Here is a 57671-nt window from a genome sequence, read left to right as displayed (position 1 = left end):
ATATATTCATCTGTATACTGATTTAAGTCACTTCCCTTTCTAATGTATTGTCTGACTAAGCCGTTGGTATTTTCATTCGTACCTCGTTGCCAAGCGCTATAAGGATCTGCGAAATACCAGTCTATTTCTAATTCTTGAGCAACACATTCATGCAGACTAAACTCCTTACCATTATCTGCGGTAATCGTCTTGAGCTGATCTTTGATTGGCTCAAGTAAACTGATCGTTGTTTGGCAAACTTCCTCTGCTTTACGTGAGCTACACTTCTTTAGCCACAAATAACCTGTCTTACGATCTACAATCGAGACCAATGATTGCTGATGATTCTTACCCACAATCGTATCTATCTCTAGATCACCGAAACGATGACGCTGTTCAATCTCAATCGGTCTATCATGAATGCTTTTACGATTAGCCAGCTGACCACGAGTTTCAGGAGAGCCGTATTTCCTCTTTCTTTGATTTCTGAAACGTAGATGATGAAAGAGAGTACCGCCCTTATTTTTATCCTGTCGTATTAAGCGATAAATTGAATGCAGACTGACTGAAACACGGGAAGCAATCTGTTCAGGACTCCATTGAAGTTCAAGATAAAAGATGACATTTGCCCATATTTCATCAGGGATTCTTTTAGGATTAGAGCAATGGCGTCTTCGAGCGAGTTTACTAGCATGCTTAGCGAAATAACCATTTCTAGCTCGATTACGATTGATTTCTCTAGAAATAGTGGAAGGTGAACGATTCAGTCTCCAAGCAATATAACGTTGAGAAAATCCTTCACGTAACAATGTAAAAATCTGATATCTTTCTTCTTGGGTAAGATGAGTATAGTTCATGATGCAACTTTGACTTTGGTCGGTCGGAAGCAAAATGCTAGCTCATCTTGCTTCTTTCCAAAATTTAATCTCTGTTGCACTTCATTTGAGAATCTAAGGCTTGTATAAATGATGGTTGAGGGGACAGTGAATTTTTTAGAATATGCCCTGTATTGCTTGGCTGTCGTGGTCATGATTGCCACGCCAGGTCCAGTCATGTTGCTTATTGCAAGTGCAGGATTAAAAGGCGGCTATCAAGCGGCATTAAGAACAATTTTCGGTACGAACTTCGCGTCTTTGATTCTAATTGCCTGTTCAATCTTAAGCCTAAAAGGTGTGATGAGTATCAATCAGGACTGGCTGAATATGATTCAGGTCTTGGGTTGTGTATACATTGCTTATTTGGCTGTTGATATTTTACGTGAGGTTTTTTCTAAAGCAGCTCAAGCTCCGACCTTGATTCAACCGATGTCAGCAGGCTTTCAAAAAGGCTTTTTGGTCGGTATTTCAAACCCCAAAGATATTATTTTCTTTGCGTCATTTTTTCCGCAATTTGTGGGTGTATCGTCCAATATAGATACAAGCCTGATGATTTTGACTGTGACGTGGATTGTTTTGGATTTCCTGACACTGTCTTTGGTTTATTTGGGCTTTAAACGTTTATCTACCTCAAAAATTTATCCACATTTACTCGGCTTATGTGGCGTCATTTTGTTGAGCGTTGCGCTTTATGGCATTTATAGTGTTTGGTTTTGAAGTAATGCGATGAGTTGAAAGATCAGTTTTTTTTGTTGATTGACTTGCTCCAAATGAAACCCTTCCACCAAACAACGACTGATTAAACCCTCCAGTTGTGTGTAAAACAATAAGGTCACCTGTTCAGCGTTCTTTAAACGTTGACTATGCTGTTGAACAACTTGATAGAGCCAAGATTTATGCTGCTTAGCGATGTGCTGAATGGCATTATCTTGTTGATCTGCCTCAGCTGTCGCACGGACAAAGAGACAACCTTTAAAATGGTCTGCTTGAAACCAGGCGATATGCCAATCAAATATTTTTTCTAGCGCATCAAGTCCTGTTGTATCGCCAATTGTTTCAATTAAATTCGCCCGAAAACGTTGATCTCGACGCGCTAATACGGCTTCGACTAAGTGCTGCTTGTTTGTAAAATGCGTATATAGGGTGGTCTTGGAGCAACCCGACTCATCTCGAATCAGATCAACCCCGACACTGCTAAAACTGTGCTGATTAAAAAGCGCTTCTGCTGTATTTAAAATTTTTATCGCTGATTTAGACATGATTATTCTCAACAGATATATTTACAATAGTACAGATCTGTACTATTTTGAGTTTAAACGATGAAAAAAATCTAATCAAGGTGAAACCAATGATGTTTTTATTTGAAGGTCGTGAAAAATTAGCCAAACGACCTTCATGGCTCGATTTGCTCAGAAGCTTAATTGGGGCAAGTTTAAGTATTGCGTTGCTCATGATGCTCAGTCATTGGTCAGAACATCTGTGGATTATGGCGCCGTTTGGTGCGAGTTGTGTGTTGTTGTATGCGGCTGCTCAATCGCCATTGGCACAACCGCGTAATGTGATTTTTGGGCATTTAATCGCAGCGACTGTGGGTTTGGTGATGTTGAAGCTATTTGGCTCAAATACTTTCAGTATTGCATTCGCTGTGGGAATTTCGATTTGCGCAATGCAATATTTTCGTTGTGTACATCCGCCAGCAGGGGCAAATCCTTTGGTTATTTTATTAACTGCGAATACAGTGCATTATGATTGGAGTTTTTTAATTTTCCCCGTATTGTCGGGCGCGATCTGCTTGGTGTTGATTGCGTATTGGGTGAATAATTTTAAAAATAGCAATGCTTGGCCACATTATGCCTTGGCATTAAAAGAGTCAAAAATAAAAGATTAAGCTTTTGAGTATAAAAAACCCATGAGTAGATCATGGGTTTTTTTAATATCGAAAATTTTAAAGCTGATGTTTTAAACGATATTGCACAATTTCTTCAATGGTAATGACCGTTAAATCATGAGTTTGAGCATACGCCAAAACTTGAATGCCTGATGCCATCGTGCCATCAGGGTTGGTGAGTTCACACAATACACCTGATGGTTTTAAGCCCGCTAAACGTGCTAAATCGATTGTGCCTTCAGTATGTCCACGACGCGTCAACACACCACCTTCACGCGCACGAAGCGGGAAGACATGCCCCGGACGGTTTAGATCGCTCGCGACTGCACCATCTTTAATGGCAGCATGAATAGTTGTGGTACGGTCTTTAGCAGATACGCCAGTTGTTACACCCACAGCAGCTTCAATGGTCACTGTAAATGCCGTTTTAAATTGGCTTGAGTTATCGCTGACCATCGGTGGCAGTTCGAGATGGTTGGCAAGTTCATCTGTTAAGCATAAGCACACAATACCTGAACCATCACGAATCATACGTGCCATCGTTTCGACAGTTAAGGTTTCTGCAGCCACAATTAAGTCAGCTTCATTTTCACGGTCGAAATCATCCATGACCAATACAGGTTTGCCTTGGCGGATATCTTCTAAAGCTTTTTGAATACGTTGTTCAGCGGGAGGAAGTGCTGAAAAGAAAATTTCGGGTTGAATCAAACTAGACATTGAAACGCTCGCGTAAGGTTTAAGTACGATTGAACATTTCAGGACATAGAGAAAAGCAGGAGTATGGTCACAAGTTATCATTGAGATGCAATGATCTAAAACAATAACGTGTGTTGACCTCGTCTTCTTTCATCCGGACTATACCGTCGGCTTTGGCTTTTCACCAAATCTGCGAATTATGTTGTGTAAGGAACATAATAGGCTCGTGGGCTGATTCAATCGAATAAATATACCCGTTGAATTTACCACCGGTGGGGAATTACACCCCGCCCTGAAGCGATGTAAGTCTATTATATTCCTGTTTTAAACGACGGGGAGGGCTTTCTTTATCTGAATGCATCATATGTATAGCAATTGTGTGAATAATCACAAAATAAACAGGCATAAAAAAGCCCGCCATGTGCGAGCTTTTTAGAATCTGTTTTTAGTCAAAGCTGAATGCGATAAGCATTCAAACGCTTATGCCACTTGTACAGGAATACAGTTTGCAGTGTGGTTAACCGTGTTATTTGGATTTGCATAAACCAAACGTGGTTTATGTGCATCTGCTTCAGCTTCAGTAAAATCACCAAATGTTGCAATAATCATTAAATCGCCAACATCCGCTTGAAGTGCAGCACCGCCATTTACAGAGATAATGCCTGAACCTTCTTCACCACGAATCGCATACGTCGTAAAGCGTTTACCATTGGTCACATTCCACATATGAATTTCTTCATATTCACGGATGCCGGCTAAATCCAAAAGAATACCGTCAATCGCACAAGAACCTTCATAATGTAATTCTGCTTGTGTTACAACACAACGGTGGATTTTCGCTTTTAATAAACGAGATAGCATGGCTAGCGTCTCCTGAGTAGACCTAAGATATTGATCTTATTGTTGAATCAATGACTACGACACTCAATCAGTGGGTAGGCTTGCGCATTTTGCGCTTAAACCATCTGCATGGCAAGTGTCATTGTCCAACGATTTTTGAATGATCAGTTTGGTTTATAAGCGTTGATTTGATTCATGGCTTGTTGTATTTCACCATTGACCAGCATTTTTGTACGTGCAAGGGCATGATGAATCGCATCGTCCATTAAGTTCTGTTCGCTGCTTGGTGCTTTACCGAGCACATGACCAGAAACACGATCTTTCGAGCCGGGATGACCAATACCAATCCGTAAACGATGGAAATTAGAGCCAATATGCGGAACGATGTCACGTAAGCCATTATGTCCACCATGACCACCGCCTGTTTTTAGGCGAATGACACCCGGATTCATATCCAGTTCATCGTGAGCAATTAAAATAGCTTCAGGCGCAATGTTATAAAACTTAGCGAAAGGAACAACGCTTTTGCCAGAAAGATTCATAAAGGTCGTTGGAAGAAGTAGACGAACGTCTTGACCTTCAATTTTACCTCGACCGCTGATTCCGAAGAATTTTGGGTCATTTTTGAGTGAGATGCCATATTGCTCTGCAAGGCGTTCTACGAACCAGAAGCCTGCATTATGGCGGGTTTGGGCATACTCAGAACCTGGGTTACCCAAACCAACAATCAGTGAAAGATTTGACACTAATTACACCATTAACACTTATGCGCGTTTGAAGTCAGCGTGCATTGGTGTGTTTTTAGCTGGGTGACGTTGTAAAGCTTGGATTTTAACAGTTTCAACTTTACCGTCGATGTTGATTTCAATTACTTCTTCGAAGAAAGCATTGTTTTCTAAAGCTTTAACAAGCTGACGAAGTTCAAGAGTTACTGTAACAGGAGCAGCTTCGCCACCGTAGATGATAGCTGGAACTTTGTTAAGAAGACGAAGGCGGCGGCTCGCACCTTTCCCTTGTACTGCTTCTTCACGTGCTGCTGCGTTTAATACGAAGTTTGCCATGATAGACATCCTATTTAAGTTAATTAACTAGATCTGCGACCAATCTAGTGAGTAAAAGCCCCGTCAAATGACAGGGCTTTGGAATTTCAGCGCTCTATTATAGATAAGAATCGAACATTGCGCTAATAGATTCTTCGTTGTTAATACGACGAATTGTTTCAGCAACCATACTCGCAACTGAAACTTGGCGAATCTTACCAAGAGCTAAAGCTTCTTCAGAAAGAGGAATGGTATCGGTTACAACCAATTCATCAATCACAGAATTTTTTAAGTTTTCGATGGCTTTGCCAGATAAAACTGGGTGAGTTGCATAAGCAATCACTTTACGCGCACCGAAAGTTTTCAATGCGTCGGCAGCTTTACATAACGTACCTGCTGTATCCACCATGTCATCAACAATGACACAATCACGATCTTTCACATCACCAATCAAATGCATCACTTGTGATTCATTTGCTTTTTGACGACGTTTATCAATGATTGCTAGATCGATATCACCCATTTGTTTCGCAACAGCGCGTGCACGTACCACACCGCCAACGTCAGGCGATACAACCATAAGGTTGTGATGCGACTGTTGACGTAGGTCAGCAAGAAGGGCAGGTGTACCGTAGATGTTGTCTACAGGAATATCGAAGAAGCCTTGGATTTGGTCAGCGTGAAGGTCAATCATCACAACGCGGTCAATACCCACAGTTGTTAGCATATCTGCAACAACTTTAGCAGTAATTGGCACACGACTTGAACGTGGACGACGGTCTTGACGAGCGTAACCAAAATAAGGAATCACGGCAGTAATACGACCAGCACTTGCACGACGCAATGCGTCAGCCATCACTAAGATTTCCATCAGGTTATCGTTAGTTGGGGCACAAGTAGGCTGTACGATAAATACGTCTTTACCACGCACGTTTTCAGTGATCTCGACAGCAATTTCGCCATCAGAGAACTGACCTACAGAGGCAGCGCCTAGAGGAATATGTAAGTGGCTTACGACTTTTTGAGCGAATTGTGGATGCGCAGATCCACTAAAAACGACAAGATTGGGCATGAAGCACCCTTGGCGGTTGGAATGTGTAGGAATAAGATGGCAGGGGTAGCTGGATTCGAACCAACGGATGCCGAGATCAAAACCCGGTGCCTTACCACTTGGCGATACCCCTAATGCGGCAGAACTTTAATATTTTTACGGCTTGATGTCAAGGTTAATTAACATATGAGTCGTAAAGTGATGCTCTGTCTTTTTTGAGAAAATGGCAGGGGTAGCTGGATTCGAACCAACGGATGCCGAGATCAAAACCCGGTGCCTTACCACTTGGCGATACCCCTAATTTGATAAACTGTAAGATGGCAGGGGTAGCTGGATTCGAACCAACGGATGCCGAGATCAAAACCCGGTGCCTTACCACTTGGCGATACCCCTAATACAGTACATCTACAGGTGAAAAATGGCAGGGGTAGCTGGATTCGAACCAACGGATGCCGAGATCAAAACCCGGTGCCTTACCACTTGGCGATACCCCTAACGAACCTCAAACTGAACCAAAGGTGATTCTTTCAAACTGTTGACCAAGTAACTGGTACAAGGCGAATTTGTCAGAATATCTTTAATATTCATATTTGCTGTTACTTCAATAAACACACAAGCACCTGTACCTGTAAGTTTTGCAACACCGAACTGATCTAAATATTGCATCGCTTCATCAACTTCAGGATATAAGCTTCGTGCCAATGGCTCAAAGTTATTTCTAAAATCAGATGGCGTTTCCTGATAGGCGCAAAATTTAGTAGGCTTCGTGTCTCTTGTCAACGTTTTTTGTGAAAAAAGCAATTGAGTGCTGATAAAACAGTCAGGTTTAAGCACAATGAATTGTTTTTGATCTAAGTCTATGAATGTTAAGTGTTCACCAATACCTTCTGCCCATGCATTTTTACCATGCACAAAAATCGGTACATCTGCGCCCAACTGCACGGCTAAATCTGCTAGTTGCGCAGTATTTAATCCACATTGCCACAATTGATTCACCACAATCAGGGTTGTTGCCGCATTGGATGAACCACCGCCCAATCCTGCACCCATCGGAATATTCTTTTCAAGGCGAATATTTAAACCTGATTGAGCTTGCGCATAAGGTTTTAAGATTTGAGTCGCGCGATAAATCAGATTGTTTTCTAAATTCACCGATTCAAGACCTTCGATCTGAATGTCTAATCGTTCTGTTTGCTCAAACTCAAGCCAATCACATAAATCAATCAGCTGAAAAATACTTTGCAATTCATGATAGCCATTGTCACGACGACCAGTGATATGTAAAAACAAGTTGAGTTTTGAAGGTGAGGGCGCACGAATCATAGGAGACTTAAATCAAATCAGTTAACGGTCTTGAATGACCATTGTAATACGGTTTTCACCGCCATTGTCTAAGCGCTGTTTTAAAATCAAACGATTCGGTAGCTGTGCTTGTGCGTTATAGCTTAAGTCTACTGTCCAACCATCTTCAATCATTTGGCTGATACGATTGTTGGCATCCTTTTGTACCTGTGCGCTATTGGTCGCGGGACGTGCCTGAACCCAATCAACAAGGTGTGTGATTGGCGCTTGCCAACCAGTCGCACGTTGCAGTAATTCTTCAGGTGTGGATGCTTCAATTAAGCCAGTTTTAGCGCTATTTAGTGTGACATTACCAGGTTGTCCGGAAATTTGCGTTTTACCAATGCCTAAAATTCCGGTGAGCTCGATATCAAACTGGTCTTGGTCTTGTAGCCAAGTAAAAAAGGCACTGCCGCTTTGTTGAGCTGTTTTTACCCCAATTTTACCTTGTAGCTGAAATTGACGATCAGCTTGCGTATGTTGATCAGGCGCTTCAAGTGTCGGTGTGGTGACATTTGATTCAGGTTTGATGACCTGCTGACAGCCTGTCAAACTTAAAATACTCGATGCCAATAGAACGCATGTCATAGAATTGAGTTTTAACATCATAAAATTAGCTCGTTTGGAAAGGTGGCACTAACAATAACGAATAAAGCTGATTTAATTCAGGATCATTTTCATGATTTTGTTGTAATTGTTTTAACACCGTATTAAAGCGCTGCAAATCGCCATTCATATACAAAGAACGTGCATAGCGCACCCCAATTTTAACATTGGGGCTGAGTGTATAGGCTTTTTCTAAGACGCTCGCAGAGGTTGCGTAGTCATTTTGCAAATAACAAATATAACCCAAAGTATCTAAAATAGAGGCTTGCTCTGGTGCAAGTTCTAAAGCCATTTCCACATAACCGCGTGCTTCATCTAAGCGACGATTTTGCATCGCTAATGTATAGGCATAAGCATTGAGGTAGGTTGGGCTATTCGGTTCAATGCGTAATAAAGACTTTAGGCGCTGATCCAGCAGGTCACGATCTTCATAAGGGTCAAGCAATAAGACTTGTGCGTAGATCAGTTCGGGATCATCAGGCACATTTTGAATGGCTTCATCGAGTAAACGTAGCGCTGCTTTTTTATTGTTCATGCGTTTTAGAATATCGGACTGTGCCTGATATAAGAAACTGGCATGCTGTGGATAATTGACGCGTTCTTGAGTCAAAAAACGTAAGGCATCATTGAGTTTGTCTTGTTCGCTAAAAATCGAAATCATATTGCGACGTGAAACGGTATAAAGACTGCCATCGACCAAGCGATAGTAAGCTTTAGCTGTTTCAAAATGCTGTTTGCGTTCGGCATTCACGGCTAAATAGTAATAGGCTTCATTTTGATATTGCATGGAATAGCGTAGTTCCACTAAGTATTTTTCAGCCTTTTCATATTCTTCTAAGTCAATACTGGTCAAACCAGCAATAAATAAGGCTTCTTCATTGGTTGGCCATTTTTTAATAATATCTTCAAGCTTTTGCAACGCACGTGTGGATTGGTTCAGTTTGATTAAGTATTTGGCTTCTGCTAAACGGATATCCAAATTATTGCGGTTTTTACGACTGGCTTTGTCATACCACGCCAATGTTGCGTTTTCATCGCCTAGACCACTGAGTAAATTGGCTTTCATCAGGATATAGCCGGTCGTTTTTGGACGTTTTTTTAAAGCACGATTAATGGTTTCAAGAGCTTGTTCAAGCTGTGCGTTCTGCGCTTCAAGCCCTGCAATTAAAACCAAAATAGACGGATTATCTTTGGTTTTACTGGTGCTGAGTGCCTGAATGAGATATTCACGATCTTCTGTATTATCAGGCGAGATCCCGACCAAAATTTCTTCTAAATTGGCACTGTCATCTATTTTTAAAATTTTATCTAAAGTTTCAGCAGCCAATTCATATTCATGTGCTTTTAGGGCAATATGCGCCAAATAAAAGAGCGCAGGAACATCTTCGGGCTCTTGTACGACCCAATGGGTAGAAATATCTAATGCGGCTCGTAGTTCCTCGTGTTCAAGCGCTACATTTAAGGCACGTTGCTTGACGGCAGTAGAATTACTCTTGATGGCGAGCACGGTATAATTATGTAAAGCGGTTGGAATATCATGAGCAGAAAGGGCAAACTCAGCAATCATGCTTTGTTTAATCGCTTCATAATTTTGATTTGCGTGGTAAACTGCTTCCGCTGCCTGAATTTGGGCAGTCGAAGCCATGCTACCGACAAGTAAGATTGTGGTAGAATATTGCTTAATTGTAGTGCTGTTCATACAGCTTGTTATTTGACGCAATTTTTTCTTGATCCAACTAATGCTTTTTTATGACACCAATGTTGCACAATAGCACAAATTTAGCGAATTGATGACCTGATATGTCTTTCTTTGCATTGGGTGTCAACCATCAAACCGCCTCTGTAGAGCTGCGCGAACAAGTGGCGTTTAACCCTGAAAAGTTAAGTGCTTTATTGCTTGAGCAAAGCCAACACCCCGAGCTGAACGATCTCGTGGTGGTGTCTACATGTAATCGGACCGAAGTTTACGCGATGTCGAACAATATCGACATGGTGCTAGATTGGCTCGCCAAAAAAAACGGCATTGATGTCAAACAATTACAAAATCATGTCTATCGTTATGAAAATGCAGAAGCGGTCACACACTTAATGCGTGTTGCAAGTGGTCTTGATTCTTTAATGCTCGGTGAACCGCAGATTTTAGGTCAAGTTAAAACTGCGTTATCACTTGCAAAAGACGCGCAAACCGTTTCACAAAATCTCAATCGTATCTTTGAATATGCCTTTTACGCGGCAAAACGCGTTCGTTCGGAAACCGCAGTAGGCAGTCATGCCGTGTCGATGGGCTACGCTGTGGCACAGCTCGCGATTCAAGTTTTTAGTCATCCTGCCAAGTTGACCATTATGGTGGTCGCAGCAGGGGAAATGAACAGTCTTGTGGCAAAACACTTGGCGGAAATGGGCGTCGGTAAAATCATTATTTGTAACCGTACCCGTAGCCGTGCTGAAAAGTTAGCCCAAGAAATTGCCCATCGGGTTGATGTAGAGATTATCGAATTTTCTGAACTTGCAGCAAATTTACATCGTGCCGATGTGATTTCAAGTTGTACGGGGAGTTTGCATCAAGTCATCGCTTTTGCGGATGTTAAAGCGGCACTGAAAAAACGTCGTTATAAACAAATTTTGCTCGTAGATTTGGCGGTTCCGCGTGATATTGACGCTAAAGTAGAAAGCTTAGATGGCGTGTATTTGTATGGGGTTGATGACCTGCAGAGTGTGATTGATGAAAATCTTGCGCAGCGTCGTCAAGCAGCCGTTGAAGCCGAAGTGATGGTAAGTCAGCTGGTCAATGAACTGATGACTCAGCAAAAAGTGAATCAAGCGGGTGCAACGATTCATGCTTATCGTGATCATGGTGAGCAGTTGCGTCAAGAAGAATTGGCACATGCTTTAGCGCGTATTCAGCAGGGTGAAAACGCTGAACAGGTGATGACTGAATTTTCGCATCGTTTGACGCAAAAATTATTGCATCCAACTTCTATTTTATTACGTGAAGCCGCGAAGCAAGAAGATCCAAGCCTGTTTGATATGCTGCAAGACAACTTAAAAGATGTGGTACAAAAACGTCGTAAACCTAAGCATTAATTTTGTATTCAATCTTTTAAAATCAAAATATTTATTTGTAGATAGACATCTACCGATCAAAGCAAATTTTATTCTTCAATTAGCGTCATAGAACGCTTCTTATCAATTTCATAAATTTGTAATTTGAGATTTTTCATCTCTGCAATGCTTTTGAATTGTTTTGATTTAATTTTATGTTTTAAAGATTGCAGCTGTAACTTGGTTGATAAATCGGCGGCAAGTTTGTCTGCTTGCTCGGGTGATGAGGTATAATCACTGACATTGGCATGCAATAAAATGTTATGCAATTCATGATGATAATTCGCACATGCGCCTAATACATAATAAATAGAAAGCTCAGGATCATCGGGTAAATCTTCAAAGATCACATTCAAAATATTTAAAATTTTAAACAGCAATTGATCTTCTGCAATCAGCGCACGGAGCGGCTCAAAGTGAATATATAAATACGGATGATTGAGTAAAATCGCGATCACATATTCTTCAGCATCAATTTTGGTGCTAAAGCTTAAGGATGCATCATTGTTAACTTGCGGTTGCCATTTGCGATTAAAGCCAAGCTTTTCACGGAAAAATTGCTGCAACAAATAACGGAACGAACCGTGTTTGGGCAATAATTCAGTTAGGTTTTTGAGTTCGCCCATCACCTGACTTTTACCTTCAGGAGTGGAGACATCCTGATTGCGGGTCAAATAAGCGAAAATAAAATCTGACATGAGCGGTGCTTGCTCAAGCAAACGTCTAAAGTTTTCAATCCCTTCACGACGAATGAGGGAATCCGGATCGTGATCATTCGGTAAAACAAAAAATTTCAGCTCACGACCATCATTGAGCAGCGGTAACGCAATTTCTAGCGTGCGCCGTGCCGCTTTTTGACCCGCTGCATCGCCATCAAAGGCAATGGTAATCCGGTTATTTTGTTTGAATAAGATACTGATATGGTCAGTGTTGCTGGCTGTACCCAAGGTTGCCACAGCACCATGAAGGCCATATTGCTGTAACGCAATGACATCCATATAACCTTCAACCATCAGCCAATCTTGGGCTTTTTCTTTGCGTCCTTCATATAAACCATAGAGTAATTGGTTTTTATGGAACACTTCAGAGTCAGGCGAATTGATGTATTTCGGTTTGATTTCGTCATTCAGCGCACGACCACCAAAGCCGACCACGCGACCTTTGCTATCACGAATGGGGAAAATCACCCGATCCCGCAATAAATCAAATTCGCGCCCATTGTCACTGGTACGAATGAGTCCTAGCAGTTTTAAGCCTTCAATATCTTGCGGGAAGGCTTTTTCTAAATGTTGCCAATCTTCAGGGGCAAAGCCCAAACGCCAATAGGCAATGGTTTCCGCAGTGAGACCACGTTGTTTAAAATACTGCTGCGCACTTTGACTTTTAGGCAGTTGGCGCTCATAGAACTGTGCGATATTTTCAAGCAGATCGTATAAGTTACCGTCTTGTTGCACATCGGACATAGGCATCTGTTCAAATGATGCAAACGGATCATTTGAGAAATCTTGTTCGCTCGCTTGAAACTCAGCAAAAGGATCGAAATGTTCAACTTGAGCTGTATCATTTGGGATGTGTTCAAGATTCTTGACGTTATTGGGTGCCGTTTGATTATTTTGTGGTTTTGGCGCGGCAACAACTTTAGGTTTGGCTGTTTCACGTTTGTATTTGAGTTTATTCGAGTCTGTATTGTCTTTTGGGAGTTCAACGCCCGTCTGGCTCGATAAATCTTTCATCACTTCGACGAAATTACGACTGCCAATATCCATTAAAAAACGAATGGCATTCCCATTGGCTTGACAACCAAAACAGTGAAAATATTGTTTATCACGATAAACGTGAAAAGAAGGCGATTTTTCTTGATGAAAAGGGCAGCAGCCCGAATAAGTGCGACCGGTCTTTTTTAATTTCACGAATTGACCAATCACATCGACAATATCGGTGCGATCGAGAATTTGATCAATCGTATGTTGAGGAATGGCCATAATCTATTGAGCTTCTCGTGCTACATCTTTAAGTTTAAACGATTGAATCATTTGGAATACGACTGACGAAGTCGATTCTCTTGCATTCCTTTGTATACCTTTTGCACAAATTGTTCAAGCGAAGCTTAGACAAAACAAAAGGGCAAGTATGATACCTTGCCCTTTATAAAAATGCACCCGAAACAGTTGTCTTATTGGACACTTGTGCCGAGCTTATTCAGCCGATTTTGGTCGATCGAGTAAACCAAAAGTCACACGATTGGTGAAGCTACGCTTCTCGGTTTCAGGATTTGTCGAGGTTGAATCATCTTCAGCGACAGTTTTTGCACCTGAACCCAAAATACCCAGCGTTGCACGGTTAAAGAAGCTGCCTTCACTACGCGCTGCACGGAAATTCACTGTGCCATCTGCTTTCACAAGATTTGGATAGTTCAGCTTTAAAATATCCACATATTGTTGCGCAGTGGTTTTATCACCAAGCTTGTCATAACCATAAGCAATGGTTGCTAAAGCTTCTGGTGTTTGTGGCGCTTGAGGATAATGTTCAATGACCCACTGCGAGCGTTCAACCGCAGCCAAATATGCTTTACGTTTAATATTAAAACGTGCCGCATTCATTTCATGCTCAGCCAACTCTTGACCGATGAACTTCATACGCTGTGCAGCATCTACCGCATATTCGCTTGATGGGAAGCGGCGAATGAAATCGACAAAGTTTTGATACGCCAATTTAATATAGCTTACATCGCGATGAGACTGTTTAAGCGAGGTATAACGCAGTAAACCATTATAGTTCTGCTCCATATTCGCGACCCCACGCACGTAATAGGCATAATCTACATGTGGATGTTGTGGGTTTAGACGAATAAAACGATCTGCAAGGGCAATTGCACCTTCAAAATCTTTTTGTTGGTATTTCACATAAAGCAATTCAAGCTGCGCTTGTTGCGCATATTGACTGGTTGGGAAATAAGTTTCTAATGCTTGTAATTGTTGCGCAGCATCTGAATACTGGTTTCGTTCTAGCGCTTTTTGTGCTTTTTGGATATAAACTTGTTCGCTAGATTGCGGACCTTTATCTACAACTTCTTTTTTTGGATTACTGCTACAGCCTACCATTGCCGATGCTACGCCAAGGGTCAGCGCAAGCATTGTCATCTTATAATGTGGTAGCGACATAAAAATTCCTCTGTTAATACGGGCAATGAGCTACAATTGCACTATTAAACCACTTTTTCCTGAATGAGCAAATGAGTCAATCACAATCTTCCAATTCTAATATCCCTGAAACTGATTTCAATTTACTTGAAGATTCTGAGGATGCAGATAACCATACTTCAGGCACAACTGCAACCCGTTTATCGTTGCAATTTCAAGTGGATGAAAGTTATCTCGGGCAGCGTATCGACCAAGTTGCAGCCATCGTATGGAATGATTTTTCACGCGAAAAGCTAAAACAATGGATCAAAGAAGGCAATTTATTGGTTGATGGTCAACCGGTAAAACCAAAATATAAATGTGAAGGTTTAGAAATATTAACCCTAAATGTTGAGCTTGAAGCACAAACACGTAGTCTTCCTGAAGACATTCCGTTAAATATTGTGTATGAAGATGACGATATTATTGTCGTGAATAAACCTGTTGGTATGGTTGTCCATCCGGGTGCAGGTAATAGTTCAGGGACATTGGTGAATGCGTTATTGCATCATTATCCAAAGTCAGTTGAGCTTGCGCGTGCAGGTTTGGTGCATCGTATTGATAAAGACACCTCGGGCTTATTAGTGGTTGCCAAAAATCTTGAATCGCAATTTTCTTTAAGCCGTCAGCTTGAGAAAAAATCGGTATATCGTCTGTATGACTTGGTTGTTTACGGCAATATCATTGCGGGTGGTACGATTGATGAACCGATCAAACGTCATCCGGTCGATCGCGTAAAAATGACGGTGCTTCCAGGCGGTAAAGATGCGATTACGCATTACAACGTCAAGGAGCGTTTCCAACATTTCACCCGTATTCAAGCGCGCCTTGAAACTGGTCGTACCCATCAAATTCGTGTGCATTTTAGCTATTTAGGTTACGGCTTAATTGGTGACCCTGTGTATATGCCACGTGTACGTATGCCTGCTGGCGCATCACAATTGCTCGATGACACCTTGCGTAACTTTAAGCGTCAAGCATTGCATGCAACGACTTTGGGTTTGAAACACCCACGAACCAAAGAAGAAATGACCTTCCACGCGCCATGGCCAGAAGACTTTGCTAATTTGGTTGAAGTGCTGCGTACTGAAAACAAAGCGTACTAAGCTTACAATCGACAACATAGGGAATAAAGGAATAGACATGCAATTTGTAGAGGGTTTTCCGCAAGGTGTTTATGTGGGGCAAACCCGGGTTCATCATGAACAGATACAACCATCGAAGCAGCCTGAACTGAGTGGCTTTAATTTGGCATTGCATGTCAATGATGATGCCGAACGTGTGCAACAGCACCGTATGGCATTACTCAACGACTTTAAACCTTATGGTGTTGATAAAATCACGTGGATGACCCAAACCCACAGCACCATTTGCCATACCATTAATGAGCAAATGACCTTTGCTGCATTGATCGGTGATGGTTTGGTCACGCAGCGCCAAAAGCATGCCTTAATGATGATGACCGCAGATTGTTTACCTGTGGTTTTGGTCAATGTGGACGGCAGTGAAGTCGCAAATTTGCACGCAGGTTGGCGAGGACTTGCCAACGGGATCATTGAAAACACTATTGCCGAAATGCAAACACAGCCTGTATTTGCATGGCTTGGTGCTGCTATTAGTCAAGATTGTTTTGAGATTGGAGAGGAAGTCAAAGCGGCTTTCTGCTCGAAGTATCCTGAACTTGATTGTGCTTTTAAAGCAGGCGAGAAGCAGGGCAAGCATTATGCTGACCTGTATGCGATTGCGCGTTATATCTTGAAGCAGCATGGCGTAACCACTGTATTCGGTGGAGATCAGTGTTCATTTACCCAACAAGATGAATATTTTTCTTACCGTCGTGAAGCCAAAACAGGGCGGATGGCAACATTCGTGTTTATGGCTTGAAAATGTTACACTTTTACCAAATGATTGGCTGTTAATTGTTATGTCTTTATCTTCCAAAACCATCGTGATTGTTTATCACAGCCCCTATGGTCATACCGCTAAAGTGGCAGGATATATTGCCAATGGTGCGAAGCAATCGATTGCCAATGTTCAGGTGATGGATGTTGAGTATGTGGATTGGGATGCTTTAGATCAAGCGGATGCAATTGTCTTGGGGTGTCCGACTTATATGGGCAGCATGAGTGCAGCTATGAAATTGTTTATGGAACAGTCCTCTAAACGTTGGTTGGCGCGTACTTGGCAAGGCAAACTTGCTGCAGCCTTTACCAATGGTGGCGGCTTAAGTGGTGATAAACTGGCCGTTCTTCAGCAAATTAATTTATTTGCGATGCAGCATGGCATGCTGTGGACGGGTTTGCCTTTAATGCCAACAGGGCGTAGCAATGCAGACTTAAACCGTATGTCGAGCTTTTTAGGGCTTATGACGCAATCTGATAATGCACCTGTAGATGTCACACCACCCGAAGGGGATTTGGAAACTGCATTTAAATTTGGTGAGCATATTGCACAAACGGTATTACGTTTAAATTAATTTCATTAGCCATAAAAAAACCTCCACGATTGGAGGTTTTTTATTAACGCAGTATTTTATTTATGGAAAATACGCGCTTTATCACGTTGCCAATCGCGATCTTTTTCAGTCGCACGTTTGTCGTGTAATTGCTTACCTTTTACTAATGCAATTTCAAGCTTCACTCGCGGACCTTTGAAATAACATGCTAATGGCACACACGAATAACCTTTTTGGTTAATTGCGCCTTGCAATTTTTCAATCTCGCGACGATTTAAGAGTAGCTTACGGGTACGGGTCGCTTCGGGTACAACGTGAGAAGATGCACTCAGCAAAGGCTGAACTTGCGCACCGAACAGGAATGCTTCACCATTTTTAAAGGTAATATAGCTTTCCACAATGGTCATACGACCCGCACGCATGGATTTGACTTCCCAACCCTGCAGCGACAGCCCCGCCTCAAATTTTTCTTCAATAAAATAATCGTGGCGCGCACGCTTATTGAGTGCAATTGTTCCGCCGTTATTTTTTTTAACTACAATACTTGCTTTCGCCATAATCTGATACTTCCAAACTTAAGCCTATTGTACCGCAACTCGAACCAAGATGAAGTTTTTTAAATTTATGAGGATTATTCACCAAAAAAACAAGTTTTTGTTAAAATAGCATTCTACATAACAAACAGAGTACAAATGGATGTCTAAAACTCGTGTTATTTATCCGGGGACGTTCGATCCAATTACCAATGGTCATATTGATTTGGTGACACGTGCATCGCGCATGTTTGATGAGGTTGTGGTTGCTATTGCGATTGGACATCATAAAAACCCAGTATTTAGTTTAGATGAACGTGTTGCTTTAGCCAAAGCGTCACTCAGCCATTTAGGAAATGTTGAATTTGTAGGTTTTGACGGTTTATTGGTGAATTTCTTCAATGAACAAAAAGCCACTGCAGTGTTACGTGGTTTACGTGCAGTATCTGACTTTGAGTATGAATTTCAATTGGCAAATATGAACCGCCGTTTAGATTCAAAATTTGAAGCCGTGTTTTTAACGCCGTCAGAGCAATATTCGTTTATTTCATCCACATTGGTGCGTGAAATTGCCCGTTTAAATGGTGATGTCACTCAGTTTGTACCGCAAGCTGTGGTCGAAGCCTTTAAACGTAAACAACAGCAAGGTTGGTAGCGTGTCTTTATATATCACCGATGAATGCATTAACTGTGATGTTTGTGAACCTGTATGTCCGAATGAGGCAATTTTCATGGGTGAACTCATCTATGAAATTAACCCAAATTTGTGTACAGAGTGCGTTGGACATCATGATAAACCGCAGTGTCAGTTGTTCTGTCCTGTCGATTGTATTCCGCTTGATCCAAACCATTTTGAAACCCAAGAACAGCTGCAAGCCAAGTACGAAAAACTAACTGATCAAAAAACGTCAAGCAATTAGTTTCAAGATTTGTTAGTATGCTGCTCGAAGTGAGCCAGACGATCGCTGCTGTGGAGATCTCCGTGATTGAAGCAGGAGAGGAAAGTCCGGGCTTCATAGGGCAAGGTGCCAGGTAACGCCTGGGCGGTGTAAACCGACGGCAAGTGCAGCAGAGAGAAGACCGCCTTCATTATGTTTTCGAGCAATCGGAATCGGAGGTAAGGGTGAAAGGGTGCGGTAAGAGCGCACCGCATGGCTGGTAACAGTTCATGGCGAGGTAAACCCCACCGGAAGCAAGACCAAATAGGAATCCATTAGGCATGGCCCATGCTGGATTCGGGTAGGTCGCTTGAGCGCATGAGTGATTGTGCGCCTAGAGGAATGATCGTTCACGACAGAACCCGGCTTATCGGCTCACTTCAACAAATTTTGATCAAACAGCGCAATATGGGCTTGACGTTTTTTTTGGAAAAACTCATAATGCGCGCACAGTTTAAGGCTATGTAGCTCAGTTGGTTAGAGCACCGCACTCATAATGCGGGGGTCACAAGTTCAAGTCTCGTCATAGCCACCATATTCTGAAAAAACCCACTCCGATTGAGTGGGTTTTTTTATGCTTGTGGAAATTAAAATGATAATATGGGTTGGAAATAAGCAACTGAATTTTAATAACAATGACAACAAATCAACTAAATTGGCAAAAAGATAATTTTGAGAATATTGAAACTGCTTGGGAGGGTGATTTGTGGGATCGCCGTCGCTTAGGTGAGCAGTTAGAGAAATATGTGGATCGTTTGCAATGTGGTGCTGTATTGGCATTAGATGCACGTTGGGGCGAGGGAAAGACTTGGTTTGTTCGAAACTGGAAACGTCATTTAGAAACCACAGAGATTCCACATAATGTGATTTATTTAGATGCTTTTGCAAATGATTATTTAGATGATCCATTTCTTGTTATAGCTTCTGAAATTGCAGCGAAACTAGATAAAACTGCTGATAAGCATTTAGTACATAAATTCAAGAAAGCTGCTGCAGTTATGCAGCAAGGGCTTTTAACAATCGCTCCAACGCTGATCGCATCAATGATTAGTTGTGCATTAACTGGAGGAATAATTCCTTTTATAAAAGTGGATAGTGAATCAATTAAAGATAAAATTGATGATGCTATAGATGATGTAGCAAATAATATTGGTGAAAAAGTTACAGAGGCAATTCAAAATAAAATCGATAGTTATGAAGAGGAAAAACAATCTTTACATGCTTTCAAAAATACATTGACTGAGTTGGCTGCAAGTTTAGATGAGCCTTTAGTTTTTATAATTGATGAGTTAGACCGCTGTCGTCCTGATTTTGCGATTCGACTGATTGAAAGGATTAAACACTTTTTTGATATTCCGAAAATTGTATTTGTATTGGTTATGGATAAAACTCAATTTTCTAAAGTTGTTTGCCACAATTATGGCTATGACGAAACATTCGGTGAAGAGTATCTAGATAAGTTTGTGGACTTTACAATTAAGCTCAAAAATACATTAAATGAGCCTGATTATTTTGAAAAAGCTACTAAAGATTTGTTTATAAAAATATTGGGGCATAAGGAAGAGGACTTAGAAAAAAATAATCTTTATCATGAGTGTCGTGCTTACATTCAAGAGACTCGTTTTTCTAAACGCGAGTTAAAAAATAAAATAAATCAGTTTTCATTAATAAAATTGAATGAACATAAGAAAGATTCAATCATTTTAGCTACTTTATTCTTTAAAGATTCTGATGATTTATTTAAAAGCATTTATCATGCGATTCATAATTATACAGATTTAATGATAAGGATTAGGCATAGTGTTTTTACAGAAACTTGGTACGAGACAGATAGGTATACTAGGTCTAACCTTATGTTGAATATTTGGAATGAATTATTTAGCACAGAATATTCAATAGTACATTTTATTGATCATATTAAGAAAAAAATAGATATAAAAGACTCATTTATAAGTAGTCCTGCATTAATGCATAGGGATGAAGAGCTATTACATCTATTGAAACAATATTCTTTAAATACGTTGCATCAATCGAATCAGTTTGATTTGAAGTGTAGACAATATATTGAATCTGGTTTTGCATACTAAATTGAGTTGATAAATTTAGCTAGTTTTTCAACATCATCCGTCTGCAAATATTCACGCATTTTTAAAAACTGCTTTTCATCTAGCTCATAAAGCTTAAGAGAAAGCAGTTTTTTTATATCTTCATTAGAAAAACGAGATTTAATGATTTTGGCAGGGACACCACCCACCACAGCATAAGGTGGTACATCTTGAGTGACCACAGCGCCTGTAGCGACCACAGCCCCTTCACCTAGCGTTATACCCGGCATAATCATGGCACGTGAGCCAATCCAACAACCATCGCCAATGATGGTGTCTCCCGCAAGCTCGAAACCGCGCATATCGAAAGGAAAGGCGGAAATCCAGTCGGTGCGATGCAGTTGATTGCTGCCCATCATAATCACGCATTCTGCGCCAAAACAGACGAAATTACCGATATAAAGCTGATCAATAGGTTTATCTACTGTTGAGGGTTTATCATGTAAATAACGCACCACACAGCGCTCAAAGCCCTGATCCCAATAGGCCGAATAATAAGAATAATTTCCTTTAATATGAATATTTGGATTCTTCACGGTTTTGGAAATAAATTCGAACTCACACCAATGATTGACGGGGGAGTTGATAAGCTTCTCGGACATAAGAAAAAGGAATTGATGGGGTGAGGGGATTATAGCTGAAAAGATAAATTCCCTCATCCCAGCCTTCTCCCAGAGTGAGAAGGAGTATTCATTAAGGAAGCTATTGCTATTCGATACACAAAGAAGTTCCCTCTCCTTATAGGAGAGGGGTAGGGAGAGGTGTATTTAAGAACAAAAAACCCCTCAAAAGAGGGGCTGTGCATTCAATAACTTTAAAAATTAAAGATATTCAACTTTCACAATTTCGTACTCAACTTCACCATTTGGTGTAGTGATTTTCGCATCATCGCCTTCACTTTTGCCCAAAAGACCACGTGCGATTGGAGAGTTCACCGAGATTTTATTAATTTTAAAATCTGCTTCGTCATCGCCTACGATTTTATAGGTCTTTTGTTCTTCAGTGTCTAAGTTTTCAATGGTCACAGTTACACCGAATACAACACGACCGTTTTGCTCAAGTGTTTTGACATCAATCACTTGGCAAGCACCAAGCTTACCTTCGATGTCTTGTAGACGACCTTCACAGAAACCTTGTTGCTCGCGAGCTGCATGGTATTCTGCATTTTCTTTTAAGTCGCCGTGTTCACGTGCTTCAGCAATTGCAGCGGTAATACGTGGACGATCAATAGTTTTAAGTTGATGCAATTCTTTCTCTAAGGCAATTTTGCCTTCAGGAGTCATAGGATAACGTTGCATGTTGTCCCTCTAAAGTCAGTTAAAAAATAAAATCTATAAATAAAAAAATCCCGCCACCAAGAAGGTAGCGGGACTTCTTGGAAGCTGAATTAACCTTTAGTTAAATCTTGCAAGCGATATACATCCATTGGTAATTTGATTGCTAAAGCTTGGCATACTGCGTCTGCGCCATTCAAGGTTGTGGTGTAATACACTTTGCCTTGAAGTGCAGAACGGCGGATCGAGAATGAATCTTCTTGAGCCTGTTTGCCTTCTGTTGTATTGATAATGAGCTGAACTTCACCATTTTTCAAGCGGTCCACAATATTAGGACGACCTTCTGTGACTTTGTTCACACGTTCACATGCAATACCAGCATCGCGGATCACATCATAGGTACCGCCTGTGGCGATCACTTTGAAGCCAAGATCCGTTAACTGTTTCGCAATACCGACTGCACGTGGCTTATCAGAATGACGAACAGATAAGAATGCGTGTTTCACTTCGCCTTCAGTTGGTAGACCAGGTAAACGATCATTTGAGCCTAAAACAGCTTTATAGAATGCTTCACCAAATGTTTTACCAACGCCCATCACTTCGCCTGTCGATTTCATTTCAGGGCCAAGGATTGGGTCAACGCCAGGGAATTTGTTGAATGGGAACACTGCTTCTTTCACAGAGAAGTGTTTTGGAATAATCTCTGTCGTGAATCCTTGAGATTCTAGAGATTGACCCGCCATACAACGTGCAGCCACTTTCGCTAACGATTCACCGATACATTTAGAAACGAACGGCACAGTACGTGATGCACGTGGGTTCACTTCAAGAATGTAAACGTCAGTGCCTTTTACTGCAAACTGAACGTTCATCAAACCAATCACGCCAAGCTCTTTCGCCATTGCAACTGTTTGACGACGCATTTCGTCTTGAACGTCTTTAGATAAAGAGTACGGTGGAATTGAACATGCAGAGTCACCTGAGTGAATACCGGCTTGTTCAATGTGCTGCATAATGCCGCCAATCACCACGTCTTTACCGTCAGATACGCAGTCCACGTCTACTTCAATCGCATCATCTAAGAAATGGTCAAGCAGAACAGGGGCTTCGTTTGATGCTTGAACTGCATCACGTAGGTAGCGTTTCAATTCGTCATCGTTGTACACGATTTCCATCGCACGACCACCAAGGACGTAAGATGGACGTACCACAAGTGGATAGCCCACTTTCGATGCTTCGGCAATACCTTCTTCAGCAGATTTAACAATGCTGTTGCTTGGCTGGCGAAGTTGCAGACGTTGAATCATTTGTTGGAAACGTTCACGGTCTTCTGCACGGTCAATCGCATCAGGTGATGTACCGATAATTGGCGCACCTGCTTCTTCTAAAGCGCGAGCCAATTTCAAAGGTGTTTGACCACCGTACTGAACGATAATGCCTTTTGGCTTCTCGATACGTACGATTTCAAGTACGTCTTCCAATGTGATTGGTTCGAAGTACAAACGATCTGATGTGTCGTAATCTGTGGACACCGTTTCAGGGTTACAGTTCACCATGATGGTTTCATAACCATCTTCACGCATTGCAAGCGCTGCGTGTACACAGCAGTAATCGAATTCGATACCTTGACCAATACGGTTAGGACCGCCACCGATGACCATAATCTTGTCACGATTCGACGGGTTTGCTTCACATTCTTCATCGTAAGTTGAATACATGTATGCTGTATCAGATTCGAATTCAGCTGCACAAGTATCGACACGTTTGTAAACAGGGGTCACGCCCAAGTTCCAACGGTGTTTACGGAATTGTTTTTGTGAAATGCCCATCAAGTTCGCAATGCGAAGATCTGATAAACCTTTACGTTTGAATGAACGGATGTTGTCCGCATTCAAATCGCCAAAACCTAAAGTTTTGATTTGGTTTTCAGTTTTGATGATGTCTTCGATTTGAATCAAGAACCATTTGTCGATGTTGGTTGCAGCGAAGACTTCATCTAACGTGAAACCGTGACGGAATGCATCGCCCACATACCAAATACGCTCAGGACCCGGTACTTTAAGTTCTTGTAAGATCTTGTCTTTCGCGCCTTCAGTACCGACTTCGATTTTTTCATCAAAGCCACATGCACCCACTTCAAGACCACGAAGCGCTTTTTGCATAGACTCTTGGAAGTTACGACCAATTGCCATGACTTCACCCACAGATTTCATCTGTGTGGTCAATACTGCGTCTGCTTGTGGGAATTTCTCGAAGTTAAAGCGAGGAATTTTTGTGACAACATAGTCAATTGCAGGTTCGAACGATGCAGGGGTTACGCCGCCTGTGATGTCATTTTTCAACTCATCAAGGGTATAACCAACTGCCAATTTCGCAGCGATTTTCGCAATTGGGAAACCAGTCGCTTTTGACGCCAACGCAGAAGAACGAGACACACGTGGGTTCATTTCAATAACAACCATACGGCCGTCTTTCGGGTTAATACCGAACTGAACGTTTGAACCACCTGTTTCTACACCAATTTCACGTAAAACAGCTAAAGATGCGTTACGTAAAAGTTGGAATTCTTTATCTGTTAATGTTTGTGCAGGGGCAACCGTGATGGAGTCACCTGTATGCACGCCCATTGGGTCAAAGTTTTCAATGGTACATACAATGATACAGTTGTCGTTTTTGTCACGAACAACTTCCATCTCGTATTCTTTCCAACCAATCAATGATTCATCAATAAGCAGCTGATGCGTCGGAGAAAGATCGAAACCACGTTCACAAATTTCAATGAACTCTTCGCGGTTATAGGCAATACCACCGCCTGAACCACCCATGGTGAATGATGGACGAATGATTGAAGGGAAACCCAATTTCGCTTGGATTTCAAACGCTTCTTCCATCGTGCTTGCAACAGCAGCACGTGGACATTCAAGACCGATACGACGCATTGCATCATCGAATAATTTACGGTCTTCTGCCATTTCAATGGCTTCTTTCGTCGCACCAATCAATTCAACATTGAATTTTTCTAAAATGCCGTGCTCATCAAGGGCAAGGGCACAGTTCAATGCAGTTTGACCACCCATCGTTGGAAGAACAGCATCTGGGCGTTCTTTCTCAATAATTTGTGCAACCGTTTGCCACGTAATCGGTTCGATATACGTTGCGTCTGCCATTGCAGGGTCAGTCATAATGGTGGCAGGGTTCGAGTTCACCAAAATAACGCGGTAGCCTTCTTCACGAAGGGCTTTACACGCTTGCGCGCCTGAATAGTCAAACTCACACGCTTGACCAATCACAATTGGACCAGCACCAATAATTAAGATGCTTTTAATGTCTGTACGTTTAGCCATGATTGCTCCTTAATTACTTCTTAGATGCTTCAATAAGTTCGATGAAATGATCGAACAATGGTGCGCAGTCATGTGGACCAGGGCTTGCTTCAGGGTGACCTTGGAAGCTGAACGCAGGTTTGTCTGTACGATGAATCCCTTGCAGGGTTTGATCGAACAAAGATTTGTGCGTTGCTTTCAGATTAGCAGGAAGCGTTTCAGCATCCACTGCGAAGCCATGGTTTTGCGAAGTAATCATCACTGTGCCAGTTTCAATATTCTGCACAGGATGGTTGGCACCGTGGTGACCATGCGGCATTTTCACGGTTTTAGCGCCAGAAGCTAAGGCAAGAATTTGGTGACCTAAGCAAATACCAAAGACTGGTACGTTGCGAGCGTCTTCTACAATCGTTTTTACAGCTTCAATTGCGTAGTCACATGCAGCTGGATCGCCGGGGCCGTTCGATAAGAACACGCCATCTGGATTCAATGCAAGCACGTCAGCAGCAGGAGTTTGCGCAGGCACGACAGTCAATTTACAACCGCGGTCTGCGAGCATACGTAAGATGTTGGTTTTGACACCGTAATCGTATGCAACAACATGGAATTTAAATTCTGGTTGAGCGAAGCCTTTGCCTAAAGTCCATGAACCGGTCGTCCATTCAAAACCGGTCGGATCGCAGCATTCTTTGGCAAGGTCTAAACCGTTTAAACCACCGAAGGCACGTGCTTTTTCGAGTGCTTCTGCTTCAGTGATATTTTCACCCGCAAGAATACAACCGTTTTGTGCCCCTTTGTCACGCAAAATTCGAGTGAGTCGTCGCGTGTCAATATCAGCAATTGCAACCACATTGTGCTGTTTTAAGTAATCACCAAGTGACTGTTCAGCGCGGAAGTTACTATGTAATAAAGGAAGGTCGCGGATAATTAAACCGTTCGCCCATACTTTATGGATACGACCTGACTCAGCGTCTTCTTCATTGCAACCTGTATTACCAATATGCGGGTAAGTTAAAGTCACAAGTTGCTGTGCATAACTTGGATCAGTCAAAATTTCTTGATAGCCAGTCATGGCAGTGTTGAAAACGACTTCGCCAGTTGTACTACCCGTTGCGCCAATCGAAATACCTTTAAAGATAGTTCCGTCGGCAAGGGCTAAAATTGCTGGGGTGCTCAAACCAAAGCTCCTGAAATTTAGGCTGTAAAAAAGCGAGAAGACGAAAAAAAAGGAAGGCTATTTTTTTAACCAACCCTCCTATGTCTGCTCGCTTGAACTTAACACGGTATTATACGCAGTAAGACCTTTGAAGTCCAACGGCTTTGAAGCAAAACTGTAAGATAAATGCCTTGCTTTTTGATCAAAAGTCTGTTTCTTAATCAATGTTGAAAAATGTAACCATTTAATAATTGTTAGACAAATCAAAAGTTAATTTTTATCAGATTCGCTAATATGGCTATGTCAGAATATAACTATAGGAATAAGCACATGACAAATGAAGCGAAAACAACAGCACCTAAAAAACCACTGAATGCTGTGGTTACAGAGACTGCAGAAAAGCTTGAAAAAGCCGCAGTAGAGGCGAAAGAACAAGCAGTAGAAAGCATTGAAGAGAGCAAAGAAAAGCTCGAAGCTGAAGCGAAGCAACTTAACGATACAGTACAGGATCAATTGCGCCAATTCAAGCAAGATGTACTGCAACGTTTAGATAGTTTAAAAGAGCAATTGTTAGGCTCGCAAAAAGATCTCAATGAGTTGAAATCTTTTATCAAAACTGAATTTAACGCAGTGGTTGAAGATCTATCTAAACTGGGTAAAGAACTGAAAGAAGATGTCTCGCAGATCTCAAGTAAGCATAAAGAGCATTTGACGGACACGTTTAAGCGTTCTAAAGAAAGTACTATTGAGGTGCTGAAGAAGGTCAATCCAGTTGTGAAAGGTGATACTGCTGAGAAAAGCACAGATCTTAAAAGTTAACTTCATCAGAAAGCACAAAAAAGGGGAGCAGATCTTGTTCTCCCTTTTTTGTACATTAAATAGAGTAAACATAAAATTGAGGCAAATAAAAAGTGAGGTACGTACCTCACTCATTATTTAGCTCACATGATCCGAGTATGGGGTCTCTCGACATTTTTTTAGAAGAGATGCAGCCAATCACGTTTATTGTGGAAGTCTGCTTGTGGGCTGCTGTGTTGCATGGCGTAGTACTGATCACCTTGTGAGGTTTTCAATACCGCAGATAAGCCTAAGAACATATCTGACCATTTAAGCTTATGTTCAGCCATAAAGACCCCAAGGTCTAAACTGACATTTAAGCCATAATGGGTGCGTTTGAGATGATTTAAGTCAATATCATACGCAACTTCAGGCGGCATCACTTCGGGATAGCGATATTCCTCGAACTGATAAGCCTGCCATGCTTCAGAAGGGGAGAGATTTATCTCGCGATAATAATCTTCGCCCTGAACCCCAATAAAGATCTCAAAACAGGTGTTTTCCCATAAGAAATCTTGACGTGGGTTTTCGCTGACCATCTCTGGCCAAAGCATATATTGGTTCGGGTCACGTAACCAAAAGCCCACATTTAAACCACAAGGACCTTGTTGTTCGATTGCACCGACCAAAGAGATCGCTTGAAAACGGCGATCAAAGGCATTGAGTTCGTAACTTGCCATAGATTTTGAACTTAGTTAGACAAATGAGCGTGACGAACAAGGTTCGATAATTTTTGGTTTTGTTTCGCTGCTTTTTTATAAATCAACGCAATTTTACCAATTTTTTGAACAACTTCAGCGCCTGTTTTTTCTGAAATTTCAACGATCATAGCCGCACGTTCGTCACGATCTTCAGCAACGATTTTTACTTTAATCAGTTCGTGATCGTTTAAAGCGCGGCTTAATTCTTCAAGCACACCTTCAGACAAACCTTTGTCACCAAGCATAACCACTGGGTTTAAAGCATGTCCGATTTGACGTAAACGTTTACGTTCTTGAATAGATAAAGACGCCATGAGAGATAACCTAATTTTTAAAACGGCTTAGTATAGCAAAATCCAAAAACAAACGCTGTAAATTATCAGGAAATAATCATTTTCAATCTGTAGGCTCAAGCAGCAAAAGTCAGCGATTTAGATACAGATGTATACTGCAAAAGCGCTGTTTTTCACGTACAATGAATCATTGGAAATTATTTTTATTTAGAGAGTTATGGCGACACGCATTACCAACCAGAAATTATCAAAAAGTAGTCGTGATTGGATGAGAGAGCATTTAGACGATCCTTATGTGAAAAAAGCACAGAAGGAAGGCTATCGTGCGCGTGCCGCATATAAGCTCTTAGAAATGCAAGAAAAATACAAAATCATTAAACCCGGCATGACGGTGGTTGACCTTGGTGCAGCACCGGGGAGTTGGTCACAAATTGCCGGTAAATTGGTCGGTGATCATGGTTTGTTGATTGCATCTGATATTTTACCAATGGACGCTTTACCCGATGTGACCTTCTTGCAAGGTGACTTCCGTGAAGAAGAAGTGTTCCAAAAGTTACTCGAAATTTTAGATGGACGCGTTGTAGACGTTGTAATTTCAGATATGGCCCCCAATACAAGTGGTAATAAGGCTGTAGATCAACCGCGCCAAATTTATCTTTGTGAACTTGCCTTAGATTTTGCAAATAAGGTGCTAGGCCCCAAAGGTCAATTTGTGGTAAAAGTTTTCCAAGGCTCAGGTTTTGATGAATTCCGTAAGCAAGTGGTTGATAGTTTTGATGTTCTAAAGACGTCAAAACCATTGGCATCACGTGCCCGCTCTAAAGAAGTGTTCTTAATTGGGCAGGGACGTAAGAAGGCTTTAAAATAAGTCTACTTGCCAAGTCGTTAAAAATTGTGCATTTTGTACGTTTTCAGATAATTGCAAGTTGATTTGCAGCTTAAGTATCAAGGTCACCCTTAATCGGGCATGATCAAATTAGATTGGAATGGGAATAAAGCTTTGAGCGATCTTTTTAAGAATGCCGTATTGTGGCTCGTAATATTAGGCGTGCTGGTTCTAATATTCAGTAACGTCAGCGACCGCAAGCAACCGACATCTATGAACTATTCTGAGTTTGTCACTGCAGTCAATGCTGGACAAGTCAAGCAAGTGACGATTGACGGTGAGCGAATTCGTGGTGAGAAATCAAACGGTTCTGAGTTTGAAAGTATCCGCCCTGCAGTTCAAGACCCTGAATTGATGCCAAACCTCATCAAAAACAATGTCATTGTTGAAGGCGAAGCACCACAGCGTCAAGGCGTGTTGATGCAGTTACTCATTGCAAGTTTCCCAGTGCTTTTGATCATTTTGTTATTCATGTTCTTTATGCGCAACATGGGTGGCGGCGCTGGTGGCAAAAACGGCCCAATGAGCTTTGGTAAATCAAAAGCCAAAATGTTATCTGAAGATCAAATTAAAGTGACTTTTGCTGATGTTGCGGGTTGTGATGAAGCAAAACAAGAAGTTGTTGAAATTGTCGATTTCTTAAAAGACCCAACCAAGTTTAAACGTCTTGGTGCGACCATTCCAAAAGGCGTTTTAATGGTCGGTCCTCCGGGTACCGGTAAAACATTGCTTGCAAAAGCTATTGCAGGTGAAGCCAAAGTTCCATTCTTTAGTATTTCAGGTTCTGACTTTGTTGAAATGTTTGTGGGTGTGGGTGCGTCTCGTGTCCGTGACATGTTCGAACAAGCCAAACGCCATGCGCCATGTATTATCTTCATCGATGAGATTGATGCAGTGGGTCGTCATCGTGGTTCAGGTACAGGCGGCGGTAACGACGAACGTGAACAAACATTGAACCAAATGTTGGTTGAAATGGATGGCTTCGAAGGCAATGAAGGCATTATTGTGATCGCTGCAACAAACCGTGCAGATGTACTGGACAAAGCTTTACTTCGTCCAGGTCGTTTTGACCGTCAAGTGGTGGTAAGCCTGCCTGATATTAAAGGTCGTGAACAAATTCTGAATGTACATTTGAAAAAATTACCTTCAGTCACTGGTGTTGACGTTAAAGTACTTGCACGCGGTACACCGGGCTTCTCAGGTGCGCAATTGTCAAACTTGATTAATGAAGCTGCTTTGTTCGCTGCACGTCGTAACAAGAACACAGTCGATATGCATGACTTTGAAGATGCAAAAGACAAGTTGTACATGGGTCCTGAACGTAAATCGATGGTCATTCGTGAAGAAGAACGTCGTGCAACGGCTTACCATGAAGCAGGTCATGCCATTGTGGCTGAAATGCTGCCGGGTACAGATCCTGTGCATAAAGTAACGATTATGCCGCGTGGTTGGGCATTGGGTGTTACATGGCAATTGCCAGAACATGACCAAACCAGTCATTACAAAGACAAAATGCTGAATGAACTTTCTATCTTATTCGGTGGTCGTATCGCTGAAGAAGTGTTCATTAATCAAATGTCGACGGGTGCTTCAAATGACTTCGAACGTGCAACGAAAATGGCACGTGCGATGGTGACCAAGTACGGTATGTCTGACAAAATGGGCGTGATGGTTTACGAAGATGATTCACAGCAATCCTTCATGGGAAGCATCGGCAGTCGTACCATTTCTGAAACGACTCAGCTTGAAGTAGATCGTGAAGTGCGCCGTATTTTGGATGAGCAATACCGTGTTGCACGCGATATCTTAGAAAATAATAAAGATATTGCCCATGCCATGGTGAAAGCTTTGATGGAATGGGAAACCATTGATCGTGATCAAATCCGCGACATTATGGAAGGACGTGAGCCACAACCACCGAAAGTGTATATTGCAGAAAATCCTGTGATTGATGTAACACCGACCGATGGTCCGTTGACACCTCCGCCATTACCAGCGAACTAATTCATGTTTTAAAAAAACCACCTTCGGGTGGTTTTTTTAGCGCTAAAATAATCTTAAGCAAAGTTTTTATCGACAGGTGCGCATACTTTTAACGTTATATTTGAATAGAGTGAATATAAAAAGATTGTAGAAAATTTCGACGTTTGGCATATTAAAAATACAAGAAGTAATCGACGCCACAAGCGTTTTATACGTCATTCACCTGATACCAAAAGTACAACGGTGAACTTAGGATTCAAAACATGAATAACCTACGTCAAACAGCAGGCAAAATGCATCATCTCGATACCAGCCATCCGCTTCAACATAGTTATATGGATGACAGTATTGCATTATTTTCAGGGACCCTATTTGTTGGGATTACGCTGATTCTTTATGAACAAGCAGGTCTACTGACTGGAAGTACCGCAGGCATTGCCTTTGTGATTCATTACGCAACAGGCTGGTCCTTTAGCTTGGTGTACTTTTTAATTAATTTGCCATTTTATTGGTTTGCATGGCGTTATTTAGGGCGTGCTTTTGCGCTCAAGACCTTTATCTGTGTCGGTATGCTGGCTTTAATGACCTTTGTGGTGCCTCGCTATTTACACATTGATTATCTACACCCCATGTTTGCATCTATTGCGGGTGGGTTGATGCTTGGTACAGGTATTTTATTCTTGGCAAGACATCAATCAAGCTTAGGCGGTGCGACGATTATTTCCTTATATTTACAAGAAAAATTTGCAATGAGTGCGGGTAAAGTGCAAATGTGGATAGATTGTATTGTCGTTGCATTTGCCTTTGGTGTGATGCCCTACCAACAAGTGCTATGGTCAATTCTTGCCGCCATTATTATGGGTGTATTCTTGGCTTTAAATCATCGCCCAGGGCGTTATCAAGGTAAATCATAGCCCTAATCTGTAGGTGATGGTTAGGTTCAAAGGACTTATATAGTTAAAAGCATAAAATCAAAATAAAGTGATTTAACCTGTGAAAGAGAAGCAGGCGAAAGAGTTGAAGATTCTTGATTTGGCTTGCTTTCCTATTTAGAAAATGGACAATGAAAGCCAATTTGAATAGGAGTATGTTGACATGCAGCTGATGCCATTACCAACCCGAGTATGGAACTTTGGACGTTTGACGTTGGATTTATCTCAGCCGCATGTTATGGGGATTCTCAATGTTACCCCTGATTCTTTTAGTGATGGTGGTAAGCATCACGCCAAAGATGCTGCTGTCGCACGCGCACTCGAGATGATTGCAGAAGGCGCGACAGTCATTGATGTCGGCGGTGAATCAACACGTCCCGGTGCATCTGTGGTTGAGGTTGAAGAGGAAATCCGACGTGTCATCCCTGTTGTCGAAGAATTGGCGAAACATGATGTCATCATTTCAATTGATACCTCTCAACCTGAAGTCATCCGTGCTGCTGTAAGTGCAGGTGCGCATATTTGGAATGATGTTCGTGCATTGACACGTCCGCATGCATTAGAAACTGCAGCAGCCTTGAATATTCCTGTGATTGTTATGCATATGCGTGGTGAACCTACCACCATGAATAATCTTGATCAATATGATGATGTGACCCAAGATGTGATGCGCGAATTATCCGAGCGTGTTCAAGATGCCTTAGATGCTGGGGTAAAGCCAGAACATATTATGATTGATCCCGGATTTGGCTTTGCGAAAAATGCACAGCAAAATTTAAAACTTCTAAATGAGCTCTATCAATTAAACGCGATGAACTATCCCATTCTTTCAGCATTATCGCGTAAACGTTTTATTGGTGAAGCATTAGGTGGTGCAGATGCGATTGAACGCGCTGTGGGTTCTGTTGCCGCACATCTGATGAGTATTCAACAAGGTGCGTGTATGGTACGTGCGCATGATGTGAAATCCACGGTCGATGCGATTCGTGTTTGGCAGGCGATGCAAGCAGCATCATAATCAGCTCAAAAATGGTATAAATGGCTGCGGTTGTTTGGCTTTTGATCAGCAATATGTTATATAGGCACGCTTGTTGTGTAATGTTGTCATTTAGAGTGCCTGTATGTGTACAGATTTACTTCTCCCCATGTTCGATGATGAATATTATCCCGATATTCTAGTTGCTGAAGTAAAGCAACATGTCGAACGTTTTGCAAAAAAAGTTGAAAAAGCAGGTTTATCTGAACCAGATATTTACCAGTTTGCTCAACTGACTGTGGCGGACATTAATAAAATGAAGCCCCAGTTTGAAGATCTTGATTCATCACTTGATGATACCGCTGCGGATTATATTGCTGAAGCCATGATGATGGTGGTGCAAGAGCAGGGTTATTTCGATGTGGAGATGGAAGAGTTGGTTGCCACGCGTGAGTGGTAAGCAAAAAGCCCTGTAATTTACAGGGCTTTTTTATGCAGCTAAGAATCTAAAAATGCGTCTTTGATCGTTGAATGACGAATCTGATTTAAAAGCGACTGTTCGGCCTGCATACATGTGTGATGTAAGTCTAAATAATACTGTTTTAAATGGGTTTGATGAGCGACAGCTTGAGGATGTTTCAAGCGTGACTGACGATATGACCAATATGCCAATTGACGAATTTTTTGTAAGCGCACTAAATCAATCCGAGGGGTCGCATTTTTAAATAATGCTTCCATCCAAATTGTCGCCAAACTTAATGTAATGAACACTAAACAGGGCATACCTAAAACAGCCGATTGCGTATATTTAAAATTCAGCAAACACAAAAGAAAAAGCGGCAATTGTAGATATAAACAACGTTGTAGCCGTTTGGCATAACGAAAAGAGCTGTATTTTGCTTGGATTTGCATGCGCCACAAATAAGGATAAATGAATGCAATCAGAATCATAGATCCTGCACTGATCGCTTGCTCTTTGTGTTCAAAGTAATGCCAATACAGCGGTGCAGAAATCAAGAAGCACATCAATGTGGTGAGCAGCATGAGTAAGGAGAGGCGTAAATATAGATGTATGTCGGTGGCGGGATTGAAATATTTATAACGGCTATAACCGAGTGTATAAAAAAATGCATCGGGATGGCGTAATTGTAATTGTTGTAGATTAAAACTCGATGACATGCGGATTGATTTCCGTAATGCTAAATTTTAGGCATAAAAAAACCAGCATCAGCTGGAAATTTTATTGCACCATTCTTGAAGTTAAGAATGGTGCCCGAGGCCAGACTCGAACTGGCACGCTTTGTGGGCGGGGGATTTTAAATCCCCTGTGTCTACCGATTTCACCACTCGGGCATGAGCGCAATAATAGAGGACGAAATATCAGTTGGCAAGTTTATTTGTGCTTAATTGCTTTCTTTTCAATCAATTCAGCTGCTTATGTTTAAAATAATTGCAAATTATCTCAACTCAGTCTTACGTCAGCTCATCTAAATAACTGTCCAAATCAATATGTTTAATCTTTTTACAGTATTCGTGTTCAGCTTTAAACAACTGTGTATGCAGATTGGAATAGTGTTTGAGCTGTTTTTTCTTCAGACTATATTGAGGAGATGTTTTCGATTGAAAACATAATTGAAAGCGTAAATGATAAGTTTGTTTATATGCCCAAAAACAAGCAAGACGTAGTTGTTGGAGCTGATAAAGATCGCTCTCTTTACTTTCATTACGAAATAAATTTTCTTTATAAAAACGCACAAATCCAAAACTGACACCGAAAAATAACAATAGCCACAACACAAAGCTACTTTGCAAAAAAGCCAAATTTAACGCTTCAAGCACAATAACGACCGTTAGTTTAATCGGGCTGTGTTTTAACTGCTGATACAGTGAATGCGAAGAGTGTTTCATCTGCTTAATAATCAGCGGCACAATGAGCATCAAAAATAATAAAATGGCAATCACGGCTGAAGTGTGCGCTTTAAAGGCATCATCAGTATCGAACACAGCCAAAAAATAATCTTTCAGCACCAAGCTAATCGGCACGAAAATCATCAAGGCTAAAATCCATGGGATAAATTCCTTACGATCATCTAAAACCCCTTTAGTTTTAATTTGACCATAAAAAACATAATTGCGCTGAAAAGCCTTTGGGTACAGTGATTTAACGTGTGCTAAAAGCAGGCTGACTTGCGTTGATTGCATGGATTAAAAAGAAAATAAAAGACAGGTCAGTACTATAGTGCAATTGTTTTAAAATAGCAGAATAAATTCTCTAGCGCTTTTGTTGTGAATGCTGATGAAGATTGTGGGTAATTTACGCCAAATTATGCGAAAATACGCAATTCTAGATTTATTTTAAGGACAGTTCATGACTGATCAATCTCCTGACACATTAAGCGACATCGAAATTTTAGACATCCTTCAAACAATGAAGAACGATACGCTAAATACTGAAGCGGAGCTCGCCATTCGTACGGCAGGCAAAGCGGGTCGTCAGGAAGGACATAAACAAGCCATCGTGGCATTGAATCAGTCATTTGAAGATAAATTTGTTGAAGCTGTGTCTTTAGCATTGGGCTTAAGCGCAGGGCAAATTAAAAAAATTCGCTACAAAAAAGACCGTGTTCGTATTTTAAAAGCACGTGGCATTGACTATATGGCAATTGATGGTGCGGAAACAGCTCAGGTGTTATCTGCCATTGCGCAAGCCATTGTGCGTGAAGATGCGATTGTGACCCATGATTTACACAATATCTTCCCATTTTGGAAAGAAGGTTGGCCAATGGTGCAATTTGATAATGCGTATAAAATTTTAGAAGATGATATCCGTATTCATTATCAAGCTGTTTTGGATGTGTTATTAAGAGCGGTTTAAAGCACGAAGCCAATAAAAAAAGCACCTTAAGGTGCTTTTTTAATTTGAATATAACCAGCTTAAAATTAAACTGATGGGCAGGATAAACAAACGACCCCACATGATGAGAGGTACAGCAAGATATTGTCCGAAGCTCATGGTGCGATCATAACTGCCGCGGCGACGTTCATAGCCATAAGGCGTAATGATGCATGCGAAAATGAGTAAGCCCACAGCTAAACATAAAAACAGCGGGTTTTGGACTTTGACAAAGAAATAATAAATTAAATAAAGCGCAGAATAAAAACTAAAACAAGCAAGTAGGGCGGAAATAGACATCTAAGTATTCCTCGTTCTTGTTATATATAGCAGAAGAACCTGATTACTCAGGGTCTTCAATTTTCGGTGCACTTATTTCATCAATCCGTGTCACTAACAGTTGGTCAATTTTAAAATGATCAACATCGACTACTTCAAATTTATAACCGGCATGAATAACGGTATCGGCAGGACGTGGAATCTTACGCAACTTGAACATCATAAAACCAGCTAGGGTTTCATACGTTTCATCATCAGGCATCGTGTCAATTTCAAGCGCATGCTTTAAATCTTCAATCGGGGTACTACCATCAATCAGCCATGAGTTTAAATCACGTTTAATGATTTGTTGATCGGCTTCAATCGGGGTGACCCAATCACCCATCACGGTAATCATAATATCTGACAAGGTAATGACACCAACAACCAAGGCATATTCATTAATCACCACGGCGAACTTTTCTTTGGTCGAACGGAAACGATCGAGTAGTTCAGATAGGGTTAATGAGTCAGGAATGGTCAGCACATTACGAATGGTATTTTCATTGAGTTGCAGTAAAGACTGATTATTCAGAATACGGACCAAAATATCTTTGGCATCGACATAGCCAATCACATCGTCAATATTTTCACTACACACTAAGAATTTTGAATAAGGAAATTCTGCCAATTTTTGACGAATACTTTCTTCTGATTCTTTTAAAGTGAAGTACACCACATTTTCACGGGTGGTCATACTAGAAGGAACATTTCGCTCCTCAAGTTCAAATACATTTTCAATAAAGTGATGTTCTTGTTTTTGTAACACCCCGGCTTGCGCACCTGCATCCATGACAGCTGAAATATCATCAAAGGTAATATTGTCATCCCGTGTGGTATTCACTTTGAATAAACGGAACAGCAAGTTGGCAATCGCATTAATAAACCAAGCCAAAGGTCGGCAAACACGAATGAAGATTTGAATTGGATCAATGACAGATACTGCAATTTTTTCCGGTGCAATCATAGCCAAGCGTTTTGGCATTAAATCGGCAAAAAGAATAAACAGTGATGTCACTAGGGTAAATGAAATGGCAAAACTGATATTTTCTGCCCAAGGACCTGTATAAAAGCGCGAAACAAATTCGATGATATACGGTCGAAATGCACCTTCACCTAAAATACCACCCAAGATGGCAACGGCATTTAAGCCAATTTGAGAAGCAGCAAAGAAGTCTGCTGAATTTGCTTGAAGATCTAATACTTTTTGTGCGCGAACATCTCCCGTTTCAGCCAAAATTTTAAGTTTGACCTTGCGGGCACCGGCAAGCGCGATTTCTGTTAACGATAAAAAACCAGCCCCCGCGATGAGTATTAAAATGATCACGATATTTTGAAAGAGGCTCACGAATCCACCTGTGGAAAAAGATCATCTAATAATATTTTTAACATAAAAAAAGGACCTGAGCTGCAAAAAATGCATCTTAAGTCCCTTGATTATAAGCTTAGAAAATAAGAATTTAGCAAAAATTACAATTAATAATGTGAAAACTGAGAATTATTGTTTAAAAATTCACGGTTCTCTTCTTCGATCATCTGACGTGCGACATACAAAATCAATTGGCGTAACCAACGATGCGCAGGGTGATGATGCAGTAAAGGACACCATGCCATTTTGAGTTCAAATTCAGGAATATAAAACGGTGGATCTTTAATCAGTAAATTTTGGCTGTTGGCTTGTAAACGCGCAATACGTGAAGGCAGTGTTGCAACCAAGTCAACATTCGATGCCAACAGTGCTGGCATTTGATAATGACGGGTAAAGACTGAAATTTTACGTTTCTGACCAATTCGCTCTAAAGCTTGATCAATCCAACCGAGTCCTGCTTGTTTCTCAGGATTCACCCCGAAGCCAACGCCCATACCAGTTTTAGAGACCCAGATATGCTGTGCATCTAAATAGCTTTTTAAGTTCAAATTTGCCGCAGCGGGATGTTTTTGATTCAGCAGACAAGAAAAACTGTCACGCCATACCAACACTTGGTGGAAACTTTGTGGAATTTCATTGAAGCGATTAATCGCAAGATCGACTTTACCTTGTTCCATGTCGCGATAAGACACATCACTTGGGGTTAAAAAGTCGAGCACCACATTCGGTGCTTCAGAACGTAATGCTTTGACTAAGCGAGGTACTAACGTCGCTTCGGCATAATCCGAGGTCATAATCCGGAATACACGATTCGAGGTATAAGGACGGAACTCCGTGCGCGGCTCTAAAATCATGGAAAGATCAGATAAGGCGTCACGAATACGAGGTTGGAGTTCTAATGCACGTTCTGTCGGTGTCATCCCTTCAGATGAACGGATCAAGAGGGGATCATTAAATAAATTGCGTAAACGACGTAAAATATTACTCATTGCAGGTTGGGTGACACCCAATTGTTCTGCAGCACGAGTTACATTTTTTTCGCGAAGAAGTACATCAAGATAAATTAATAGATTGAGATCGACCCGCTCCAGATTCATAAAAGAAATACCGAGAATAAAATCATGAAATTATGGTGATTATGCCATATCCGAGACGGCTTATGTAAGAACGCGATGAAAAAAAGCGAAGCATTAGAAGCATGATTTTAGCTAAAAATAAGCAATTAAAATTTGAATATTAAACTGCTTAACTGCTGTGATAATGCCTGACTCTGCACGATTATTTTGCTTATAACGAATGACTATTTTAAGAGAGAGGGTAGACCTAGGATGAAGATGAGAATAGCTCATAAAATAATGATCACTATTACGTGAAATATACCGAAGTGAATCGAAGCATGAATGTGATTTTTATTCTGTTTTGCTCAGTTTTTAGTGAATATTGAGCACTGACCAAAGTCTCAAAGACTTAAGTCTAATGAAAGTTGAAAAGTTTTTTTGAGGAATATTTAGACAAAAAACACAGACTTATTTTTATATAAATTAAATTAAAACAAATGCTTATAATTTTAATGGATTGTTATAATTAGACTTTGATCTACATATTTATTAAATAAATACTGAAGATTCTTGCAGACTATTGGATTAATTATTTTATTCCCTCTACTCTCTAGCTATCACAACGAAATGCATAATATCTAAACAATAAACCGAGGGTAAGATTTTAAGCATTCGTTGAAGAAAATCCTAATATTATTACAGGAAAAGATCATGACTACATATCAAACAGCGATTGATGCAATCCGTGAATTAAAAGCAAAATTCGGCAACACTTGGGCGGACATCTCTCCTGAAGATGCTGCACGTATGCAAATCCAAAACCGTTTTAAAACTGGTTTAGACATTGCGAAATACACAGCTGCAATCATGCGTCGTGATATGGCTGCTTATGATGCTGACTCTAGCAAATACACTCAATCATTGGGTTGCTGGCACGGTTTCATCGCACAACAAAAAATGATTGCGAACAAAAAATACTTCGGTACAACTGAACGTCGCTATATCTACCTTTCTGGTTGGATGGTTGCTGCACTTCGTTCAGAATTCGGTCCACTTCCTGACCAATCTATGCACGAAAAAACATCTGTACCTGCATTGATCGAAGAAATCTACACATTCCTTCGTCAAGCGGATGCAAAAGAATTAAACGATTTGTTCCGCGCGCTTAAAAAAGCAAACGAAGCAGGCGATACTGCTAAAGCTGCTGAAATCACGTCTCAAATCGACAACTTCCAAACTCACGTTGTGCCAATTATTGCGGATATCGATGCTGGTTTCGGTAACGAAGAAGCAACTTACTTGTTAGCGAAGAAAATGATCGAAGCGGGTGCTTGTGCACTACAAATCGAAAACCAAGTTTCTGATGCGAAACAATGTGGTCACCAAGCAGGTAAAGTAACTGTTCCACACGAAGACTTCATCGCGAAAATCCACGCACTTCGCTATGCATTCTTAGAAATGGGTCTTGAAGAAGGTATTATTGTTGCGCGTACTGACTCTGAAGGCGCTGACTTGACTCAAAAAATCCCAGTGGTTAAAGAGCCAGGCGACATCGCTTCTCAATACATCAGCTACTTAGACACAACTGAAATTGATATTTCAGAAGCGCAAGAAGACGAAATCCTGATCAAACGTGATGGTAAACTTCACCGTCCAAAACGTCTTGCTTCTGGCTTGTACCAATTCCGTGAAGGCACTCAAATCGACCGCGTTGTACTTGACTGTGTAACTTCACTTCAAAACGGTGCTGACTTACTTTGGATCGAAACTGCGACGCCAAACGTAGCTGAAATCGCTCACATGGTCAACCGTGTGAAAGAAACGATTCCAAATGCGAAACTTGTTTACAACAACTCACCGTCATTCAACTGGACGTTGAACTTCCGTCAACAAGCGTACGATCGTTGGGTTGCTGAAGGTAAAGATGTTTCAGCTTACGACCGTGCTAAATTGATGAGCGCTGAGTATGACGAAACTGAATTGGCTGCTGAAGCTGATGAGAAAGTTCGTACATTCCAAGCGGATGCTGCACGTGAAGCAGGTGTGTTCCATCACTTAATCACACTTCCGACTTACCACACTGCTGCGCTTTCTACACATGAGCTTGCACAAGGTTACTTCGGTTCTGAAGGTATGTTGGCTTATGTTGCTGGCGTACAACGTAAAGAAATTCGCGGTACGATCGCTTGTGTGAAACACCAAGCAATGGCGGGTTCTGACATCGGTGATGACCACAAAGAAATCTTCGCTGGTGACAACGCGCTTAAAGCGGGTGACGATGCGAAAAATACAATGAACCAATTCGGTGGTTAATCCTCCCGACTGATTCAAAAAAACCCTGCGAAAGCAGGGTTTTTTATTTTTTAGATCAAAATTTTATTGATCAACTCTTTTGAATAGTTGCAGGGAAATCAAATCAGACATTCTTGTTTACATGAGATAAGCATTCTTGCTTTGAAAGGAAGCGCACTTTTATTCAAATAGCCTCCTTATCTAATACTTATTAAAAATAAGGTAAAGCAGGATAAATTTTAAGCGGGTAATAAAATAATGAGCCATGTAACGAAGATCATCGCTAAAGCAACAAACTGCGCGGCACTTCCCATATCTTTAGCATTTTTAGACAATTCATGTCGCTCAAGTGAAATCCGGTCGACTACGGCTTCAATCGCTGAATTGATGAGCTCAACAATAATCGCCAATAAACACACCATAATCAGTAAAGCATGCTCAACACGGCTGACCTCAAGACATAGACTGATGGGAATGAGTACAACATTAATCAGGATGATTTGGCGAAATGCAGCTTCATTTTTAAATGCAGCCTTGAAACCAGCAATCGAATAAGAGGTGGCATTTATAATGCGTTTTAGACCCGTTTTACCTTTAAATGGATGTGATGCGTTCATGTCAGCATAAGATAGAGATGAAATTTGCCGCAATATAACACGAATAAAAGACTTAATTCTTTCGCTGCATCCATTCTATTTCTATGATTCAAAAGTTGTAATCTCCACATTTTCTTCATGTTTAAGGCTTAACACATTTTTTTGTGAGTAAGGCTTGCAATATAAGGCTATGTCACTGAATATTAAAAAATAGGAAAAATATAATGTTGGCTGTTTGCCTTCTTTGTGTAACTTATAAAGTGACTTGAACCTATGTTGTCTCGGTTTTTTATCCATCGCCCTATTTTTGCTGGTGTTTTAGCAATTGTCGTAATGGCGATTGGATTATTTGCAGTAATGAATCTCTCGGTCGAGCGTTATCCAGATATTGCGCCACCACGGATTAGTGTATCTACGACCTATACAGGTGCTTCAGCTGAAGTAGTCGAAGAAAGCGTTACGCAAATTTTAGAGCAAAAAATCAAGGGCATTGATCACCTGTTGTATTTCAGTTCAAGCAGTGACTCATCGGGTCGCAGTCGAATTAATATCAGTTTTAAAAATGGTACAGATCCAGACACCGCACAAGTTCAAGTCCAAAATGCCATTAATGGCGTGCTCAATCGCTTACCTGAAGATGTACAACGCCAAGGTGTCAATGTCTTAAAATCCTTAGGCGATACGCATATGGTTATGAGTCTTTACGATGAATCTGGTCGTAGTAAAGATCTTGAGCTGTCTGACTATTTAATGACGCATTTGGAACAGGACATTGCACGCATCGAAGGTGTCGGCGAAGTCGATGTATTTGGCTCACAATATGCCATGCGGATTTGGCTGAATCCAAACAAACTTAAACAACATCAGTTAATGCCAAGCGATATTCGAGCTGCAATTGAAACACAAAATACGCAAGTCACCGCAGGGGCAATCGGTGATTTACCTGTCTTGGATGATCAATATCTCAATGCCAAAGTCACTTCAGGAACACGCTTTAAGTCTGTCGAAGAATTTGAAAATATCATTGTCAAATCAGGTCGCGATGGCGAATTTATTTATTTAAAAGATGTGGCAAGAATTGAGCTAGGTGCAGAAAATTATCAATCGTATACCACAAATAATGGTTATCCATCCGCGGGCTTAGGGATCACACTCGCATCAGGTGCCAATGCGATTGCCACGTCTGAGCTGATTAAAGCAGAAGTGGATCGTATTTCGAAACAGTTGCCAGAAGGCTATAAAATTGCCTATCCACGTGATAACACACCGTTTGTGCAAGAATCTATTAAAGAAGTGGTGAAGACCTTATTTGAAGCGGTGCTGTTGGTCATTGCGGTGATGTTTCTGTTTTTACAAAACTGGCGTGCCACATTAATTCCAACAGTGACTGTGCCTGTAGTGATTTTGGGCACAATGGCAATTTTATATGCCCTCGGTATGAGTATTAACACGCTGACCTTATTTGCCTTGGTGCTCGCAATTGGCTTATTGGTCGATGATGCGATTGTGGTGGTCGAAAATGTTGAACGTTTGATGCATGAAAAGCAGCTCTCTGCCAAAGACGCTGCCCTCGAATCCATGCAGGAAATCAGTGGGGCATTGATCGGGATTACCTTGGTTCTAACGGCTGTTTTTATTCCGATGGCATTTTTTGGTGGTTCAACGGGAGTGATTTATCGTCAATTCTCTATTACGTTAGTGGCAGCAATGGGATTGTCTTTGTTGGTTGCGCTGATCCTAACCCCCGCATTATGTGCCTTAATTTTAAAACCTAATCCAAAACCTGCACGTTGGGCGACGGGCTTTAATCGAAAACTTGAGCAACTCAAACAGCATTATCTGAATGTATCGAAAAAACTATTTCAGCATAAAACGGTGTGTTTGTTGCTTTTAGGCGCTTTAATTTGCGTATTTGCTTTATTTTATCGTGCGTTGCCGACCAGTTTCTTACCGAGTGAAGATCAGGGGATTTTGAGTTTACAAGTCAAATTACAAGAAGGTGCGCCGCTCAGAAATACCATTGAGGTCGGGGAGAAAATTCGTGAATATTTCCTTGAACATGAAAAGGACAACGTCAATTTAGTGATGATGCGTTATGGACGCAATTTCTCAGGCACAGGGCAAAATCTAGCCACTGGTTTTGTGGCATTAAAACATTGGGATGAGCGTGACGGTCAAGCCAATACCGCGCAAGCGATTCGTGAACGTGCCATGACCCATTTTAAAGGTTTTAATCAAGCACAAGTGAACGTCAATATGCCGCCTTCGGTGAATGGATTGGGACAAACCGATGGCTTAGATTTTTGGATTCGTGATGTCGATGGGAAAGGACGCCAAGCTTTAGCGGATCAATTTAAGCCTTTAGAACAGAAAGCTGCCGCGTATTCAAGCTTTGAAAACTTAGGCAAACGTACAAATCCTGATAAAGCGGAACTTAAAGTCGATATTGATCGTAAACGCGCGATGGCGAATGGTCTCAATCCTTCAGCTATTAACAATACCTTGTCAGCAGCATGGGGCGGAAGTTATATCAATGATTTTATTGACCGTGGTCGTATTAAGCGCGTCATGATGCAAGGCGATGCTGAATATCGTTCAAAACCTGAAGACTTGGCCGCCTGGCATGTGCGGAATGATCAAAATCAGATGATTCCATTTAGTAATTTTGCCGAGGTGAATTGGAGTGGTGGACCCGAAGTCGTCAATCGCTTCATGGGTTATACCGCACTGCAAATGGAAGCGGATATTGCCAAAAATACCAGTTCAGGCGAAGCCATGCGTGATGTTGAAGACTTAGTCTCACAGTTTGATGGCATTGATGTGGTGTGGAGTGGCTTATCCTTTGAAGAAAAACAATCCAATAATCAGGCATTCTTGCTGTATCTCGTCTCGATTGGTTTTATTTTCTTATGTTTGGCTGCATTGTATGAAAGTTGGACTATTCCAACTGCGGTGATGTCTGCAATTCCATTGGGGATTGGGGGCAATATTTTATTTAGTTATTTTGCTTCGTTCCCGAATGATATCTACTTCCAAATTGCCTTACTGACCACCATTGGTTTGTCATGTAAAAATGCCATTTTAATTGTGGAGTTCGCAGCTTTAGCCCAAGAAAAAGGTAAAACGATTGTGGAAGCTGCGCTCGAAGGTGCAGCCTTACGCTTACGTCCTATTTTAATGACCTCTTTGGCATTCGGTGCCGGTGTTTTACCATTGGTCTTTGCCTTTGGTGCTGGTGCAGTTAGCCGTCAAGAGATTGGGGTGAGTGTATTGGGTGGGGTCATCTTCGGTACAGTACTTGTACTGATTTTCATACCATTTATGTATGTAATCATTCGTGGGGTATTTCAAAAGTCTGGGCATAAATCGTCTACATGAGAAATAAAAAGTATCGAGCCATATAGATGATCTTTACACGATAAAGCGTATCGACATATACGCTTTATTGACATCATAACAGAGAGGGTATATGCCTCAATTGCAAGCACGTATTCATCAGATTCAGGCATTGTTGAAAGATCAACACATCGAAGCTTTACTTGAGGTCATCGAACAGTTAAATATTGCCGACCAAGCCAAAGTTTTGGCAGATATGCCAGAAAAGCAACAATTTGAGGTATTTTCACAGCTTCAGCAAAGATCCTTAGTCTTGGAATTTATGCCGTTGCCACAGCAATTGGCATTGGTCATTCAATTGCCTACATCAGAACTCGTCCATGTCCTAGATGCGATGCATTCGGATGATTTTATCGATTTGTTCAAAGCACTTCCAAGCGCACTACAACAGCAAGTTTTGCCGCAACTTTCCACAGTGTCTACGGATGTATTGGCGCAATTGGCGTCTTATGTGGAAGGTACAGCGGGCAGCATCATGAGTTCAAATTATGTGACCTTGTCACCTGACTTGAATATGAATGAGGCAATCACGGCATTACGCAATCTGAAAGATAATCATGACACTTTATATCTGATTTATATTGTCGATGAACACCATCATTTATTGGGAGTCATTTCCTTACGTGAAATCATTCAAGCCCATCCTGATGCCATTATTCAAGAGGTGATGACGCATGATGTGGTGAGTGCGGAAGTCAATAATGATCAGGAAATTGTGGCACGAACCTTAGCGCATTATGATTTTATTGCTTTACCTATTCTTGATGATGCAGGGCGATTATTGGGAATTGTGACCTATGACGATGCGATGGATATTGTGGAAGCCGAAAGCACCGAAGATATTTTACGTGCAGGGGCGATTGCGCCTTTTGAAAAACAAAGTATTAAAACCGCACCAATATTATCGCTGTATAAAAACCGTGTGTTTTGGCTTGTCATTTTAGTTTTTGGCAGCTTACTGTCGAGTTTTGGGATTGCCAACTACGAAGATATTATTGAGCAAAATATTGTTTTGGTCTTTTTCTTGCCGCTATTGGTGGGGAGCGGTGGTAATGCGGGCTCACAGTCCGCGACCTTAATGGTACGCGCTTTGGCCACTGGCGATGTACAACTGAAAGATTGGTTTAAATTAATTGCGCGTGAAAGTTTGGTTGCTCTCTGTTTAGGACTGACCATGGCATTTGCCGTGTCTATTTTAGGTTATATCCGTGGCGATCACATGGTGGCATTGGTCCTTGCCATTAGTATGACAGGCATTGTGATCTTGGGTTGTTTGATTGGAATGAGCTTACCTTTCATTTTGAATCGACTGAAACTTGACCCTGCGAGTGCATCAGCGCCGTTGGTGACCTCTATTTGTGATGCGACAGGTGTGGTGGTGTATTTGTTTGTTGCGTCTCAGCTCTTGTTGTAAGTTAATTAAAGTACGACAGATTTTATAGAAATGAATCGGTTAATATAACTCGATATACCCCATGTGGTTAGAGACATGCTCGATTCCAACAATAAACATAAATTAACCCAAGACGAAGTGATTCGTTTAGAACGCGATTTGGCAAAATTTGCCAATATGATGGATTCCGTGGTTCGTATTCCCTTTACCAAGCAAGGGGTAGGCGCAGATGCAGCGTTGAGTACCATTCCTGTTGCAGGAGATGTCGCAGGTTTTGTACTGACCTGTTTTGCAATTTATAAAGCCAAGCAAATTGGCGTGCCCCAACATAAGTTGACTCCAATCATGAAGCTGGCTGCGGTCGATGCAGTCGTGGGCTTTATTCCAGTGGTGGGAACTGTCTTTGATGTATTTATTCGTCCGAGTCGTAAAGCTCTTGACGTTGTGCATGATCATATTCGCGAAGAATATCAGATTCGTAGCACGGATCACGTGGTGCATCCATTTTTACATGAGAACTTAGAACGTAAGCAACAACATTCAGCTTTTTGGCGTAATCCAATTGTGGCTTGGCTATGGATTCATATTCCAGATCTGTTGGGCGTACTGTTCTTGGTTTTATTCGTGTCGGCAATTGGTTGGGGCAGCTATGCCTTATGGCAATGGTGGCAGTAAGCTTTAAGAAATATTTATTGACTGCGATGTGATCGGTCATGATTCATTTAGAGGTCACGCAAAAATTGCACATCTTTAGTCTATAAGGATTGAGAAGAATCCTAAACTGATGATAATTTAGCAACTTAATTTTATCATCTGATCCAATAAAAAATGATTAAAACGCTTGTTTTAAGCCTGAGCACAGCGCTTATTTTGACAATGAATGCGCATGCAGACCCTATACAAAATACAATCATTGGTGATGCTGAAGAAGTCATCACAATGAATAAAATCGAATATATCACTGGAAAACCTTATCATGTCCAAAATGACAGCGGTACAACAGATCAATACCGTGTGGTTCGAAAAACGCCTGATTTAATCGGTGCTTATATTGTTGAGCGCGTGGCATCTCAGCCCGGTCATCTTCAAGTGGTTTATATGACCCAATATTTACAAAATATAGAACTGGCACGATCTGTGATTAAAAAGGGGACAGTCGAATACACGCATTATTATTTGAATTGTCAGCGTGATTTTCAGAACAATACGCAGTTAAATAATCAATACTTTGAGAGCCAAGAAGTGGGTAATGGTATTTTTGAGTATGATGCAGAATATAATGAAATCACGCCCGTTTATGCGACGTATCGTGATCTCACCCAAATTTGCAAACATCGCTATCCAGATCAACACACTGCCATTTAAATGAAAAAAGCCTCCAATCGGAGGCTTTTTTAGACCAAATCAACAAACATTAAGGACAATCAAGTTGCTGTAATGCTGCAACACGTTGTTCAATGGTTGGATGGGTTTGGAACAAAGCCGCTAAGCTAAAGCCTTGCTCTTGACCTGCAGAGATTGCAAACGCTTTCATCTCTTTTGGCATCGCATCAGGAAGTTGCGATTCTTCTTGTAAACGTAACAGCGCAGAAATCATGGCTTGTTTACCTGCTAAACGCGCACCGGCTTCATCAGCACGATATTCACGGTAGCGAGAGAACCACATCACGATTGCAGATGCCAAGATCCCGAAGACAATATCAAGCACGATGGTAATAATGAAATAACTCATGCCCGGTGCTTCGCCTTCTTCACGACCAAATACGTTGCGATCAATAAAATCACCAACAATACGGGCGAAGAACATCACGAAAGCATTCACAACACCTTGAACAAGCGCAAGGGTGACCATATCGCCATTGGCAACGTGACCAATCTCGTGCGCAAGAACAGCACGCAGTTCGTCTTTATTCATGCGTTCAAGCAAGCCACTCGATACTGCTACAAGTGCATCATTTTTATTCCAACCGGTTGCAAAGGCATTTGATTGGTATGATGGGAAAATACCGACTTCTGGCATTTGAATGCCTGCGCGTTGTGACAATTGTGCAATTTCTTGCAGCAACCATACTTCTGCCTGATTACGCGGTGCATTTGGGTCGATCAGTTCCGTACCCGTTGTTTTTTTTGCCATCCATTTTGACATGAACAGTGAAATCATTGATCCCACCATACCAAATACAAAACAGATCACGAGTAGGTTGCCTATATTGAGGCCACCCGCACCATGGTAACTACCGACACCAAAGATTGACAGGATAATACCTGCAACCACCAGTACCGCGAGGTTGGTTAGCAAGAACAAACCAATCCGCATCATTGAGAAATCCTCTTTAAAATATAAAAATAATCTGATTAGAAAATTGGAATCATTAAAATCAATATGCGGTGAAATATCTAAAAATTCAAGGAGAAATTATAAAAATACGCAGAATAACCCGCCAGAATTTGTTAAAGAATTCTGATTAAAGTGCATAGTGTTGCAAAGAAAAATTATTCGCTGATATAGAGTTTAGCAGATGCGCTGGCATTTGCTGTGGCATACGAGCCCATCGGTGCATCGGTATAGCGACCATCTGCGGTCAGAATAATCTGTCTTTGATGTTTAGGTACTTGAGCCGCAGTGGTATTGTGATGAGCTGCTGTCTGCTGATCCATGTCTGAACTGGCGATGACGCGTGCCGAATTTTGATTGGAACTTGAGATTGAGCCTAGACCTTGTGCATATAAGTTTTGGTAACGACTATTCACACGGCGCACATAATCTTGTGTTTCACGAAATGGTGGTACATCGCCATATTTGGCGACATTGCCTTCACCCGCATTATAGCCTGCGAGTGCAAAGCGCACATTGCCATTAAAACGTTTCATTAACCAAGCTAAATATTTGGTGCCTGCCATAATATTTTGGTAGGGATCATAAGGATTCGTAACATTAAAGCGACGCGCCGTAGCTGGCATGAGCTGCATCAGTCCTTGTGCGCCGACGGGTGAGCGTGCATTGACGTTAAAACCAGATTCCGTATGCATCACGGCTTTAATTAAACCTTCGGAAACGCCGTATTTTTGTGACGCTTGGCGAATAATATTGTCAAAGGCATTTTTGTTTTTACTGTAACTCGGCAGCACTGCAGATTCGCTTGAACCCCAATTGCTGTAACTATGAATATTACTGTCAGGATAATAGGTTTTCTTTTCCACTTGCATGTGGTTATAACGGCTTTTTTTATTGGTCAGCAGTGTTGTGCCATTACTATCCTTAAGTTGATAGATGGTTTGACCTGCATACACCACGGTGAAGCAATTTAGCATTAGTAAACTGCCCAACAGATGTGACCCCATAACACGTAATTTTATTTTCATTGTTTATAGTTTAAAAATAATGAATCAAAAGCCTTGGTTTACGAGTTTAACAAAATTTTACTGAATGAACAGGCTTCGTCGTTGGATTTATAAACATGTTTGTAAATGCAAGTCCTTTTTGCTGAGGAACTGACCAAAAAATTTATTTATTTTTTTTTAATTCAGAGTCCTTGACAGGTTTAAGTGTTTGATTTTAAATAACTAATAAATTGATCAAAAAATGATCAATTTAAACTCAAGCCTTCAAGTGGAGGGCAATAGGCTTGTCAAGTGCGCGTCAATCCACAAAGTTATCCACAGCTTTTGTGGAAAACTGTGGAAAAGTCCAAAAGATAAGCATCTTGGCTAAAAATTGAACTTTTAGTGCTGGCTAAGATTGAACATTTTTCATGTTTTTCTCATGCTTGAATTGGGTTTTTATGAAAATAAAATCTTTTGGTGCGGTGAGAACCTGAATCGGATAAAATTGCCTAGAATTTTTATCTATGGGTTATTCTCGTCTATGTTCTCGCCAGTTGAATCCGAACAAGGATTTAATTTCAAACCGGAATTACCAACAAGCTCTGCGTATTATCGTTTGTTGAAAAAGCTTCGCCGCCAAGTGGGGCACGCTATTCGTGATTTTAAAATGATCGAAGAAGGCGACAAAGTCATGGTCTGTATTTCTGGTGGTAAAGACAGTTATACCTTGCTTGATATTATGTTGCAGTTTAAGCGTATCTCACCGGTCAAATTTGACGTGGTCGCGGTTAATCTGGATCAAAAGCAGCCGGGCTTCCCTGAAGATGTATTACCACGTTATTTAGAAGAAAATAACATTCCGTATTATATTCTTGAAAAAGATACCTACAGCATTACCAAGAAGTTGACGCCTGAAGGTAAAACGTATTGTGCAGTGTGCTCACGCTTACGTCGTGGTTCATTGTATGGTTTCGCGCAAGAAATTGGTGCAACCAAAGTGGCTTTAGGTCATCACCGTGATGATATTTTGGCAACGTTCTTCTTGAACTTGTTCCATGGCGGTAGCTTAAAAGCGATGCCACCAAAACTGTTGTCGTCGGATAAAAAGAATATCTTGATTCGTCCATTGGCTTATGTGGAAGAAAAAGACATCATCAAATATGCCGAGATGCGTCAGTTCCCAATTATTCCGTGTAATTTGTGTGGTTCTCAAGAAAACCTACAACGTGCCATGCTTAATGACATGTTACGTGGTTGGGATAAAGAGTTTCCGAAACGCTTACACAGCATTTTTGGTGCACTGCAAAACGTGTCACCATCGCAATTGGCTGACCGTGAGTTGTTCGACTTTGAAGCCTTAGATTCACAACGTGAGTTTGACTTTAAAGGTTCATGCTCAACGGAAGAAGCAGTTGAAGGTGAAAGTGAAAGCAAACGTATCAATATGGTCAATCTTGGTTTTGTAGCTGATTAATTGGCTTTCAAATCTGGATCAACCCAGAACAGACATAGGTTAATCTTATGTCTGTTTTTTTATGTTCTGCTCGAAAGTGTCCGATCCTTCAAAAATTGAACGCTGCGTACAAAATTCGTTAGCCATTCTTTAAATGATCATGCTATAACAACCGTTAAGCAAAATAGCTTCACCATGATGTGGTCAGGATTGACGACACAAATGAACATATAATTGAGGAAAGATTATGCCTGCTTTTTTAACTGATGATTGGTTTTCAACTGTCGAAACACTTACTGCACAAGCAGGTGATTTAAACTTGCCACCAGCGCTTGCAAATCTTGCAATTAACTTAGTGGTTGCTGATGCTGCAGGGAATACCGAGTTAGCATTGGATGGTGGTGCAATCAAAAAAGGTTTGTCTTCAAATGCAAAAACCACATTGAACATGGATGCTGAAACATTACGTAAAGTATTCCTTGAGTTTGATATGGCTGCGGCAATGCAAGCATTTATGACAGGCAAAATCAAAGTTCAAGGCGACATGTCTCAATTGATGGCATTGCAAACGGCTAAACCAAGCCAAGAACAAAAAGATTTGTTTAAGAAAGTACTTGAGCAAACTGCTTAATTTATCTTAAAAATAAAAAAAGCTTAGCGATTATCGCTAAGCTTTTTTTTATGCCTTATGGAAATCTGTGATTAAACACTGACCCATTGCGGTGTAGATTTAATATGTTCCAAATACGAACGGATACGGGTTACATATTGCAAGGCTTGACCGAAACGTGCATTTGACGCTTTATTCCGCGCTAAATAAGCATAGACGTTGACCCACTGATTCGCATTTTTGCCTTGGGCACGAACACGCTTTTGAATCTGATCGACTGCACCAGGACCCATGTTATAGGCAATCAATGCATACCAATTCCGATCGGGGAGTGGAATGTGGGCATAACGACTGAGCATTTGATCATAGTACTTGGCACCGCCTTGAATGCTTTGTGTGGCATCCACGCGATTGCTGACACCCATCGCTTTGGCAGTGCTATTGGTCAACATCATAATGCCACGTACACCAGTCGGTGAAACAGAATTAGGTTTCAAATATGATTCTTGATAACCAATTGCAGCCAATAAATGCCAGTCTAAATCATACTGTTTTGCGGTTTTCTTAAAGCTGGCTTGATAAATCGGTAAACGTTTATTGAGATCGCGTTGAATGGTATCCCATGATTCAGGCTTCACCACATTGCGATTATAAAATGATGCCAATTGTTTAGTGGCGCCATTTTGTTTACTACGACAAATAAAATCACTTGCTGTTTGGCTTAAAGGATCTTCAGCAGATTTAAATACCCAATTCAAATTTGCATTTAAGCCATTGGCTTGCATCGATGCATCATCACCGCAGGTTGCTGAAAACATCATTAAATGTTTAGACTCGATCACCTTATAGTCAGCGGTGGTCATCGCCAAATTGGCTTTGCCTTGTTTGACCCATTTTAAAGCCGTGGCATTATCGTTAACCACCTGAAAATCAAGTTGAACATTTAAACTATGTGCATAAGTGCGTACAAGGTCATAACCAAAACCATGCATTTGATTGCCATTTTGAAAAATCGTGGTGGGATTTTTCACCGCAACGACGACGAGTTTATTACTGTTCACCACATGATCAAACTGATGGGTGGTTTTACTGGCATTAATACTATGAAACGGAATAATTGCGGTGCTTAAGGCAAGCGCTTTAATCGAGAGAGAAGAAAAAGAGTGAAGGCAAAGCCTCGACCCAGAAGTTGAACTACTGTGCATGTTGTCTCCGCTACAAGTAATTTATGCCCTAAAAAGCACAGGTGAAAATCCCTGAAACTTTTAATCAGTTTGATAAATTCAATAAGGGTTGGGCAGTCATGACGTCATTCAAAATGACTTGGGATGAATAGGAAAAAATGTAGAAAAACTACATAGATTAAAAAATAATCAGAAATAAAACATGAGCGCATATTAATGATCAAAAAAAAGATTGTCAAATTTTGTACATCAATTATTTAAAAAATGTAATCTAAGTGGTTAAATTTATTGATAAAAAAAATAATGTTGTTTTGCAATCGTATTTTTAGCCATTAAAATACGACAAGACGCATGCAAAATGGGCAAAAAAATGGTACAAAAAAACGATGAAATCTAATCTCATTACCCGTGGTGGTCACGATAAATTGGTGGCAGAACTTAAGAATCTGTGGCACGAAGAACGCCCTGAAATTACCCGCAAAGTAAATTGGGCTGCGAGTCTCGGCGATCGGTCGGAAAACGCCGATTACCAATATAACAAACAAATTTTGCGTAAAATTGACCGTCGGGTACGTTACTTAGGCAAGCGCCTCGAAGAGTTACGGATTATTGATTTTTCGCCTGAACAAGCGGGCAAAGTTTATTTTGGTGCTTGGGTGGATATTGAAAATGATGAAGGTGAGAGCAAAACCATTCGTATTGTCGGTGTCGATGAAATTTATGATCATCACCCACAGCATATTTCAATCGATTCACCGATGTCTCGTGCCTTGCTCGGCAAACAAGTAGATGATGAAGCTGAAGTCATGACACCGTCAGGTAAGAAAATCTGGTACATCAATGCCATTCGCTATGATCCCTCAGAAAACCCTGTAGATTCAAATCATTGATTCTATTTTGTTCGATTGATGTGCTAAATGTATAAAATAATTTGCCAATTGGCTGAAATATTTATATGATGGCGCCCATGGAAGCGTGGCAGAGCGGTTTAATGCACCGGTCTTGAAAACCGACGAGGGTTTACCCCCTCCGTGAGTTCGAATCTCACCGCTTCCGCCAAATTCTAAAACCCCAATCGCAAGATTGGGGTTTTTTTATATCTATAAAATTTACGTGAATAAATGAAATAACGAAATTAGCCCCCGATATTTTTTATTGTCTTATATGTTTTTTAAGCTTGATCTCAAGCAAAGTATGCATTTTTGAATACTTTTTGGCTGATTAAACTGAATTTTTTACAACTTTTAAGATTTACCATTGCCAATATTCATAAATATTTATATGATGACGCCCATGGAAGCGTGGCAGAGCGGTTTAATGCACCGGTCTTGAAAACCGACGAGGGTTTACCCCCTCCGTGAGTTCGAATCTCACCGCTTCCGCCAAATTCTAAAACCCCAATCGCAAGATTGGGGTTTTTTTATAGCTCTATGTTTTAATTTCGTCTGATAACGCATGACATGATGATGACCACATACAAAGATAGAGCCCAACGCTACAACGCGTTATCATAAGTCTAAGTGTCTTTTGGATATCATTATGAAAATTATCGCAGATGAAAATCTGGCATTTACCGATTATTTCTTTGCTGAGTTTGGCGATATTAATGCGCGTGCAGGGCGTACCTTAACCGCGGTTGATGTAAATGATGCGGATGCTTTATTGGTGCGTTCAGTGACCCAAGTCAATCAAAACCTGATTGCGCATAGTCAGATTAAATTTGTCGGTAGTGCAACCATTGGCACAGATCATTTAGATATTCCTGTTTTAGAGCAACAGGGGGTTACTTGGAGTAATGCCGCAGGCTGTAACGCACAAGCGGTTGCAGAATATGTGATTACTGCACTTTTATATGTACGTCCTCAACTCCTTGATGCCAATGATACTTTTACTTTAGGTATTGTCGGTTTAGGTAATGTCGGTTCGCGTTTGGCTTTTATGGCGAAACTTTTGGGTTGGAATGTGATTGGTTACGATCCATTTGTACAGCGTGACCCCATTGAACAGGTCGAATTTACAGAACTGCTCAAACAAGCAGATGCGATCAGCATTCATGTGCCCCTTACAAAAGATGGCGAACATCCGACCTATCATTTATTTAATGCTGATAGTTTAAGTCAAATGCAGCCTCAAGCGATCTTGATTAATTCTGCACGCGGTGCTGTGGTTGAAGAACAAGCACTGATTCAAGATATTCAAAAGACACAAAGGCAAGTGGTGCTCGATGTCTTTGAGCACGAACCCGTGATTCAAGAAAATGTATTGGATCTCATCACTTTGGTGACACCGCACATTGCCGGTTATAGCTTGGAAGGTAAAGCACGCGGTACACAAATGATTTATGATGCCTTTTGCCAAAAATTTGGCTTCATTGCGCATAAAAAATTCGAAACGCAACTGCCGATATGTGCACAGTATTTTGATCAAGCTGACCTTAAAACGATTTTAAAACAGCATTTAACGGAAATTTATGACATTCAGTGTGATGATGCGAATTTACGTGCTTGCGTAAAAGATGGCATCGTTGAGCAAAAAGCCTTTGATTATTTACGTAAAACTTATCCACTGCGCCGTGAGTGGGCAGCCCATGGAGGTCCAAAAGCGTGAGCATTTCATATCAACCAACCTGTGATTTAAATGCCATCAAAGCCCGTGCCAACATGTATGCACAACTACGTCAATTTTTTGCTGAACGTGATGTGTTAGAAGTGGAAACGCCAATTTTGTCACAAGCAGGGGTGACAGATGTACATTTAGCGTCAGTACAAGCACAGCGACATGTGTTAGGGAAGCTGAGTACGCATTACTTGCAAACTTCGCCTGAATTCGCCATGAAGCGACTTTTAGCGAGTGGCAGTGGTCCAATATACCAAATCTGTAAAGTCTTCCGTGACGACGAGCATGGGCGTAAACACAACAGTGAATTCACCATGTTGGAATGGTATCGCCCAGACTTTAGCTTAAAAGACCTGATGTTTGAGGTGAGTGATTTATTGAATGTCACCTTAAAAGCCCGTTTTGGCGAGGTTCGTCCAACGATTTTGAGTTATAAACATGCGTTTATGGATCGTTTAGAATTGAATCCGCTGCAAGCGACATTAAAAGAACTAAAAGATTGTTGTCGCCGTGTGGGTTTAAATCTTGATTTAGGGGATGATCGCTTAGCGTATATCGACTTATTGTTCTCACATATGGTCGAACCGAGCCTAGGGTTTGATACAGCGGTCTTTTTAACGGACTTTCCACCAGAAATGGCTTCTCTTGCTAAAACCAAGCTGGATGAAGATGGGGAACTGGTTGCTGCGCGATTCGAGCTGTATATTGAAGGCTTAGAACTTGCCAATGCCTATGATGAGTTGATTGATGCGGATGTACTCCGTTCACGTTTTGAAGCCGATAACGTAGAACGTGAAAAACAAGGCTTACATGTGATGCCAATTGATGAATATCTGCTAGCGGCATTACCACATATGAGCGAATGTTCAGGCATTGCACTTGGGATTGATCGTTTATTAATGATTGCGACCAATCAAATGAAGCTTGAGAAAGTGATTACGTTCCCCGCAGATATTTCTTAATTGGAAAAAACAGAAATGATCAGCTTGGTGCTATTCAGGCTGATCATTCAGATACTTGGTGAAGCCCAGACTGTATTCTTCAAATCCTAAATTTTTATAAAAAGCGTGTGCAGGGTAACGCTCAGGTCTATTTCCACTGTTGACTAATAATCTTTTTAAGCCACGCTGTTTCGCTAACTCTTGAATCGCTTGAATGAGTTGTTTGCCCAAGCCTTGCCCACGATAAGCTTCATCTATAACAAAGGCTTGAATCCTGAAATAGCCATCATCAAATTCCCATGTGTATTGCTCAATCAAACCAGCATAACCAAGTACACGCGTTCCATCTGTAATGACTAAAGTTTCATAGCCTGCACGTTGATGGAGCAATTGCCATCGTTTTTGAATATTATCTAAAGTAGTCGGATAGCCCAATTGCGTGGTCAATTGATGAATATCATGCAAATCTTGATCAAGAAGCAAAGGGCGGATGTGAAAGCGCATAACAGGGAATATTTAGAGGAAATGATACAAGCATAAAGCAACTTTCACATGTCTTTATGCAAATAAAATCATATCGATAACAGAATTTTAGCGATATTCATTTGTCATAAAAAAGCGCCCTGAGGCGCTGTTTTAGATAACTGCACTATGCTGTTCTTTGAGTTCTGCCAAAGCATGAATCCGACGTTCAATCAGCATTTCACCAATGTCCGCACCTTTGACCTCGGGTGGTAGGTCTTGTGCTTTAATATTACGCACCAATTCCATGGCTTCACGAACATATTGTGCTTGAGCATAATCCCGATTTTCTAAACCTAAACGACCACGAGAGTCACATTCACAGGCTTGAATAAAGGCTTCTACTCGTTCAGGACGACGTAATACATCTAAACGTTGTAAGAGACGCCATAGTGTGCCGGGCTTTAAATTCAATGCTTGATGACATTTTAAATGTTCTTTACATACCGCAATAGCGAGTTGCTTGGTATTTGTTGGCACTTTCAAACGATCACATACTTCAGTGACGGGTTTGACGCCACGTTCTTCATGCATGATATGACGTGGCCATTCATCCTGTGGTGTTAGGGCTTTACCTAAGTCGTGTACTAATACGGCAAAACGCACATCTAAGCTGTAATTTTGACGACATGCCTGCTGTAAGGACATTAGGGTGTGAATACCACAGTCAATTTCTGGATGATATTCAGGGCGCTGTGGAATTCCAAATAGCGCATC

General features: G+C 41.1%; 56 protein-coding genes, 8 tRNA genes, 1 other RNA gene and 1 riboswitch (2 of these 66 only partly in view). Of the genes, 30 read left to right on the top strand and 35 right to left on the bottom strand.

The genetic code is table 11. From position 1 onward, the window contains the following. On the bottom strand, positions 1-836 hold the 5' portion of the coding sequence (locus GFH30_RS09545; RefSeq protein ID WP_153370942.1) for an IS30 family transposase. The gene continues 112 nt to the left of window position 1, outside the view; the window shows 836 of its 948 coding nt (coding positions 1-836); it begins with the start codon at positions 834-836; its stop codon lies off the left edge, out of view. A gap of 126 nt (positions 837-962) precedes the next feature. Here GFH30_RS09545 and GFH30_RS09540 point away from each other — a divergent pair, with 126 nt between their 5' ends. Next, positions 963-1571, top strand: a complete 609-nt coding sequence (locus tag GFH30_RS09540) for a LysE family translocator (RefSeq protein WP_153372102.1) — start codon at positions 963-965, stop codon at positions 1569-1571. On the opposite strand, the gene GFH30_RS09535 is transcribed toward GFH30_RS09540, so the two are convergent. Then, the gene (locus GFH30_RS09535) at positions 1553-2113 is read right to left on the bottom strand and encodes a TetR/AcrR family transcriptional regulator (RefSeq protein ID WP_153372100.1); all 561 of its coding nucleotides are present in this window, start codon (positions 2111-2113) and stop codon (positions 1553-1555) included. The two genes, GFH30_RS09540 and GFH30_RS09535, sit on opposite strands and share 19 nt — an antisense overlap. An 89-nt stretch (positions 2114-2202) precedes the next feature. On the opposite strand from GFH30_RS09535, the gene GFH30_RS09530 reads away from it, so the two are divergent. Continuing rightward, positions 2203-2742 carry an HPP family protein gene (locus GFH30_RS09530; protein WP_171501005.1) on the top strand — a complete coding sequence of 180 codons (540 nt, stop codon included), beginning with the start codon at positions 2203-2205 and terminating at the stop codon, positions 2740-2742. Positions 2743-2799: 57 nt separating this feature from the next. On the opposite strand, the gene ribB is transcribed toward GFH30_RS09530, so the two are convergent. From ribB to GFH30_RS09470, 12 genes are all read right to left on the bottom strand, one after another. Beyond that, on the bottom strand, positions 2800-3459 hold the full coding sequence (ribB, locus tag GFH30_RS09525; RefSeq protein WP_153372098.1) for a 3,4-dihydroxy-2-butanone-4-phosphate synthase: 660 nt from the start codon (positions 3457-3459) through the stop codon (positions 2800-2802). Positions 3460-3576: 117 nt separating this feature from the next. After that, positions 3577-3741: riboswitch (FMN riboswitch) on the bottom strand. A gap of 177 nt (positions 3742-3918) precedes the next feature. Then, positions 3919-4299: an aspartate 1-decarboxylase gene (gene panD, locus GFH30_RS09520; RefSeq protein WP_153372096.1), complete on the bottom strand. Its 381-nt coding sequence runs from the start codon at positions 4297-4299 to the stop codon at positions 3919-3921. Positions 4300-4442: 143 nt separating this feature from the next. Then, positions 4443-5024: an aminoacyl-tRNA hydrolase gene (gene pth, locus GFH30_RS09515; RefSeq protein WP_153372094.1), complete on the bottom strand. Its 582-nt coding sequence runs from the start codon at positions 5022-5024 to the stop codon at positions 4443-4445. Between the two features lie 18 nt (positions 5025-5042). Next, positions 5043-5339 (bottom strand): 50S ribosomal protein L25, encoded by a 297-nt coding sequence (gene rplY, locus GFH30_RS09510; RefSeq protein WP_153372092.1) that lies wholly within the window; start codon positions 5337-5339, stop codon positions 5043-5045. A 97-nt stretch (positions 5340-5436) separates the two neighbouring features. Continuing rightward, complete coding sequence (locus tag GFH30_RS09505; RefSeq protein ID WP_153372090.1) at positions 5437-6390, bottom strand: ribose-phosphate pyrophosphokinase; 954 nt, start codon at positions 6388-6390, stop codon at positions 5437-5439. 37 nt (positions 6391-6427) lie between these two features. Then, positions 6428-6502 (bottom strand) — tRNA-Gln (locus GFH30_RS09500). Positions 6503-6593: 91 nt separating this feature from the next. Continuing rightward, a tRNA-Gln gene (locus GFH30_RS09495) sits at positions 6594-6668 on the bottom strand. A gap of 19 nt (positions 6669-6687) precedes the next feature. After that, positions 6688-6762: transfer RNA gene (locus tag GFH30_RS09490), tRNA-Gln, on the bottom strand. Positions 6763-6788: 26 nt separating this feature from the next. Next, positions 6789-6863: transfer RNA gene (locus GFH30_RS09485), tRNA-Gln, on the bottom strand. Next, positions 6862-7692, bottom strand: coding sequence for a 4-(cytidine 5'-diphospho)-2-C-methyl-D-erythritol kinase (ispE, locus tag GFH30_RS09480; protein ID WP_153372088.1), 831 nt, complete (start codon positions 7690-7692; stop codon positions 6862-6864). The genes GFH30_RS09485 and ispE overlap by 2 nt, the downstream gene beginning before the upstream one ends. 21 nt (positions 7693-7713) lie before the next feature. Continuing rightward, positions 7714-8316 (bottom strand): lipoprotein insertase outer membrane protein LolB, encoded by a 603-nt coding sequence (gene lolB / locus GFH30_RS09475; protein ID WP_153373432.1) that lies wholly within the window; start codon positions 8314-8316, stop codon positions 7714-7716. Positions 8317-8323: 7 nt separating this feature from the next. After that, positions 8324-10015, bottom strand: coding sequence for a tetratricopeptide repeat protein (locus GFH30_RS09470; protein ID WP_406565730.1), 1692 nt, complete (start codon positions 10013-10015; stop codon positions 8324-8326). 101 nt (positions 10016-10116) lie between these two features. On the opposite strand from GFH30_RS09470, the gene hemA reads away from it, so the two are divergent. Beyond that, positions 10117-11400: a glutamyl-tRNA reductase gene (gene hemA, locus GFH30_RS09465; protein WP_153372084.1), complete on the top strand. Its 1284-nt coding sequence runs from the start codon at positions 10117-10119 to the stop codon at positions 11398-11400. Positions 11401-11468: 68 nt separating this feature from the next. Here the strand turns inward: hemA and GFH30_RS09460 are convergent, their stop codons facing one another. Then, entirely contained in the window at positions 11469-13400 is a 1932-nt protein-coding gene (locus GFH30_RS09460) for a DNA primase (protein WP_153372082.1), read from the bottom strand. Between the two features lie 213 nt (positions 13401-13613). Further along, complete coding sequence (locus GFH30_RS09455) at positions 13614-14579, bottom strand: outer membrane protein assembly factor BamD (RefSeq protein ID WP_153372080.1); 966 nt, start codon at positions 14577-14579, stop codon at positions 13614-13616. A 71-nt stretch (positions 14580-14650) separates the two neighbouring features. Here GFH30_RS09455 and rluD point away from each other — a divergent pair, with 71 nt between their 5' ends. Genes rluD through GFH30_RS09440 form a run of 3 tightly spaced genes read left to right on the top strand, consistent with a single transcriptional unit; the run spans position 14651 to position 17073 of the window. Continuing rightward, positions 14651-15703, top strand: a complete 1053-nt coding sequence (rluD, locus tag GFH30_RS09450; RefSeq protein WP_153372078.1) for a 23S rRNA pseudouridine(1911/1915/1917) synthase RluD — start codon at positions 14651-14653, stop codon at positions 15701-15703. Positions 15704-15740: 37 nt separating this feature from the next. Further along, the gene (gene pgeF, locus GFH30_RS09445) at positions 15741-16481 is read left to right on the top strand and encodes a peptidoglycan editing factor PgeF (protein WP_153372076.1); all 741 of its coding nucleotides are present in this window, start codon (positions 15741-15743) and stop codon (positions 16479-16481) included. Between the two features lie 40 nt (positions 16482-16521). Continuing rightward, entirely contained in the window at positions 16522-17073 is a 552-nt protein-coding gene (locus tag GFH30_RS09440) for a flavodoxin family protein (RefSeq protein WP_153372074.1), read from the top strand. Positions 17074-17129: 56 nt separating this feature from the next. Here the strand turns inward: GFH30_RS09440 and smpB are convergent, their stop codons facing one another. After that, on the bottom strand, positions 17130-17609 hold the full coding sequence (smpB, locus tag GFH30_RS09435; protein ID WP_153372072.1) for an SsrA-binding protein SmpB: 480 nt from the start codon (positions 17607-17609) through the stop codon (positions 17130-17132). Positions 17610-17748: 139 nt separating this feature from the next. Here smpB and coaD point away from each other — a divergent pair, with 139 nt between their 5' ends. The 5 genes from coaD to GFH30_RS09410 all read left to right on the top strand — a co-directional run bounded on the left by coaD (position 17749) and on the right by GFH30_RS09410 (position 20610). After that, the gene (gene coaD, locus GFH30_RS09430) at positions 17749-18240 is read left to right on the top strand and encodes a pantetheine-phosphate adenylyltransferase (protein ID WP_153372070.1); all 492 of its coding nucleotides are present in this window, start codon (positions 17749-17751) and stop codon (positions 18238-18240) included. A gap of 1 nt (position 18241) precedes the next feature. Further along, positions 18242-18505, top strand: a complete 264-nt coding sequence (locus GFH30_RS09425; RefSeq protein ID WP_153372068.1) for a YfhL family 4Fe-4S dicluster ferredoxin — start codon at positions 18242-18244, stop codon at positions 18503-18505. A gap of 26 nt (positions 18506-18531) precedes the next feature. Beyond that, positions 18532-18909, top strand: an RNA gene (rnpB, locus tag GFH30_RS09420) — RNase P RNA component class A. Between the two features lie 72 nt (positions 18910-18981). Further along, positions 18982-19058 (top strand) — tRNA-Met (locus GFH30_RS09415). A gap of 100 nt (positions 19059-19158) precedes the next feature. Next, positions 19159-20610 (top strand): KAP family P-loop NTPase fold protein, encoded by a 1452-nt coding sequence (locus GFH30_RS09410; RefSeq protein ID WP_153372066.1) that lies wholly within the window; start codon positions 19159-19161, stop codon positions 20608-20610. On the opposite strand, the gene GFH30_RS09405 is transcribed toward GFH30_RS09410, so the two are convergent. The 4 genes from GFH30_RS09405 to carA all read right to left on the bottom strand — a co-directional run bounded on the left by GFH30_RS09405 (position 20607) and on the right by carA (position 26402). Next, the gene (locus GFH30_RS09405) at positions 20607-21230 is read right to left on the bottom strand and encodes a CatB-related O-acetyltransferase (RefSeq protein ID WP_153373430.1); all 624 of its coding nucleotides are present in this window, start codon (positions 21228-21230) and stop codon (positions 20607-20609) included. The genes GFH30_RS09410 and GFH30_RS09405 overlap by 4 nt on opposite strands. 219 nt (positions 21231-21449) lie before the next feature. Next, positions 21450-21926: a transcription elongation factor GreA gene (gene greA / locus GFH30_RS09400; RefSeq protein WP_153372064.1), complete on the bottom strand. Its 477-nt coding sequence runs from the start codon at positions 21924-21926 to the stop codon at positions 21450-21452. Positions 21927-22015: 89 nt separating this feature from the next. Further along, entirely contained in the window at positions 22016-25246 is a 3231-nt protein-coding gene (carB, locus tag GFH30_RS09395) for a carbamoyl-phosphate synthase large subunit (RefSeq protein ID WP_153372062.1), read from the bottom strand. Between the two features lie 13 nt (positions 25247-25259). Next, the gene (gene carA, locus GFH30_RS09390) at positions 25260-26402 is read right to left on the bottom strand and encodes a glutamine-hydrolyzing carbamoyl-phosphate synthase small subunit (protein ID WP_153372060.1); all 1143 of its coding nucleotides are present in this window, start codon (positions 26400-26402) and stop codon (positions 25260-25262) included. Positions 26403-26711: 309 nt separating this feature from the next. On the opposite strand from carA, the gene GFH30_RS09385 reads away from it, so the two are divergent. Beyond that, positions 26712-27200, top strand: a complete 489-nt coding sequence (locus GFH30_RS09385) for a hypothetical protein (RefSeq protein ID WP_153372058.1) — start codon at positions 26712-26714, stop codon at positions 27198-27200. A 158-nt stretch (positions 27201-27358) separates the two neighbouring features. Here the strand turns inward: GFH30_RS09385 and GFH30_RS09380 are convergent, their stop codons facing one another. Together GFH30_RS09380 and GFH30_RS09375 are read right to left on the bottom strand one after the other, a co-directional pair. Then, positions 27359-27898, bottom strand: a complete 540-nt coding sequence (locus GFH30_RS09380; RefSeq protein WP_153372056.1) for a DOMON-like domain-containing protein — start codon at positions 27896-27898, stop codon at positions 27359-27361. 11 nt (positions 27899-27909) lie between these two features. Then, positions 27910-28233 carry a YhbY family RNA-binding protein gene (locus tag GFH30_RS09375; protein WP_153372054.1) on the bottom strand — a complete coding sequence of 108 codons (324 nt, stop codon included), beginning with the start codon at positions 28231-28233 and terminating at the stop codon, positions 27910-27912. 196 nt (positions 28234-28429) lie between these two features. Between GFH30_RS09375 and rlmE the strand changes: the two genes are divergently transcribed. The 5 genes from rlmE (at position 28430) to GFH30_RS09350 (ending at position 33449) form a co-directional block, all read left to right on the top strand. Further along, entirely contained in the window at positions 28430-29080 is a 651-nt protein-coding gene (gene rlmE / locus GFH30_RS09370; RefSeq protein WP_153372052.1) for a 23S rRNA (uridine(2552)-2'-O)-methyltransferase RlmE, read from the top strand. Positions 29081-29212: 132 nt separating this feature from the next. After that, positions 29213-31102: an ATP-dependent zinc metalloprotease FtsH gene (gene ftsH, locus GFH30_RS09365; RefSeq protein ID WP_153372050.1), complete on the top strand. Its 1890-nt coding sequence runs from the start codon at positions 29213-29215 to the stop codon at positions 31100-31102. A gap of 242 nt (positions 31103-31344) precedes the next feature. Then, complete coding sequence (locus GFH30_RS09360) at positions 31345-31995, top strand: YitT family protein (RefSeq protein ID WP_153372048.1); 651 nt, start codon at positions 31345-31347, stop codon at positions 31993-31995. A gap of 181 nt (positions 31996-32176) precedes the next feature. Continuing rightward, positions 32177-33031 (top strand): dihydropteroate synthase, encoded by an 855-nt coding sequence (gene folP / locus GFH30_RS09355; RefSeq protein ID WP_153372046.1) that lies wholly within the window; start codon positions 32177-32179, stop codon positions 33029-33031. Between the two features lie 103 nt (positions 33032-33134). Further along, a complete protein-coding gene (locus GFH30_RS09350) occupies positions 33135-33449 on the top strand; it encodes a DUF5713 family protein (RefSeq protein ID WP_153372044.1) in 315 nt (104 codons plus the stop codon). A gap of 38 nt (positions 33450-33487) precedes the next feature. Here the strand turns inward: GFH30_RS09350 and GFH30_RS09345 are convergent, their stop codons facing one another. The 3 genes from GFH30_RS09345 to GFH30_RS09335 all read right to left on the bottom strand — a co-directional run bounded on the left by GFH30_RS09345 (position 33488) and on the right by GFH30_RS09335 (position 35191). Further along, positions 33488-34168 (bottom strand): hypothetical protein, encoded by a 681-nt coding sequence (locus GFH30_RS09345; protein ID WP_153372042.1) that lies wholly within the window; start codon positions 34166-34168, stop codon positions 33488-33490. Positions 34169-34256: 88 nt separating this feature from the next. Beyond that, positions 34257-34342, bottom strand: a tRNA-Leu gene (locus GFH30_RS09340). 120 nt (positions 34343-34462) lie between these two features. After that, the gene (locus GFH30_RS09335; protein WP_153372040.1) at positions 34463-35191 is read right to left on the bottom strand and encodes a hypothetical protein; all 729 of its coding nucleotides are present in this window, start codon (positions 35189-35191) and stop codon (positions 34463-34465) included. 166 nt (positions 35192-35357) lie between these two features. Between GFH30_RS09335 and GFH30_RS09330 the strand changes: the two genes are divergently transcribed. Beyond that, positions 35358-35864 (top strand): hypothetical protein, encoded by a 507-nt coding sequence (locus tag GFH30_RS09330; RefSeq protein WP_153372038.1) that lies wholly within the window; start codon positions 35358-35360, stop codon positions 35862-35864. 39 nt (positions 35865-35903) lie between these two features. On the opposite strand, the gene GFH30_RS09325 is transcribed toward GFH30_RS09330, so the two are convergent. The 3 genes from GFH30_RS09325 to GFH30_RS09315 all read right to left on the bottom strand — a co-directional run bounded on the left by GFH30_RS09325 (position 35904) and on the right by GFH30_RS09315 (position 38666). After that, positions 35904-36182 carry a hypothetical protein gene (locus GFH30_RS09325; RefSeq protein ID WP_153372037.1) on the bottom strand — a complete coding sequence of 93 codons (279 nt, stop codon included), beginning with the start codon at positions 36180-36182 and terminating at the stop codon, positions 35904-35906. A gap of 43 nt (positions 36183-36225) precedes the next feature. Continuing rightward, positions 36226-37548 (bottom strand): hemolysin family protein, encoded by a 1323-nt coding sequence (locus GFH30_RS09320; RefSeq protein ID WP_153372035.1) that lies wholly within the window; start codon positions 37546-37548, stop codon positions 36226-36228. A gap of 128 nt (positions 37549-37676) precedes the next feature. After that, positions 37677-38666, bottom strand: a complete 990-nt coding sequence (locus GFH30_RS09315; protein WP_153372033.1) for a LysR family transcriptional regulator — start codon at positions 38664-38666, stop codon at positions 37677-37679. Positions 38667-39338: 672 nt separating this feature from the next. On the opposite strand from GFH30_RS09315, the gene GFH30_RS09310 reads away from it, so the two are divergent. Next, complete coding sequence (locus tag GFH30_RS09310) at positions 39339-40940, top strand: isocitrate lyase (protein WP_153372031.1); 1602 nt, start codon at positions 39339-39341, stop codon at positions 40938-40940. A gap of 218 nt (positions 40941-41158) precedes the next feature. On the opposite strand, the gene GFH30_RS09305 is transcribed toward GFH30_RS09310, so the two are convergent. Beyond that, entirely contained in the window at positions 41159-41536 is a 378-nt protein-coding gene (locus GFH30_RS09305) for a diacylglycerol kinase (protein ID WP_153372029.1), read from the bottom strand. A 252-nt stretch (positions 41537-41788) separates the two neighbouring features. Between GFH30_RS09305 and GFH30_RS09300 the strand changes: the two genes are divergently transcribed. The 4 genes from GFH30_RS09300 (at position 41789) to GFH30_RS09285 (ending at position 47669) form a co-directional block, all read left to right on the top strand. Then, the gene (locus GFH30_RS09300) at positions 41789-44893 is read left to right on the top strand and encodes a multidrug efflux RND transporter permease subunit (RefSeq protein ID WP_153372027.1); all 3105 of its coding nucleotides are present in this window, start codon (positions 41789-41791) and stop codon (positions 44891-44893) included. A gap of 91 nt (positions 44894-44984) precedes the next feature. Further along, the gene (gene mgtE / locus GFH30_RS09295) at positions 44985-46325 is read left to right on the top strand and encodes a magnesium transporter (RefSeq protein ID WP_153372025.1); all 1341 of its coding nucleotides are present in this window, start codon (positions 44985-44987) and stop codon (positions 46323-46325) included. A 75-nt stretch (positions 46326-46400) separates the two neighbouring features. Beyond that, positions 46401-46979, top strand: coding sequence for a DUF4112 domain-containing protein (locus GFH30_RS09290; protein ID WP_153372023.1), 579 nt, complete (start codon positions 46401-46403; stop codon positions 46977-46979). 264 nt (positions 46980-47243) lie between these two features. Further along, complete coding sequence (locus tag GFH30_RS09285) at positions 47244-47669, top strand: hypothetical protein (RefSeq protein ID WP_153372021.1); 426 nt, start codon at positions 47244-47246, stop codon at positions 47667-47669. Positions 47670-47718: 49 nt separating this feature from the next. On the opposite strand, the gene htpX is transcribed toward GFH30_RS09285, so the two are convergent. Further along, on the bottom strand, positions 47719-48624 hold the full coding sequence (gene htpX / locus GFH30_RS09280; RefSeq protein ID WP_153372018.1) for a protease HtpX: 906 nt from the start codon (positions 48622-48624) through the stop codon (positions 47719-47721). A 173-nt stretch (positions 48625-48797) separates the two neighbouring features. Beyond that, positions 48798-49667, bottom strand: coding sequence for a lytic transglycosylase domain-containing protein (locus GFH30_RS09275; RefSeq protein ID WP_153372016.1), 870 nt, complete (start codon positions 49665-49667; stop codon positions 48798-48800). Between the two features lie 502 nt (positions 49668-50169). On the opposite strand from GFH30_RS09275, the gene ttcA reads away from it, so the two are divergent. Together ttcA and GFH30_RS09265 are read left to right on the top strand one after the other, a co-directional pair. Then, complete coding sequence (gene ttcA, locus GFH30_RS09270) at positions 50170-51102, top strand: tRNA 2-thiocytidine(32) synthetase TtcA (protein WP_153372014.1); 933 nt, start codon at positions 50170-50172, stop codon at positions 51100-51102. A gap of 226 nt (positions 51103-51328) precedes the next feature. Beyond that, positions 51329-51712 (top strand): SCP2 sterol-binding domain-containing protein, encoded by a 384-nt coding sequence (locus GFH30_RS09265; RefSeq protein WP_153372012.1) that lies wholly within the window; start codon positions 51329-51331, stop codon positions 51710-51712. A 71-nt stretch (positions 51713-51783) separates the two neighbouring features. Here GFH30_RS09265 and GFH30_RS09260 read toward each other — a convergent pair whose 3' ends face one another. Further along, positions 51784-52896, bottom strand: a complete 1113-nt coding sequence (locus tag GFH30_RS09260) for a transglycosylase SLT domain-containing protein (protein ID WP_153372010.1) — start codon at positions 52894-52896, stop codon at positions 51784-51786. Between the two features lie 365 nt (positions 52897-53261). On the opposite strand from GFH30_RS09260, the gene greB reads away from it, so the two are divergent. The 5 genes from greB (at position 53262) to epmA (ending at position 56453) form a co-directional block, all read left to right on the top strand. Beyond that, positions 53262-53765 carry a transcription elongation factor GreB gene (gene greB / locus GFH30_RS09255; protein ID WP_153372008.1) on the top strand — a complete coding sequence of 168 codons (504 nt, stop codon included), beginning with the start codon at positions 53262-53264 and terminating at the stop codon, positions 53763-53765. Positions 53766-53844: 79 nt separating this feature from the next. Continuing rightward, a tRNA-Ser gene (locus GFH30_RS09250) sits at positions 53845-53934 on the top strand. A gap of 236 nt (positions 53935-54170) precedes the next feature. After that, positions 54171-54260: transfer RNA gene (locus GFH30_RS09245), tRNA-Ser, on the top strand. A gap of 154 nt (positions 54261-54414) precedes the next feature. Beyond that, positions 54415-55482, top strand: coding sequence for a 4-phosphoerythronate dehydrogenase (locus GFH30_RS09240; protein WP_153372006.1), 1068 nt, complete (start codon positions 54415-54417; stop codon positions 55480-55482). Then, on the top strand, positions 55479-56453 hold the full coding sequence (gene epmA / locus GFH30_RS09235) for an EF-P lysine aminoacylase EpmA (RefSeq protein ID WP_153372004.1): 975 nt from the start codon (positions 55479-55481) through the stop codon (positions 56451-56453). Before GFH30_RS09240 ends, epmA begins: the two co-directional genes overlap by 4 nt. A 30-nt stretch (positions 56454-56483) precedes the next feature. Here epmA and GFH30_RS09230 read toward each other — a convergent pair whose 3' ends face one another. Both GFH30_RS09230 and GFH30_RS09225 read right to left on the bottom strand, forming a co-directional pair. Further along, positions 56484-56936 carry a GNAT family N-acetyltransferase gene (locus GFH30_RS09230; protein ID WP_153372002.1) on the bottom strand — a complete coding sequence of 151 codons (453 nt, stop codon included), beginning with the start codon at positions 56934-56936 and terminating at the stop codon, positions 56484-56486. Between the two features lie 132 nt (positions 56937-57068). Then, positions 57069-57671, bottom strand: the final stretch of a protein-coding gene (locus GFH30_RS09225; RefSeq protein WP_153372000.1) for a multifunctional CCA addition/repair protein. 630 nt of this gene lie beyond the right edge of the window; only the last 603 of its 1233 coding nucleotides appear in the window; its start codon lies off the right edge, out of view — the gene reads right to left on this strand; its stop codon occupies positions 57069-57071.

The organism is Acinetobacter wanghuae (assembly GCF_009557235.1).
Lineage (GTDB): Bacteria > Pseudomonadota > Gammaproteobacteria > Pseudomonadales > Moraxellaceae > Acinetobacter > Acinetobacter wanghuae.
The sequence above is the reverse complement of the archived record's forward strand: the minus strand, read 5'-3'. Positions and strand labels throughout refer to the sequence as shown.

What these genes read in the sequence shown, in the direction of transcription:
- GFH30_RS09535 (WP_153372100.1), bottom strand. Translation starts at nt 2,113, where the DNA reads ATGTCTAAATCAGCGATAAAAATTTTAAATACAGCAGAAGCGCTTTTT.
- GFH30_RS09530 (WP_171501005.1), top strand. Translation starts at nt 2,203, where the DNA reads ATGATGTTTTTATTTGAAGGTCGTGAAAAATTAGCCAAACGACCTTCA.
- ribB (WP_153372098.1), bottom strand. Translation starts at nt 3,459, where the DNA reads ATGTCTAGTTTGATTCAACCCGAAATTTTCTTTTCAGCACTTCCTCCC.
- panD (WP_153372096.1), bottom strand. Translation starts at nt 4,299, where the DNA reads ATGCTATCTCGTTTATTAAAAGCGAAAATCCACCGTTGTGTTGTAACA.
- rplY (WP_153372092.1), bottom strand. Translation starts at nt 5,339, where the DNA reads ATGGCAAACTTCGTATTAAACGCAGCAGCACGTGAAGAAGCAGTACAA.
- GFH30_RS09505 (WP_153372090.1), bottom strand. Translation starts at nt 6,390, where the DNA reads ATGCCCAATCTTGTCGTTTTTAGTGGATCTGCGCATCCACAATTCGCT.
- ispE (WP_153372088.1), bottom strand. Translation starts at nt 7,692, where the DNA reads ATGATTCGTGCGCCCTCACCTTCAAAACTCAACTTGTTTTTACATATC.
- lolB (WP_153373432.1), bottom strand. Translation starts at nt 8,316, where the DNA reads ATGTTAAAACTCAATTCTATGACATGCGTTCTATTGGCATCGAGTATT.
- GFH30_RS09470 (WP_406565730.1), bottom strand. Translation starts at nt 10,015, where the DNA reads ATGAACAGCACTACAATTAAGCAATATTCTACCACAATCTTACTTGTC.
- hemA (WP_153372084.1), top strand. Translation starts at nt 10,117, where the DNA reads ATGTCTTTCTTTGCATTGGGTGTCAACCATCAAACCGCCTCTGTAGAG.
- GFH30_RS09460 (WP_153372082.1), bottom strand. Translation starts at nt 13,400, where the DNA reads ATGGCCATTCCTCAACATACGATTGATCAAATTCTCGATCGCACCGAT.
- GFH30_RS09455 (WP_153372080.1), bottom strand. Translation starts at nt 14,579, where the DNA reads ATGTCGCTACCACATTATAAGATGACAATGCTTGCGCTGACCCTTGGC.
- rluD (WP_153372078.1), top strand. Translation starts at nt 14,651, where the DNA reads ATGAGTCAATCACAATCTTCCAATTCTAATATCCCTGAAACTGATTTC.
- pgeF (WP_153372076.1), top strand. Translation starts at nt 15,741, where the DNA reads ATGCAATTTGTAGAGGGTTTTCCGCAAGGTGTTTATGTGGGGCAAACC.
- GFH30_RS09440 (WP_153372074.1), top strand. Translation starts at nt 16,522, where the DNA reads ATGTCTTTATCTTCCAAAACCATCGTGATTGTTTATCACAGCCCCTAT.
- smpB (WP_153372072.1), bottom strand. Translation starts at nt 17,609, where the DNA reads ATGGCGAAAGCAAGTATTGTAGTTAAAAAAAATAACGGCGGAACAATT.
- coaD (WP_153372070.1), top strand. Translation starts at nt 17,749, where the DNA reads ATGTCTAAAACTCGTGTTATTTATCCGGGGACGTTCGATCCAATTACC.
- GFH30_RS09410 (WP_153372066.1), top strand. Translation starts at nt 19,159, where the DNA reads ATGACAACAAATCAACTAAATTGGCAAAAAGATAATTTTGAGAATATT.
- GFH30_RS09405 (WP_153373430.1), bottom strand. Translation starts at nt 21,230, where the DNA reads ATGTCCGAGAAGCTTATCAACTCCCCCGTCAATCATTGGTGTGAGTTC.
- greA (WP_153372064.1), bottom strand. Translation starts at nt 21,926, where the DNA reads ATGCAACGTTATCCTATGACTCCTGAAGGCAAAATTGCCTTAGAGAAA.
- carB (WP_153372062.1), bottom strand. Translation starts at nt 25,246, where the DNA reads ATGGCTAAACGTACAGACATTAAAAGCATCTTAATTATTGGTGCTGGT.
- GFH30_RS09385 (WP_153372058.1), top strand. Translation starts at nt 26,712, where the DNA reads ATGACAAATGAAGCGAAAACAACAGCACCTAAAAAACCACTGAATGCT.
- GFH30_RS09380 (WP_153372056.1), bottom strand. Translation starts at nt 27,898, where the DNA reads ATGGCAAGTTACGAACTCAATGCCTTTGATCGCCGTTTTCAAGCGATC.
- GFH30_RS09375 (WP_153372054.1), bottom strand. Translation starts at nt 28,233, where the DNA reads ATGGCGTCTTTATCTATTCAAGAACGTAAACGTTTACGTCAAATCGGA.
- rlmE (WP_153372052.1), top strand. Translation starts at nt 28,430, where the DNA reads ATGGCGACACGCATTACCAACCAGAAATTATCAAAAAGTAGTCGTGAT.
- GFH30_RS09360 (WP_153372048.1), top strand. Translation starts at nt 31,345, where the DNA reads ATGAATAACCTACGTCAAACAGCAGGCAAAATGCATCATCTCGATACC.
- folP (WP_153372046.1), top strand. Translation starts at nt 32,177, where the DNA reads ATGCAGCTGATGCCATTACCAACCCGAGTATGGAACTTTGGACGTTTG.
- GFH30_RS09350 (WP_153372044.1), top strand. Translation starts at nt 33,135, where the DNA reads ATGTGTACAGATTTACTTCTCCCCATGTTCGATGATGAATATTATCCC.
- GFH30_RS09345 (WP_153372042.1), bottom strand. Translation starts at nt 34,168, where the DNA reads ATGTCATCGAGTTTTAATCTACAACAATTACAATTACGCCATCCCGAT.
- GFH30_RS09335 (WP_153372040.1), bottom strand. Translation starts at nt 35,191, where the DNA reads ATGCAATCAACGCAAGTCAGCCTGCTTTTAGCACACGTTAAATCACTG.
- GFH30_RS09330 (WP_153372038.1), top strand. Translation starts at nt 35,358, where the DNA reads ATGACTGATCAATCTCCTGACACATTAAGCGACATCGAAATTTTAGAC.
- GFH30_RS09325 (WP_153372037.1), bottom strand. Translation starts at nt 36,182, where the DNA reads ATGTCTATTTCCGCCCTACTTGCTTGTTTTAGTTTTTATTCTGCGCTT.
- GFH30_RS09315 (WP_153372033.1), bottom strand. Translation starts at nt 38,666, where the DNA reads ATGAATCTGGAGCGGGTCGATCTCAATCTATTAATTTATCTTGATGTA.
- GFH30_RS09310 (WP_153372031.1), top strand. Translation starts at nt 39,339, where the DNA reads ATGACTACATATCAAACAGCGATTGATGCAATCCGTGAATTAAAAGCA.
- GFH30_RS09305 (WP_153372029.1), bottom strand. Translation starts at nt 41,536, where the DNA reads ATGAACGCATCACATCCATTTAAAGGTAAAACGGGTCTAAAACGCATT.
- GFH30_RS09300 (WP_153372027.1), top strand. Translation starts at nt 41,789, where the DNA reads ATGTTGTCTCGGTTTTTTATCCATCGCCCTATTTTTGCTGGTGTTTTA.
- mgtE (WP_153372025.1), top strand. Translation starts at nt 44,985, where the DNA reads ATGCCTCAATTGCAAGCACGTATTCATCAGATTCAGGCATTGTTGAAA.
- GFH30_RS09290 (WP_153372023.1), top strand. Translation starts at nt 46,401, where the DNA reads ATGCTCGATTCCAACAATAAACATAAATTAACCCAAGACGAAGTGATT.
- GFH30_RS09285 (WP_153372021.1), top strand. Translation starts at nt 47,244, where the DNA reads ATGAATAAAATCGAATATATCACTGGAAAACCTTATCATGTCCAAAAT.
- htpX (WP_153372018.1), bottom strand. Translation starts at nt 48,624, where the DNA reads ATGATGCGGATTGGTTTGTTCTTGCTAACCAACCTCGCGGTACTGGTG.
- GFH30_RS09275 (WP_153372016.1), bottom strand. Translation starts at nt 49,667, where the DNA reads ATGAAAATAAAATTACGTGTTATGGGGTCACATCTGTTGGGCAGTTTA.
- ttcA (WP_153372014.1), top strand. Translation starts at nt 50,170, where the DNA reads ATGTTCTCGCCAGTTGAATCCGAACAAGGATTTAATTTCAAACCGGAA.
- GFH30_RS09265 (WP_153372012.1), top strand. Translation starts at nt 51,329, where the DNA reads ATGCCTGCTTTTTTAACTGATGATTGGTTTTCAACTGTCGAAACACTT.
- GFH30_RS09260 (WP_153372010.1), bottom strand. Translation starts at nt 52,896, where the DNA reads ATGCACAGTAGTTCAACTTCTGGGTCGAGGCTTTGCCTTCACTCTTTT.
- greB (WP_153372008.1), top strand. Translation starts at nt 53,262, where the DNA reads ATGAAATCTAATCTCATTACCCGTGGTGGTCACGATAAATTGGTGGCA.
- GFH30_RS09240 (WP_153372006.1), top strand. Translation starts at nt 54,415, where the DNA reads ATGAAAATTATCGCAGATGAAAATCTGGCATTTACCGATTATTTCTTT.
- GFH30_RS09230 (WP_153372002.1), bottom strand. Translation starts at nt 56,936, where the DNA reads ATGCGCTTTCACATCCGCCCTTTGCTTCTTGATCAAGATTTGCATGAT.